We start from the raw sequence: 57,671 nt of genomic DNA on the forward strand, positions 1-57,671 counted from the left end.
ACCAGCCTATCGCCACGGGCCGCACCTACCGCCAGACCAATCTGCCGCCGTATGAGCTGCCCAAGCACAAGACGCGGATGACCATCAAAAGCCGAACTCATAAGGGTGATGGCTTCAATGAGCTGCGCTTTGAGGATGAGCTGGGCCACCAGGAGGTGTTTATCCATGCCGAGAAAGACAAGAACGTTCACATCAAAAACAACAACAGCATCTTCGTCGGCAATGACCGCAAGGAGCGGGTCGAGCACAACGAATCCGTGTCCATCGGCGACCACCGCACCGAAGACGTCGGCCAGAACGAAACCATCAGCATCGGTGCCAACCGCAGCGTGACCATCGGCGGTAACAAGGCCGAAACCATCAAGCTTGCCAAAGCCGAAACCATCGGTTTGGCCAAGGCGCTGACCATTGGCGCGGCTTACCAAACCAGCGTTGGTGCGGCGATGAACACCACGGTGGGGCTGAGCCAGAGCGAACAGGTCGGCATCCATAAATCGGTAATGGTCGGTAAGCGTTTCAGCATCACCGTCGGCGATGAATTGAACATCAAAGTCGGCAAATCGACCTTGGTGATGAAGTCCGACGGCTCGGTGTTGATCAATGGTCGCACCTTCGATTTCACCGCCAGCGGCGCGGTGCAGATCAACGGCAAAGACGTGGATATCAACTGAGGGCGCGTCATGGAATTTCGCAATCTGACGCCCTTTGATGCGATGTGTTTCAGCGCGCTGGGGCTAGACGGTCAAGAGTATCCGGTGCTGGTCATGAAGGTCGGCTATCGGCTGCTGCCTATCGAAGGGCATCCGGGGCAGTTCCAAGCCGAAGTGATGGACGAGGACCCACTGCCGCTGTGCTCTGCTGATCGCTACTACAGCGAGGAAGGCACCAGCAGCGTCTGCGAAGAAAGCGACCTGGCGCCCTTCAAGCCGCGCTGCGATGTGATCGTTGTGGGTAATACCTATGCGCCACAGGGGCAACCGAATGCACACTGGACGGCTGGGCTGCGTATCAGTGTGCCAGTGGCGCCGCCCAGCACTGACGTGCCGCTGCCAACACCCTTAAGTCCCGGCGAGCGGCTGACCGAGTATCAACTGGCTGATTGGCAAACCGCCCGACAAGAAGCTTTTAAGCGTCGGGCCAATGCGCCGACACGTATGTATTTCTTGGACAAACATCTGAAATTTATTGGCCCGCGCCAGTTTCACCACAGCCTGTTTGGTGGCTGGCAACTGGCTGATCCGAAACCGGTTACTTCAGTTCCGCTGCGTTGGGAATATGCCTTCGGTGGCAGCAGCGTGGTGGTTAATCCCGAACACGCCGTGGATGCAAATACGCCGCCCTATCTGCTCAATGAAGTTTGTTACAGCAACCCGCTGGGCCGGGGCTGGATCGAAAAGCGTCAGGAAGATCTGGGCTATCAATTGGATAAGCCGCTGCGCGAACTTCCCGCCCCGCAGATCGAGCCCATCGACAGACCCGTGTGGCGCTTGGATCGCGCCAAGCATCCCGAAGGTGAACTTGACGCTCATGGCATGGCGCAAGTCGCAGCCGGCTACAAAAACCAACCGGCGGGATTTGGCGTGGTGGGACGTGCCTGGGCACCGCGTTTGCCATTGGCTGGGAGCTACGACGAAACCTGGCAGCGTGAACGCTGGCCGGGATTACCACGGGATTTTGATTTTGCCTACTGGAACGGTGCACCGGTTGATCAACAGATCGAGTTCCCGCCGCCAGCGTTTCGCCTTGAGCTTTTCAACCTGACCGACCACAGCCTGACGCCCGACGGTTCGTTGTGCGTCGAACTGCCCGGCCATCGCCCGTTTGTCCTACTGCGCCTGCACAACGGCGCCATGCTGCCACTGCCAATGCTCACCGACACCCTGCGCATCGACACCGAAGCCATGACCCTGGCCTTGTCCCATCGCGTCAGCCTGCCCAATCACCTGGACATTCGCGTCCTTGAGGCGCGTTTCGAAACTGATCCGAACGCCCCACTGATCAAGCGCGCGGCCAAGGAGATGCTCTGACATGGCCAATAACGTCATCGCCCGCAAGCAGGGCAAATGGAAGGTGGTCAGCATCGTCCCCGATGTATGCAAGACCCCGATGGGCAGCGCAATCCCGCCAGTGCCCTACCCCGTTACCGCCGAACTGAAAACTGCCACGGGTGTCGCCAAATCGGTACGTACCAATGGCAAGCCGGTAGTGGTGTTCGACATGAGCCTGGTACCGACCACAAAAGGTGATGGAGCTGGCTCCGCCAAAGGCATCAAAAGCAACACGGTCGGCGGCAAGTGCTACCCGCTGGAGAAAAGCAGCACCGTACGCGCCGAAGGCAAGTTGGTGGTGCGCCATGACGACAAGTTTTGGATGAATGGGGCTTAACGCATGGCAGAGCCGACTCAACCGGGACAGCCATTAGAGATCAGCATCAAAAAATCCTTCGTAGCCTACGGCGGAAAAGACTTTGCCAGCTTTGAAAACGGCTCGGGCGTGACCGTTCAGATCTACGAAGGGCAAACGCTTCTGGCACAAAGGGATATGACCTATGCCGAGTACGCAGTATTTCAGCAGGAGGCACTGCCCATTCCGATGCCTGACTACCCGGATCCACAGCTAAACCGACGTTCAGGTGGGACGAATGCGAATGGCAATACCATCGGGCGGGTAGTAGGAGAGACAGCACCCACTTCCGTCCCAGGCACACAGGCCAACCCACCGATTGAGGCCGAAACCGACAAAGAAGGCATCACCGGCAAGCAAGTCCTAGATGGCGTCCAGCTCGGTCTGGATGTCGTTGGGTTGATTCCGGTTTTCGGGGAGATCGCGGACCTTGCCAATGCGGGAGTTAGTGCCTCTCGGGGCGACTATGTGGGGGCCGGGCTATCGCTACTCTCGGCGATCCCGTTTGTCGGCTATGCAGGCACAGCTGGCAAGGCAACTCGGTACGGTTCAACGATGGTCAATGCCGCAGGTAAGAAGACTGGGGGAAAGACAAAGGGTAAAAAGAAAATTGACCCATGCGCTGCGTTGCAGAACGGAGTTCCTAGTGCTAACTATAGGGGGGGCAAGCATGGAAATATAAAACGAGGCGGAAACTCTTACAGACCGCGCAGAGAATCTCACCATATACCAGCAGACTCTGCATACTCAAAAATTAATGGAAAGGTAGTTAGTTCCGACGCAAAACCATCCATACAACTGGACGTAACTGATCATTACGCTACAGCTAGCTGGGGCAGCACAGGAAAGCAGTACAGCAAAATACAAGAAAAACTCATCCAAGGAGGAAAAGCAGGATATCGAGCGGCGATGATGATGGACATCGAAGATATACGATCAAAATTCGGTAGTAAATATGACGCAGCAATCACTCAAATGCTCGCATGGGCCAAGTGCAAGGAGTACATATAGCAATGAAAACAAAACCTCAATGGGTCACTGAAATGACAGATCTTTTAAATGGGCCTAGAAATAGAAGATCCGAGGAAAAATTTCATAAGCTTGTATATGAGATACCACCAAATGCCGACAGCGAAATAGTTGACACAATAATGAAAAGCTTTTTGAACCCCTTTGAGTCCTCAGTAATGCAGGCATGCATAACCGTTCTCGGCAGCGTTGATGTCGAAAAATATTATGACTCCTATTTTAAAATTTTCCCTCAAATCCTACATCGAGACCCCAATAACGCGCTCTGCCTGCTAAACTATCCAGGTTTTGAATTGAAGTATCTACACATCAAAAAAATAGTTAAAATGATAAAAAAAACTGACCCTTCCGGAGCCCTTAAAGCAGAGGTAGACTATCAAATAACTTACTGGAACTTAAGAAACGATGAGCCTTGGTCAAGTATTTACCACTCCGCATAGGCATAAGACAATGGACGACACACTAAAGCAATTTCTTACAGAAGCCAAAAAAGATCTTGAAGCACAACCATTTGACTTTTTTCCTTTAACAAAAGAAACGGGCGAAAGCAGCGGAATATTGCCATATTTTTACCTACAGTGGGCAACTAGCCGATTCTTATTATTGAGCAACGATGAAATCTCAAAAATCACAGCCAGCAGAAATACATTAACTTTAAAACTCAACGAAATTCGAAAAATACTTGGCAACCAACTACTTCCTTCTCATTTCACCCTCGAAGGAAATGCATTCACGCAACAATACTACCGCCCAGGCTGGAAATATTTTTACCTAACTGATTTTGGAAAGACCTTCCCTGATTATGATGATTTAGACAGCGTAACTGAGACAGAAGTTAACTACAAAATAATAAGCACCGTACTGGAAGATCGCTTCTTAAAGTGGCAATCAAAGACCTGAACTCCCAGAGATTTAATTTGGAAGAATAATGACCTAAGCCAACTCCCCCCAGCTCTAGGCCGACCTGCTTGACAGAGGGCTACTGCCCTCACGGAGAATAACTCTCAACGTTTGGCTAGCGTCTCCCAGCAAGTCGATCCCGGCTTTCGCCGCGCCAACTACCGCACCGTGACGCAACCTGCCTGGTTCACTCTCTGCGCTCCAACTGGTGCATCTTCCTGGGCCTGACTGTGCCCAGCATCATCACCAGCGTGCTGGCCAAACATAAGCTGACCGATATACGCAGCGAAATCTGCTTCGAGCACCGCGCCGACGGCACGCCGTACACGCTGCCGCCCTTGCTGGACCGCAGCCCGACCACGAGTGGCGGGTCACCCGCCACTGGGGCAGTGATGGCGAGGACTATCATTTTCATTACGACTTGGCCAAGGGCGAAACCCGCGTGGCGGACAGCCTCGGCCGCGAGGACCGCTATTACTGGGGCGCACTCTACGAGGTCTATCACCACATCGACCCGCTGGGCCAGTGCTGGCACAGCGACCTGCTCGCCGGGCAATTGCTCAAGACCACCGACCCACAAGGCGGCGAATGGCATTACGTCTACGATGACATCGGCCGCCTGATCGAAACCCGCGACCCACTCGGTCGCAGCGAACACATCCTCTACACCGAACACTGGGCACTGCCGCTGAGCATCACCGACCGTGGCGGTCACACCCGTACCTTCAGCTACGACGAACGCGGCAACCTGCTCAGCGAAAAAGACCCGCTCGGACACACCACCCGCTACCGCTATGACCCTCAAGGCCAGGTGGTGGAGATCGTTGATGCCCACGATAAACACAAGACCTTGGCGTGGAACCGCTACGGCCAACTGCTGCTGTATCGCGATTGCTCCAACTCGGAAAACCATTACCGTTACGACGAGCGCGGCTACCTGAGCGGCAGCACCAATGCTCGAGGCGAAACCACCGGGTACCGTTACGACCTGCGCGGCCAATTGATCGAAAGCGAACGCCCGGACGGGCGCATTGATCGCGACCAACGCAACTTGGCAGGCCAGCTTACTTGTTACACCGACCCCGCTAACCTGCGCACCCAGTACCACTACCACCCCAGCGGACGGATCCAGCAGCGTATTGATGCGTTGGGGCAAAAGGTGCGTTTCAGTTATGACGCCTACGGGCGTTTGCAAGAACTGCGCGACGAGAACGATGAGGCCTACCGCTTCAAGTGGGATGCGCTGGATCGCTTGACCGCCCAAGCTGATTTGGACGGTAGCTACCGCGTTTACCACTACAACGCGGTGGACGACATCACCACCACCGATGCTCATCACGGCCCGGTACCAGCATGTGCTGGAGTTCATGTACCAGTGCCTGGTCTCCTGCCTCAAAGGCAAATATGGCGCCCACGACAATAGCGATGACGAAGTACAGAAGATCATCACCCCACTTCACGCCCTGCTGCGCCCGCTGCGGGGTGAAACGCCCAAGCACCTGACCGACCCGCTGACCAACGTCGTGCCGCGTAACTATCTGCTCAAACGCGCCTGGCCATTGTGGACACCATGGGCCATGGCCGCCGTCGTGCTGACGGCCGCCTACACGGTCTACTCAACCTGCCTGAACACCCTCACCCAGCAAGTGCTGGTGTCTCTGGAGCGGGTTCTCGACCTCTAATCCATTTCCAGGATGGTCTTACTCTGCTGGCCCATGCCACGAGACACTTTGGTCATTTAGCCAGCACTCACAGGCACCTATCGCCATCATAGGTGGAGTCAAAACGCCCAAGCCCCTAGAATCCCGTCCACGATTTAAGGAGACGACTTCATGCTGATGGTGATTTCCCCCGCCAAGACCCTCGATTTCGAGACTGCGCCTGCTACCGATCGCTTTACCCAGCCGCAGTACCTGGACCATTCCCAGGAGCTGATCGAGCAACTGCGAGAGCTCAGCCCGGCGCAAATCAGCGAGTTGATGCACGTATCCGACAAGATCGGCGGCCTCAACGCAGCCCGATTCGGCAGTTGGACTCCGGCGTTCACCCCGGCCAATGCCAAGCAGGCGCTGCTGGCGTTCAAGGGCGATGTGTACACCGGCCTCAACGCCGAAACCTTCAGCGATGCCGACTTCACCTACGCCCAGGACCACTTGCGCATGCTCTCGGGCCTCTACGGCTTGCTGCGCCCCCTGGACCTGATGATGCCGTACCGCCTGGAGATGGGCACCAAACTGGCCAATGCCCGCGGCAAAGACCTGTACGCCTTCTGGGGCACGCGGATCAGCGAATGGCTGAACGAAGCCCTGGCCGAGCAAGGCGACGACGTGCTGCTGAACCTGGCCTCCAACGAGTACTTCTCGGCGGTCAAGCGCACCGCGCTGAACGCACGGATCATCAACACCGAGTTCAAGGACTTGAAGAACGGCCAGTACAAGATCATCAGCTTCTACGCCAAGAAGGCGCGGGGCATGATGAGCCGTTTTGTGATTGAAGAACGCATCAACGACCCGGCCAAGCTCAAGGCGTTTGATGTGCAGGGCTATCGCTTCAATGCAGAGCAGTCCAAGCCGGATAACCTGGTGTTTTTGCGCGATCACGCACCGGAATAGAGCCAAGCCCTTCTCTTTCAGGCAATGAAATCCAAATGTGGGAGCGGGCTTGCTCGCGAATACGGCGTGTCAGTCGATAGATTCTTATCTGACCCACCGCATTCGCGAGCAAGCCCGCTCCCACATTTTTGCCTGCGTTTCACCCCAAAAATTGTCATTATTTTGACGTCAAAAAATATCTTGACGCATTCCTAACGATTCTTTCACTCGACATTTCCGATTTTTTTTCGTAGTGGCACCACTTTTTTCAAACACTGGTGGCACAAAACTATCCCCCCGCACCAACTCCCCATAACTACAGGCCCAAATAGCAAGTGCTATCAATATAGTACTAGTGCCATCTTTTCTAATATTTCAAGAAATTTCTGGAAACAGGATGAGCGGCCCGGAACTTCGCCTAAACCCATGGCTCATACCACCGGTAACGAAATTCTCTGTTTCTGTAGGAGATAACTTACACGGCGACCCAAGGAAGTAGCGAAGTTGCCCCATCAACTTCGACTCACGGGTCACATTATCAACTGATATGAGTTGAGGGCGGCGATAAGGATCAATTGCTATCCCCTATAGGCCAAGGCAGCGCTTACCCAAATGTGTCAGTGATGACACCCAAGACGTTGATAAAAAAGGGCTTTACGCCTCTATCTGCGCCTTGCGGCACTGGCGTCGGGACCTACTCCACAGAAGGCCGGCTGCATTTGAGGGCAAGCCCCAATAACAAGGCCAAGTTGCGCACAACTTGAGTGCAATAGTTAGTCACTCGTTATTCAACATGCCTGTACGCGGTAAGTCGGCGTCTATTCGCCCAACTTTCGTGGCATCAGTGACGCTTGCAAACATGAACTCCGGCCATTTAGTGGCGTGATTATTAAAGAGGTAAATGCGATGCGCATCAGCATATTTGGTCTAGGTTACGTTGGCGCAGTCTGTGCCGGTTGCCTGTCTGCCCGTGGCCACGAAGTGGTCGGCGTAGACATCTCCAAGGACAAGATCGACCTGATCAATGCCGGTAAATCGCCGATCGTTGAACCAGGCCTGGGCGAGCTGTTGAGCAAGGGGATCGAAACCGGTCGTCTGCGCGGCACTACCAACTTCGCCGAAGCCATCCGCGATACTGACCTGTCGATGATCTGCGTCGGCACGCCGAGCAAGAAAAACGGCGACCTGGAACTCGATTACATCGAAGCCGTGTGCCGCGAGATCGGTTTTGTCCTGCGTGACAAAGCCACCCGCCACACCGTCGTCGTGCGCAGCACCGTACTGCCAGGCACTGTCGCCAATGTGGTGATCCCAATCCTCGAAGACTGCTCCGGCAAAAAAGCCGGCGTCGACTTCGGCGTCGCGGTCAACCCGGAATTCCTGCGTGAATCCACCGCTATCGCTGACTACGACCTGCCACCGATGACCGTCATCGGCGAGTTCGACAAAGCCTCCGGCGATGTCCTGCAGTCGCTGTACGAAGAACTCGACGCGCCGATCATCCGCAAGGACATCGCCGTTGCCGAAATGATCAAGTACACCTGCAACGTGTGGCACGCCACCAAAGTCACCTTCGCCAACGAAATCGGCAACATCGCCAAGGCTGTCGGCGTCGATGGTCGCGAAGTGATGGAAGTGGTCTGCCAGGACAAAACCCTCAACCTGTCCCAGTACTACATGCGCCCAGGCTTCGCTTTCGGGGGCTCCTGCCTGCCAAAAGACGTGCGTGCCCTCACCTACCGCGCCGGTTCCCTGGACGTAGAAGCCCCGCTGCTCAACTCGCTGATGCGCAGCAACGAGTCCCAGGTACAAAACGCTTTCGACATCGTCAACAGCCACGACAAGCGCAAAGTCGCCCTGCTGGGCCTGAGCTTCAAGGCCGGCACCGACGACCTGCGTGAAAGCCCGCTGGTAGAGCTGGCCGAAATGCTGATCGGCAAGGGCTTCGACCTGAGCATCTACGACAGCAACGTCGAGTACGCCCGTGTGCACGGTGCGAACAAGGACTACATCGAAGGCAAGATTCCCCACGTGTCGTCCCTGCTCAACTCGGACTTCGATGAGGTGATCAACAACTCCGACGTGATCATCCTCGGCAACCGTGACGAGAAATTCCGCGCCCTGGCGCAGAACGCACCGCACGGCAAGCAAGTGATCGACCTGGTGGGCTTCATGGCCAAGGCCACCTGTGCGACCGGTCGTACCGAAGGCATTTGCTGGTAACAGCAACGGCAAGTTTCAGGCGGCGTGCGTTTCCATCCCCAGCGCCCGTCGCCTGAAGCCTTCATCACCTTCGGATGACGCTTATGTCTAAGTTAAAACATGTACTACTGCAATCTGCCGGCTGGTTGTTTTTTCTCAGCCTGCTGATGGGACTCGCCCTGCTGCTGCCGGCGAGTACGTTCGACTCCGAGTCGAAGAATTTTATTTTCCTGATTGGCGCCGTGGGTATCTGGCGCTACTCGATGGGTGCTACGCATTTCTTTCGCGGCATGCTGTTCCTGTACGTGGTCTACCCGCACTTGCGGCGCAAAGTGCGCAAGTTGGGCAAGGCCGCCGACCCGTCCCATGTGTTCCTGATGGTCACTAGTTTCCGCATCGATGCGCTGACCACCGCACAGGTCTACAGCTCGGTGATTCGCGAAGCCATCGAATGTGGTTTCCCTACCACCGTGGTGTGCTCGCTGGTGGAAATGTCCGATGAGCTGCTGGTGAAAAGCCTGTGGGAACGCATGAACCCTCCGGAGCACGTGAAGCTCGACTTCGTGCGCATCGCCGGTACCGGCAAACGCGACGGCCTGGCCTTCGGTTTCCGCGCCATCTCCCGCCACCTGCCGGATGACCGTGCCGTGGTTGCCGTGATCGATGGCGACACCGTGCTGGCCGAAGGCGTCGTGCGCAAGACCGTGCCGTGGTTCCAGCTGTTCGGCAATGTCGGTGGCCTGACCACCAACGAGTTCTGCGAAGTGCGTGGCGGCTACATCATGAGCGAGTGGCACAAACTGCGCTTCGCCCAGCGCCACATCAACATGTGCTCGATGGCCCTGTCCAAGCGCGTACTGACCATGACCGGCCGTATGTCGGTGTTCCGTGCCAGCGTAGTGACCGACCCGGGCTTTATCGCCGACGTGGAAAGCGACTCGCTGCAACACTGGCGCCTGGGCCGCTTCAAGTTTTTGACCGGCGACGACAAGTCCAGCTGGTTCAGCCTGATGCGACTGGGCTACGACACCTTCTACGTGCCCGATGCCGCGATCAACACCGTGGAACACCCGCCGGAAAAAAGCTTTATCAAGGCCAGCCGCAAGCTGATGTTCCGCTGGTACGGCAACAACCTGCGCCAGAACTCCCGTGCCCTGGGCCTGGGCGTTCGTCGCCTTGGCTTGTTCACCAGCGTGGTGCTGTTCGACCAGCGTGTGTCGATGTGGACGTCGTTGCTCGGCCTGACGGTCGCGATCATTGCCACCTTCAAATACGGCGGCGCGTTCATCCTCGCCTACCTGCTGTGGATCGGCATTACCCGCTTGATTCTCACCCTGCTGCTGTCGTGCTCCGGCCACAAGATCGGCCCGGCTTACCCGGTGATTCTCTATTACAACCAGATCATGGGCGCGCTGGTGAAGATCTACGTGTTCTTCCGCCTTGATCAACAGTCCTGGACTCGCCAGGACACCAAACTGACCCGCGATTTGGCCAGCTTTCAACGTTGGTTCAACACCTGGTCGTCTCGGACCATGACCTTCTCCGCCGGCAGCATCTTCGTCGCCGTTTTGCTGATGATGGTCTGAACCTGCCAAGCCTGAATTAACTTAGGAATACACCTGATGAATAGCCAAGCAAACGTCAACGTTGTCCACGAATCCGAAGCCCAGCGCCAACATGCCCGGGTCAAAATCCCGGCCAAGCTGCGCTTTTTCAACACTGACCGCACACCGACCGAAGCCCGGGTGATCGACCTGTCCGCCGGCGGCCTGGCATTCACCTCCACCCAGCCGTTGACCGTCGGCGAAGTGCACAAAGGCCGTCTGCAATTTGTGATCGATAACCTCGGCCTGGCCATGGACGTCGAGCTGCAAATCCGCTCCTACGACCGCCAGACCGGTCGTGCCGGTTGCCAGTTCCAGAACCTGGAACAGCAAGATATTTCCACCCTGCGCCACCTGATCACCTCGCACCTGTCCGGCGACATCGTGACCATGGGCGACGTGCTGGCGACCCTGCAACGCGACAACTTCACCAAGGCGCGCAAGGTCAAGGACAGCGGCAGCGGCATGACCGCCTTCGGTCGCCTGCGTGCGGTGACGTTCAGCGCCGGCATTTTCATCGTCGGCTTGGCGGCGTTCGGTTTCGTCTTCAAATCGGTGTACGGCATGTACTTCGTCAGCCACGCCCAGGCCGGTTTGGTGAGCGTGCCCGGCATGAACGTCACCATGCCGCGCGATGGCACCGTGCAGAGCCTGCTCAAGGGTGATGGGATTGCCGCCAAAGGCGCTCCACTGGCGACGTTCAGCACCAGCATGCTGGATGTGCTCAAGGGCCACCTGGACGAAGACCAGTTGCAACCGGCCAAGGTTGAAGAACTGTTCGGCAAGCAAATGACCGGCACCCTGACCTCGCCGTGCGATTGCGTGGTTGCCCAGCAAATGGTCGCTGACGGTCAGTACGCCAACAAGGGCGACGTGATCTTCCAACTGGTACCCCGTGGCAGCCTGGCCAATGTTGAGGCGCGCTTCACCTATCGCCAGTTCGCCGATGTTCGCCCAGGTACGCCGGTGAGCTTCCAGGTGGCCGACGAAGAACAGACCCGCACCGGCACCATCGTCAGCAGCACCAGCCTGAACAGCGCCGACCTGTCCTCCGACATCCGCGTGCAGATCAAACCTGACGCACCGCTGGACAGCACCTACGCCGGCCGCCCGGTGGAAGTGACCAGCGACCGTGGCCCCTCGCTGAACTGGCTGATCGACAAAGCCATGGCCAACGGTCTGTAAGCGAGGACATGCCTGTGATGACTCTCTCAAAAACACCGCAATCCCTGTGGGAGCGGGCTTGCTCGCGAAAGCAGTGTGTCAGCCAGCACATGCACCAACTGACACGCCCTCTTCGCGAGCAAGCCCGCTCCCACATGGGATCTCTGTGCACCTTGGCATTGGCGGTCAGTCTCGCCGGATGTGCCGGTTTACCAGATCAGCGTTTAGCCAACGAAGCGCTGAAACGTGGCGACACCGTCACCGCCCAGCAGAATTACCAGCAACTGGCCGACCTGGGCTACAGCGAGGCCCAAGTGGGCCTGGCCGATATCCAGGTAGGCACTCGCGATCCGGCGCAAATCAAACAGGCTGAAGCCACTTACCGGGCGGCGGCTGATACGTCACCCCGCGCCCAGGCTCGTCTCGGTCGTCTGCTGGTGGCCAAGCCTGGCTCTACCGAAGCCGAGCACCACGAAGCCGAAGGCCTGCTGAAAAAAGCCTTTGCCAATGGCGAAGGCAATACCCTGATCCCGCTGGCGATGCTGTACCTGCAATACCCGCACAGCTTCCCGAACGTGAACGCCCAGCAGCAGATCAGCCAGTGGCAAGCGGCGGGTTACCCGGAAGCCGGTCTGGCCCAAGTGCTGCTGTATCGCACCCAAGGCACGTACGACCAGCATTTGGATGATGTGGAACGCATCTGCAAGGCCGCGCTGAACACCACCGATATCTGCTACGTCGAGTTGGCCACGGTCTACCAGAAAAAAGCCGAACCCGAGAAACAAGCCGAGCTGCTCAAGCAGATGGAAGCCGGCTACAGCCGTGGCACCGTCACCGCACAACGTGTCGACAGTGTTGCTCGCGTACTGGGCGATGCCACTCTCGGCCAACCGGACGAAAAAACCGCCCAGGCCCTGTTGGAAAAAATCGCCCCGGGCTACCCAGCGTCTTGGGTCAGCCTGGCGCAACTGCTCTACGACTTCCCGGAACTGGGCGACGTCGACCAGATGATGAAGTACCTGGACAACGGCCGCGCCGCCGATCAACCGCGCGCCGAGCTGTTGCTGGGCAAGCTCTACTACGAAGGCAAGTGGGTACCGGCGGACGCCAAGGCCGCCGAAGCGCACTTCGAAAAAGCCGTGGGCAGGGAAGTGGCCGCCGATTACTACCTCGGCCAGATCTACCGCCGTGGCTACCTGGGCAAGGTCTATCCGCAAAAAGCCCTGGACCACTTGCTGACCGCTGCGCGCAACGGCCAGAACAGCGCCGACTTTGCTATCGCCCAGTTGTTTTCCCAAGGCAAGGGCACCAAGCCCGACCCATTGAACGCCTATGTCTTCAGCCAGTTGGCTAAAGCCCAGGACACGCCAGAGGCCAACGACTTGGCCACTCAACTTGAAGCCCCGCTGACACCGGAGCAACGCACCCAAGGCCAACGCCTGGTGCAACAAGAGCTGGCGACCCGCGGCACCCTGGCCCAGAGCACGTTGCAACTGCACGCCCTGGATGAAGAAGACGGCGAGGAATCCCTATGAAGCTCAATCCATTCGTCAAGGCCGGCATTGGCCTGACCTTCGCCCTGCTGTGGTCGTGCCCGACCCTGGCCGCGCTGACCGAAGCCAAGAACTTCGGCCTGGAAGTGAAAGCCACCGCCCAGTCCGAAGATGACCGCGACCTCGGCACCCAGAAAGGCGGCGACGTCAACGGTATCGGCCTCGACCTGCGCCCATGGATCTACGGTGAAAGCGGCGCGTGGAGCGCCTACGCCATGGGCCAGGCCGTGGTATCGAGCGACATCATCGAGACCGACCCCCTGCAACAGTCGGCAGATGACGAAAACCAGCAAACCAGCAACAGCGACCGCAAGGCCAAGAAAAACTATTTGGCCATGCGCGAGTTCTGGGTCGGCTACAGCGGCTTCACGCCCTACCCCGGCGAGATCCTCAAGCTGGGTCGCCAACGCCTGCGCAATGACGACGGTCAGTGGCGCGACACCAACATCGAAGCGCTGAACTGGACCTTCGACACCACCTTGCTCAAAGCCAACGTGGGCGTCGCCGAACGTTTCAGCGAATACCGCACCGACCTCAAGGAACTGGCCCCGGTCGACAAGGACCGCCAGCACCTCTACGCCGACGCCGCCTACCAGTGGACGCCCGGCCAGTGGATCGGCCTGCGCGGCCACCACACCCATGACAACGGCAAGCTCGACTATCCGGAGCCGGGTGTACCGACCGACTCATTGGACAAACGCGAGAACGGCGACCTGTCCTGGCTCGGCATCGAAGCCAACAGCGACGCCTACAACTGGCGCAACACCAACACCGTCAACTACTGGGCAAGCATCACCGGCATGCGCGGTGATCGCGACAAGGTCAACGCCTTGACCGCCGACGGCAGCCGCCCGGCCCAAGCCAAGCGCAGCGATGACGTAAGCGGCTGGGCCACCGACCTGGGTATCCGCCTGCGTCTGGACCCGCAGTGGCAAGTGGGCGCGGCCTACTCGCGCGCCAGCGCCGAGTACGAGCAGAACGGTTTGCAAAGCAACCGCTCGAACTGGACCGGCACCCAGTCCCGCGTACACCGCTTCGGCGAAGCGTTTCGCGGCGAGATGAACAACATGCAGTCCATGAGCCTGTTTGGTTCCTGGCAGCTGCGCGAGGACTACGACGCCAGCCTGGTGTACCACAAGTTCTGGCGCGTCGACGGCAACAAGCCGGTGGGCAGCAACGGCATTGATGCCGTGCAGAACAACACCGATGACGTGACCGGCGCGATTGTGTCCAGCACGTCCCTGCCACTTGAAGATGGCAAGAAAGACCTGGGTCAAGAGATGGACCTGGTGGTCACCAAGTACTTCAAGAAAGGCTTGCTGCCGGCGGCGCTCAGCCAGTCGATCGACGAACCGTCGGCCTTGGTGCGTTTGCGTGCCGGTGTGTTCAAACCGGGCGACGCCTATGGCAGCCAGGTTGACTCGTACATGCATCGCGCGTTTGTCGACGTGATCTGGAAATTCTGATGGGAGCCTGCGCGATGAACCCTCAAGCCCTCAAAGGCTCGGTCAGCCTGCTGGTCGCAGCCATGCTGCTCGCCAGCACTTCGGCCTTTGCCGACGGTGCGGCGGTGAAGGCGCCGACCATCGCCAAAGAGCTGCAACAGGCCAAGACCTACACCATTTCCAGCCCGCCCACCGCGCCGCTGGAAATGGCCAAGCCGGCCCTGCCAGACCTGTCAGGCTACACCGTCACGGCGATGGAAAAGAAAATCGTCAAGTCCAAGCCCGGCAAAATCAGCATCCGTCGCATGATGCAGGAAGACGCCCTCAAGGACTTTATCGGCGGTGACAACAAGATGGCCGAATGGGTGGTGCGCCAGCATGGCATTCCCCAGGCGATCTTTGTCGACGACGGCTACATGAACCTCAAGGACCTGCTGGGCAAGGTGCCCAAGCAGTACTTCAGCGAAACGTCGCCCGGTGTGTTCCTCGCCAAACTGCCGATTGTGGTGGGGCGCAAAGGCATCCTGGAAATCGACAAGAAGACCCAGGAGTTACGCCTGTCCCAGGAAGCCGGTTCGTTCCTGATCAACGACGGCCAGCTGTTTGTGCGCGACACCAAGATCACCGGCTGGAGCGAAAAGGCCAACGGCCCGGCGCTGTTCAAGTCGCCCAAGGAATTCCGCCCGTTCCTGCTGGCTTGGGGCGGTACCGAGACCTACGTCGCCAACAGCAAGATGGCCAGTTTCGGCTACGCCAACAGTAAGTCGTACGGGGTGAGTATTTCCCAGTACACGCCGAACATGGCCAAGGTGCTCAAGCGCGCGGAACCGACCGGTTGGATCATCGACTCCGAGTTCTCGGACATGTGGTACGGCTTCTATTGCTACGAGACCACGGGCTTTGTACTCAAGGGCAATACCTACAAAGACAACATCGTCTACGGCATTGACCCCCATGACCGTTCCCACGGTTTGATCATCGCGGACAACACCGTGTACGGCACCAAGAAGAAGCACGGCATCATCATTTCCCGGGAAGTGAACGACAGCTTCATCTTCAACAACCGCAGCTACGACAACAAGCTCTCGGGCCTGGTGATCGACCGTAACAGCGTGAACAACCTGATCGCCGACAACGAGATCTACCGCAACCACACCGACGGCATCACGCTCTATGAGAGCGGCGACAATCTGCTGTGGGGCAACAAAGTAATCGCCAATCGCCGCCACGGCATCCGCGTGCGTAACAGCGTGAACATCAAGCTGTATGAGAACACCTCGATGGCCAACGGCCTGACCGGCCTCTACGGCCACATCAAGGATTTGACCGACACCGACCGTGACATCGCCCTCGACCCGTTCGACGCCCAGGTGTCGCTGATCGTGGTCGGCGGTGAACTGGCGGGTAACGGCAGCGGGCCGCTGTCCATCGACTCGCCATTGAGCGTGGAGTTGTACCGCGTGTCGATGCTGGCGCCGACCAAATCCAGCGGCATCAGCTTCAACGGTGTGCTGGGTGATCGCCAGGAAGAGATTCTCGACCTGCTGGTGCGCCAGCAGAAAGCCGTGCTGATCGACCCTGTCGAACGCCAGACCGAAATGCAGGACTGAGGATGACCCTTATGCACCCACACATGATCAAACTGCTGAGCCTCTCGGGTCTGACCCTCGGCCTGCTCGCGGCCAGCCAAGGCGTGCGCGCCGATGAAGTGAAAGCGCCGACCTTCACCGCCGAACCGTGCTGCAGCCTGTGCCCCGCCGCCCACGATGCGAAGAACTACACCACGCGCTACCAGCAGAACTTCACCACCCTGGTACAAGCCCAGGGCGATTGGTTGTTCCGTACCCAGGAAGACCTGCGCACCGAGTTCGACACCAGCCCCGCCGGCTACAAACGCATGCAGCAACTGCACGATGCGTTCAAGGCCAAGGGCGTTGAGTTGGTGGTGGTCTATCAACCGACTCGTGGCTTGGTGAACCGCAACAAACTCAATCCTGAGGAAAAAGCCAAGTTCGATTTCGACAAGGCCCTGGCCAATTACAAGACCATGCTCGGCCGTTTCGCCAAGATGGGCTACGTGGTGCCAGACCTGTCGCCATTGACCAACGAACAGCTTCCAGATGAATTGCCGGCCCACGATTTCTACTTCCGCGGTGACCAGCACTGGACCCCCTACGGCGCCCAGCGCACCGCGAAAATCGTCGGCGAAAAAGTGCGTGCCATGCCGGAGTTCGCCGGCATCCCGCAGCGTGAATTCGAAACCACACGCTCCGGGCGCATGGGCAAGACCGGCACCCTGCACAACATGGCCGGGCAGCTTTGCGGCACCAGCTACGCGGTCCAGTACATGGACCAGTTCACCACCGAACCGAAGGGCGAAGCGGGCGACGGCGACCTGTTCGGCGATTCGGGCAACCCGCAGATCACCCTGGTGGGCACCAGCCACAGTGGCAAGAACTACAACTTTGCGGGTTTCCTGGAACAGGAAATCGGTGCGGACATTCTCAACGTCGCCTTCCCAGGCGGTGGCTTGGAAGGCTCGATGATCCAGTACCTGGGCAGCGACGAATTCCAGAAGACTCCGCCGAAGATTTTGATCTGGGAATTCTCGCCGCTGTACCGCCTGGACCAGGAGACCATCTACCGCCAGATGATGTCGCTGCTCGACAACGGCTGCGAAGGCAAGACCGCGCAGATGACCGCCAGCACTTCTTTGAAACCCGGCAAGAACGAATTGCTGGTGAACAGTTCGAACAAAGACCTGCGTAATGCCAATCACCAGGTTGATATCCGCTTCGCCGACCCGTCGGTGAAAACCCTGCAAGCCACCCTCTGGTACATGAACGGGCGCCACGAGGACCTCAAGATCGAAAAACCCGAAACATCCGATACAGACGGGCGTTTCGCCTTCGAACTGCGCACCGATGAAGACTGGGCCTCACAAAACTTGCTGGCCGTGGAAGTCCAGGGCCCCGAGGCGGGCCAGGCCGCGCAGAAGGTTGAAGCGAAAATTTGCACACGCAACGTATTCCCAAGCGGCGGCCAAAAAACCGCCCAACTCGGGCAATGAGGTTACCTATGCAGAAGTTATTGATCCCCACGTTGCTGGGCCTGGCGATCTTCGCCGGCTCAGTCAACGCCGCCGCACCACTGCGTCCGCCCCAGGGCTACTTTGCCCCGATCGAAGCGTTCAAGACCGGCGACTTCAAAAATGACTGCGACGCCATGCCGGCGCCGTACACCGGCTCGCTGCAATTTCGCAGCAAGTACGAGGGTTCGGACAAGGCTCGCGCCACGCTCAATACCCAGTCCGAAAAAGCCTTTCGCGACAGCACCGCCGATATCACCAAGCTGGAAAAAGACACCAGCAAGCGCGTAATGCAGTTCATGCGCGACGGTCGTCCGGAGCAGCTGGAGTGCACGCTGAATTGGCTCACCAGTTGGGCCAAGGCCGATGCGCTGATGTCCAAGGACTTCAACCACACCGGCAAGTCCATGCGCAAATGGGCGTTGGGCAGCATGGCTTCGGCCTATGTGCGCTTGAAGTTTTCCGACTCGCACCCGCTGGCCAACCACCAGCAGGAATCGCAGTTGATCGAGGCGTGGTTCAACAAGCTGGCTGACCAAGTGGTGAGCGACTGGGACAACCTGCCGCTGGAAAAAACCAACAACCACTCCTATTGGGCCGCCTGGTCGGTGATGGCGACGTCCATCGCCACCAATCGCCGCGACCTGTTTGACTGGGCAGTGAAGGAATACAAGGTCGGCGTGAACCAGGTCGACGACCAGGGCTTCTTGCCGAATGAATTGAAGCGCCAGCAACGGGCCTTGTCGTACCACAACTACGCCCTGCCGCCGCTGTCGATGATCGCCAGTTTTGCCCTGGTCAATGGTGTTGATTTGCGCCTGGAAAACAACAGCGCGCTCAAACGCCTGGGTGACAAGGTGCTGGCCGGGGTGAAAGACCCGGACATCTTCGAGCAGAAGAACGGCAAGGAACAGGACATGAAGGATTTGAAGCAGGACATGAAATTCGCCTGGCTCGAACCCTTCTGCACCCTCTACACCTGCGCGCCGGATGTGGTGGAGCGCAAGCACGGGATGCAGCCGTTCAAGACTTTCCGCCTGGGGGGTGACCTGACCAAGGTCTACGACCCGGCGCATGAAAAAGGCAACAAGGGTTCTTGAGTAGCTAACTGAAGGAACAGGGTCCCAATGTGGGAGCGGGCTTGCTCGCGAATGCGGTGTGTCAGGCGACACATCTGTTACTGAACCACCGCATTCGCGAGCAAGCCCGCTCCCACAGTTAACCCGGTTCCGTCAGTGAGATTGCAATACCGCCCTCCCCCGAATTTTCGTGGGGGGGTTTGGGGGGGCTGCGGCCCTTGACTGTCTGTTAAACATGGAGAGATCGGGATGGTTTTCTCGTCCAATGTGTTCCTGTTTTTGTTCTTGCCGATCTTTCTCGGCTTGTACTACTTGAGCGGGCAACGCTATCGCAATCTGCTACTGCTGATTGCCAGCTATGTGTTCTACGCCTGGTGGCGAGTGGACTTCCTGGCGCTGTTCGCCGCCGTGACGCTGTGGAACTACTGGATCGGCCTTAAAGTCGGCGCTGCGGGCGTGCGCACCAAGCCTGCCCAGCGTTGGCTGCTGCTCGGCGTGGCCGTCGACCTGTGCATCCTCGGCTACTTCAAGTACGCCAACTTCGGCGTCGACAGCATCAATGTGATGATGAAGTCGGCGGGCCTGGAGCCGTTCATTCTCACCCACGTGCTGTTGCCGATTGGTATCTCGTTCTACATCTTCGAGTCCATCAGCTACATCATCGACGTGTATCGCGGCGACACGCCGGCAACGCGCAACCTGATCGACTTTGCGGCGTTCGTGGCGATCTTCCCGCACTTGATTGCCGGCCCCGTGCTGCGCTTTCGCGACCTGGCCGACCAGTTCAACAACCGCACCCACACCCTCGACAAATTCTCCGAGGGCTGCACGCGGTTCATGCAGGGTTTCATCAAGAAGGTGTTTATTGCCGACACCCTCGCGGTGGTGGCCGACCATTGCTTCGCCCTGCAAAACCCCACCACGGGCGACGCCTGGCTCGGCGCGCTGGCCTACACCGCGCAGCTGTATTTCGACTTCTCCGGCTACAGCGACATGGCCATCGGCCTGGGCTTGATGATGGGTTTCCGCTTCATGGAAAACTTCAAGCAACCGTATATCAGCCAGTCGATCACCGAGTTCTGGCGCCGCTGGCACATCAGCCTCTCCACCTGGCTGCGTGACTACCTCTACATCACCTTGGGCGGCAACCGTAAAGGCACGCTGACCACCTACCGCAACCTGTTCCTGACCATGCTGCTCGGTGGCCTGTGGCACGGCGCGAACATCACTTACATCGTGTGGGGTGCCTGGCACGGCATGTGGCTGGCGATTGAAAAAGCCATCGGCCTGAACACCGCGCCGCGCAGCTTTAACGTATTGCGCTGGGCCTTCACCTTCCTGCTGGTGGTGATGGGCTGGGTGATCTTCCGCGCTGAAAACCTGCACGTCGCCGGCCGTATGTACGGCGCCATGTTCAGCTTTGGCGAGTGGTCGCTGTCGGAACTCAACCGCGCCAGCCTCACCGGTCTGCAAGTGGCAACTCTGGTGGTGGCGTATGCAACCTTGGCGTTCTTCGGTCTGCGGGATTTCTACACCAACCGCCCGGCCGAAAAAACCAAGCCGGCCGACCCAAGCCTGATCAAGGCAGTGCCTGGCGACAACCCCGGCAGCATCCACCAGCCCGGCTTCACCGTGGGCCAGGACGCCGCCGTACAACCGGCCTACTGGACCGCTGACTGGCCACGCTACGCCATGCGCGCTGCGGTGCTGCTGCTGTTCGTGGCGTCGATTCTCAAACTGTCGGCGCAGAGTTTCTCGCCGTTCCTTTACTTCCAATTTTGAGGGAGCCGACCATGACCCGTTCATTACGCGTCCTCTATATCGGCCTGTTCCTGGTGGTGCTGCTGGCCCTGGGCGCCTGGTCGCTGCGCAGTTTCTTCGGCTTCAGCACCAATGCCGATGCCACGGTGCTTAACGGTCGCTGGACCAAAGCCGTCGAAACCCACTACGACGACGAGTTCCCGATCAAACGCCTGGGCACCAACCTCTGGGCAGCACTGGACTACAAACTGTTCAATGAAGGCCGCCCCGGCGTGGTGCTGGGCCGCGACCACTGGTTGTACAGCGACGAGGAGTTCAACCCCGCCGTCAACGAAGACCAGAACCTGCAAGGCAACTACGCGCTGGTCGAAGGCGTGCGCCAGAAGCTCAAGGCCCAAGGCATCCAGTTGGTGATGGCGATTGTGCCGGCCAAGGTGCGCCTGTACCCGGAACACTTGGGTGAAGTGAAACCGGCGAGCATCCACGCCAACCTCTACCAGGACTTCCATGCCCGTGTGGCGGCCGACAAGATCATCGCCCCCGACCTGCTCGGCCCGCTGCAACAGGCCAAGCTGAGCGGCAAGCAAGTGTTTCTGCGCACGGATACCCACTGGACGCCTGATGGTGCCGAAATCGCCGCCAAGCAACTGGCACAGACCATTCGCGAGAAAACCCCGCTGAGCGGCGAGCCACAGCGTTTTGTCACCGAGGCCGAAAAAACCGAGCCGCATAAAGGCGACCTGCGTCTGTTCCTGCCCCTGGACCCGCTGTTCGAAAACCTGATGCCGCCGAAAGAGCCGCTGGAAAAGCGCGTGACCCACCTGGCGCAAGCCGGTGGCGACGACGCACTGTTCACCGACAGCGAAACCTCGGTGGCACTGGTGGGCACCAGCTACAGCGCCAACCCCAACTGGAACTTCGTCGGTGCACTCAAGCAAGCCCTGCACAGCGACGTCATCAACTACTCGGAAGACGGCCACGGGCCGATCCTGCCGATGCTCAGCTACCTGAAAAGCGATGACTTCAAGAACAGCCCGCCCCAGGTGCTGATCTGGGAGTTTCCTGAACGTTATCTGCCTGTGAACAACGAAATCGGTGATGCCGACCCGCAGTGGGTTGCGCAACTTAAACAAGCCGGTTCGCGCCAACAGAACATGGCACTGAACACCCCAGTTAAAAACCCAAAATCCGAGACGCCCGACCGGGCGCAAAACTGAAAGAGAGGTAACTCACATGACTTTCACTACTACTCCTCGTCGTCTCGCCAAGACCCTGGCCCTGGCTGCTGGCATGAGCATCGTGTCGATGTCCGCCTTCGCCGGTGGCGACGCCGCCCTCTACGGCCCGACCGCGCCAAAAGGTTCGAGCTTCGTACGGGTCTACAACGCCAGCAACCAGGAAGTGAGCGCCACCGTCGGCGCTACCAACCTGAGTGACGTTGCGCCACTGGCCAGCAGCGATTTCAGCTTTATGCCGGGCGGTGACTACAGCGCCAAGATCGGTAGCCAGACCGTACCGGTCAAGCTCGCCGCCGATCACTACTACACCCTGGTCAACAGCGGCAGCGGTCAACCACAACTGATCGAAGAACCGCCGTTCAAGAACAAGCAGAAGTCCCTGGTGCGTGTGCAGAACCTCAGCGACAAGGCCCTGACCTTGAAGACCGCTGACGGCAAGACCGATGTGGTCAAGTCGGTGGCCGCCAAGGGCCGTGGCGAACGTGAAATCAACCCGGTGAAGGTGAGCCTGGCGTTGTATGACGGTGACAAGAAAGTCGGCGATGTGAAGCCGGTTGCTTTGGAACGTGGTGAAGCAGCGGTGCTGTATGTGACGGGCTCCGGTTCGAGCCTCTCGCCAGTCTGGGTGAAACGCCCGGTATCGACCCGCTGATTAGCTTTTCAACTTGAGGCCCGCCCCTGTCGGGGTGGGCTCTGACCCCAATCGATTCAAGGAGAAACACCCATGATCCCAGTAATCCTTTCCGGTGGTAGCGGCTCACGTCTTTGGCCGCTGTCGCGTAAACAGTTCCCTAAGCAATTCCTGGCCCTGACCGGCGAGCACACGCTGTTCCAGCAAACCCTGGAGCGCCTGGTGTTTGAAGGCATGGACACACCGATTGTGGTCTGCAACAAGGACCACCGCTTTATCGTCAACGAGCAACTGAGCAACCGTAAGCTGGACTGCCAGCGCATCCTGATGGAACCGTTCGGGCGTAACACTGCGCCGGCCGTGGCCCTGACCGCGATGATGCTGGTCAATGAAGGCCGCGACGAGCTGATGCTGGTACTGCCGGCCGACCACGTGATCGATGACCAGAAAGCCCTGCAGCGTGCACTCGCCCTGGCCACCGTGGCCGCCGAGCGTGGTGAGATGGTGCTGTTCGGCGTGCCGGCCACCCGTCCCGAAACCGGTTATGGCTACATCAAGTCCACCGCTGACTCGCTGCTGCCGGAAGGCGTGAGCCGCGTCGAACAGTTCGTGGAAAAACCCAATGAAAAACGCGCCGTCGAGTTCGTCAAAAGCGGCGGTTACTTCTGGAACAGCGGCATGTTCCTGTTCCGTGCGAGCCGCTTCCTCGAAGAACTGAAAAAGCACGACCCAGACATCTACGACACCTGCCTGCTGACCCTTGAGCGTAGCGAGCAGGATGCCGACACGGTGTCCTTCGACGAAGCGACGTTCGCCTGCTGCCCCGACAACTCCATCGACTACGCCGTGATGGAAAAAACCCAACGCGCTTGCGTGGTGCCGCTGAGTGCCGGCTGGAGCGACGTGGGTTGCTGGGCGTCGCTGTGGGCGGTCAACGATAAAGACGCCGACGGCAACGTCACCAAGGGCGACGTGGTGATCCAGGACAGCAAGAACTGCATGATCCACGGCAACGGTAAGCTGGTGTCGGTGATCGGCCTGGAAAACATCGTGGTGGTGGAAACCAAGGACGCGATGATGATTGCCCACAAGGACAAGGTCCAGGGCGTCAAGCAGATGGTCAACACCCTCAACGAACAGGGCCGCAGCGAGACCCAGAACCACTGCGAAGTCTATCGCCCGTGGGGCTCCTACGACTCGGTGGACATGGGCGGTCGCTTCCAGGTCAAGCACATCTCGGTCAAGCCAGGCGCGTGCCTGTCGCTGCAGATGCACCACCACCGCGCCGAACACTGGATCGTGGTCAGCGGCACCGCCGAAGTGACCTGCGACGAGAATGTGTTCCTGCTCTGCGAGAACCAGTCCACCTACATCCCGATTGCCTCGGTGCACCGCCTGCGCAACCCGGGCAAGATCCCGTTGGAGATCATCGAAGTGCAATCGGGCAGCTACTTGGGCGAAGACGATATCGAGCGGTTTGAAGATATCTACGGTCGCTCGACGCCGGTAGAGCGTGGCGTGTCGGTGAAAACTATCGCGCAGTAAAACAGTCGTACAAGAAGCCCTCGCCCAGCCGACTGCGTCCCCTATCCGCAGCCGGTTGGGCGGGGGCTTTTTCTTTGGCCTTGTGGTGAATGTGAAGGCCTCTTCGCGAGCAAGCCCGCTCCCACAGTTGACCGAGTACATCTTTTGGAATGCGGTCGAATATGGGAGCGGGCTTGCTCGCGAAGGCGTCATCCCAACCAACCCACCTCTCAAGCCGCCCAATCCCACCTACGCTTACGTTAGGATGCTCGTTCCCAATTCGAGGTGGTCTCCATGTTCTTCGGCGTTCTCCTGATCATCACCTGGCTGATCCTGCTGCTGCGCTACCCCGCCAAGGCCCTGCCGGTGTCCCTCGCTGCGGCGGTCGGCCTGGGTTTCGTGGCCATTTGGGTGGTGTGGCTGGACAGCCGCGAAGCCTCGCAACTGGCCCGCCTGGAACTGCGCATCACCTACGCGCCGCAGGAATGCCCCGCCGACCGCCCGCTGAAACTGATCCTGAACAACGGCAACGATGTGCCGCTGACCGAACTACGCTGGCGCGTTGCCGCCTATGCACCGGGCGACACCGTGAACCTGGCCGACAACGTCTACGCCGCCCCCCGCTATCGCGGCCCCGGCGAGTTGCAGGCCGGTGCCACTTGGGAAGACTGCCTGCCCACCCCGCCACTGCGTCCCGGCTACCGCCCGCAAACCCTGGAATTTCGTGCCGAACACCTGCAAGGTGGTTTCTCGGACTGACAAAGGACTGATCCATGCCCAACGTACTCATCACCGGCTGCTCCAGCGGCATCGGCCGTGCCTTGGCTGATGCCTTCAAAGCCGCCGGTTTCCATGTGTGGGCCAGCGCCCGCCGCCCGGACGATGTCGCCGCCCTCGCTGCTGCCGGGTTTAACGCCGTCGAACTGGACGTCAACGACAGCGTCGCCTTGCAACGCCTGGCCGAACAACTGGGCGAGCTGGACGTACTGGTCAACAACGCCGGCTACGGCGCCATGGGCCCACTGCTGGATGGCGGCACCGAAGCCATGCAGCGCCAGTTCGAGACCAACGTGTTCTCCATCGTCGGCGTAACCCAGGCGCTGTTCCCGGCGCTGCGCCGCAGCAAAGGCTTGGTGGTGAACATCGGCAGTGTGTCCGGTGTATTGGTCACGCCGTTTGCCGGCGCGTACTGCGCGTCCAAAGCCGCCGTGCATGCCTTGAGCGATGCCCTGCGCATGGAACTCGCGCCGTTTGGCGTGCGGGTGATGGAAGTGCAGCCGGGGGCTATCGATACGAGCTTCGCAAAAAACGCGGGCGCGCAGGCTGAGTTGTTGATCAGCGAGAAATCCCCCTGGTGGCCGCTGCGTGAAGGTATTCGTGCGCGCTCCCAGGCCTCGCAGAACAACCCCACACCGGCCAGTCGGTTTGCCGCACAAGTGCTCAAGGGCGTACAACAACCCGCACCACCGCGCTTGTTACGCGCCGGAAATGGCAGCCGGGCGTTGCCGTTGATGGCGGCGTTGTTGCCCAAAGGTTTATTGGAAAGCGTGTTGAAGAAGCGCTTTGGCTTGGAACGGAGTTTGTAATGATCGACTACAGCGACTTTTTTGAAGAAGTGATCCAGACCCACGTCGAGATCGAACAATGGTTCGCCGGTGTCGCGCCCGAAGGCACGTTGCAAAGCCTGCTCGCGCGCTTCTCCCCGGAGTTCAGCATGATCGCCCCCGCCACCGGCACACGGGTAAATGCTGCCGGGGTTAACGCTTTATTCACGCGCCTGGGCGGAATGCGACCGGGGTTGAAGATCACCCTGAGTGAAATGGCCGGGATTGATCGGCATGCGCGAGGTGCCACGGTGACGTATCGCGAGCATCAGGTGGATGACAGCGGCACGCAGACAGATCGCCGCGCCACCGTGGTATTCGAAAAACAGGCCAGCGGCGCCCTGCTGTGGCGCCACCTGCACGAAACCTTCATCAAGGCCTGACCTTGTAGTGAGCGGGCTTGCCCCGCGCTGGGGGGCGAAGCCGCCCTAATCCAGGCACCGCGTTCCTTCTGAAAAACCGCGGCGTAACTGTTGGGGCGGCTTCGCCCCCCAGCGCGGGGCAAGCCCGCTCACTACAGGCAAGCCAGCGCCCACCGGTTAGTTCGGTGTTTGGTTGACGATTACCGTGCACGTTATGCCGGCTGCCAACAAAACGCCGTCCGGCACTTCATCAATATGAATCCGCACCGGCACACGTTGCGCCAAGCGCACCCAGTTGAACGTCGGGTTCACATCCGCTACCAACTCGCGGCTCTCCGGGTTGTCACGGTCATAGATACCGCGCGAGATGCTTTCCACGTGACCCTTTAACGTCTCGCCGCTCATCAATTGCATGTCGGCTTTGTCGCCCACCTTTACATGCGGCAGTTTGGTTTCTTCGAAGAAGCCGTAGACCCAGAACGAGTTCATATCCACCACGGCCATCTTGGCCTCGCCAATGCGCGCATAGTCGCCGCGATGCACATTGAGGTTGGTGACGTAACCGTCCACCGCCGCCAGCACTTGAGTGCGTTTGAGGTTCAGCTCGGCCGCTTCCAGTTGCGCCAGGGCGTGCTGGTAATCGGCCAACGCCGAATCGGCGATGTTGCTGGCGTCGTCACGGTTTTCCTTGGAGATCACCAGCGCATCGAGATCCGCTCGGCGGTGGGCGTTGACCTTGCGCATTTCCCAGGTGGCTTTGCGCGATGCCACGAGGGACTGCGCCTGCTTGACGGCGATACGGTAGTGCTCGGGGTCGATCTGCATCAGCAGGTCGCCCTTTTTTACCAACTGGTTGTCACGCACCGGAACGTCGACCACTTCACCGGTCACGTCGGCGGCGACGTTGATGATGTCGGCGCGCACGCGGCCGTCCCGGGTCCACGGAGTCTCCATGTAGTGCACCCACAACGTGCGGCCAATCCAGATCGCCAAAGCCAGTACCAGCAAGGTGGCGAGCAGGCTGAAAAACTTTTTCATCGGGGCATTCTCAACGGTAGACGGTCAGCGCCAGGGCGCCGAACAGACAAACGAACAGGCTCAGGCGCAGCAACGCCGGGTGCCAGAAAAAACGGTACAGGTCGAACCCGGCCAGGAAACGATCCAGCCCCCAGGCCAGCCCCGCCGCGATCAGGAACATCAAGGTCATGGTCGGCATGTAGATGCCGTGGAACGCGATTTCACGGGGCATGCGCAGCTCCTTTAAGGGCAGCGAGTGGCGATTGTGGGTCCAGCAACGAGGTGCGGATAAAGTGCAGGTAGCTTTTCACCCGCCGCAGGGCCGAGGTGTCGAAGTGCGGGGCGAAGGGTTCATCGGTGGCCTGAACGCGGCTGATCGCATGGTCGACGGCAATCAAACCGCGCTCCAGGTTGCTGGCGCTGGGTTGCAGGAACAGCCGCACCAGCGAGCGCCCCATCACGCGGATCGCCTGGCGCCATGGCTGCGACTCGGCGTACGCCGGGTGCACCGGCAGAATCGCCTGTTCCTTGCGCAATTCGATGATCGCGTGACCGACCTCCAGCACCACAAACATCCAACGCAGTAGATCGCGCTGCACTTGCGGCTGGCCGACCGCAAGGCCGTAAGCCTGATGCAGCAGGTCGCGGGTGCGGCTTTCAAAACTCGACGCCAGGCCCTTGAGCTTGCCGCTGATGGCATACACCACTTGCTCGCGCAGGTCCTGCTCAAGGCGGCGCCATAACCAGCGGCTGTTGGGCGGCAGGATGATTGCCCCCGCCGCCGCGCACACCAGCATGCCGATGACCATGGCGATGTAGTCGTTGATAAAGGTGTAGGGGTTGTAGACCGTGAGGTTGTCTGGCACCGAGCCGGTGCTGAAGAAAATCAGCAAGCCAACGCCGACGCCTGCGTATTGCGGGCGTGAGGCGAGGAAGGCGCCGAGGATGATCACCGGGGCGAGCATCACGCACAGCAGCGGGAAGCCGTCGATCCAGGGGAACACGAAGAACATTTCGACGAAGCCCACCAACGCGCCGATCAAGGTGCCGCAGGCCATCTGGAACGCCATGCGCTTGGGGTTGGGCGTGGCGGCAGACAGGCCAACCGTTGCCGCCGCGATCAAGGTCATGGTCGCGCCGCTGGGCCAGGCGGTGGCGACCCAATAGCTGCCAAGCACGATGAGGATGAACGACGCGCGAATCCCCGACGCGGCGCAGGCCAGCCAGTTGGTCTTGGGTGTGTAGGGTTCGTCCCAGTCTTCACGGGCGTGGCTGTGGTCGGCCAGGGAGGCGTGGGTTTGTGCGTAGTTGTGCAGGTCGTCGACAAAGCGGTAGAGCAACTCGTAGGCGGTGTGGAAATCCAGTTGCTCGGCTTCGGTTGGGTTGCAGTCCTGAAAGGCCGCGCGCAACGCACGCACCTTGGCCGGCAGGCCGTCCTTATAGGCCGTGAGTTGCGCCACCAGGCGCGCGGCATCGGGGCTGGTGAGCGCACGCCCGGAAAAACCATCGAGCAGCTCGGCCAGGTCGTGCAGGCCGGGTTTGATCGCCGCCACCACGTGATCGGCCTCATCGGTGCGCAGCCGTTCAAGCAATTGGTGCAAGGCGTTGAAGCGCGTGGTGATGCTCATGAATTCGCTGTTGAGGCGACTCAATCGACCATTGCGCCGACGCATGTGCGGGTCTTCAAACACGGTAAGGCTGCGCAGCCCTTCCAGGCCGACCGCTTCGGCGATAAAGCGCACGTTGCTGGCCTCGAACCCTTCGCGCTGGCTGCGCCCACGCAGGCCGTCGGTGACGAATAACGCGAACACGCCAAAGCGCTGGTACAGGGCGTTGCGCATCGCGGCGCTGGAGGTTTGCGGCAGGATCGCGGCGCTGACCAACGTGGAGCACAAGATCCCCAAGGAAATTTCCAGCACCCGCCACACCGCCGCCATGAATGCGCCGTCCGGATGCGCCAGGGCTGGCAGGCCGACCATCGCCGCGGTGTAGCCGGCGAGTACAAACCCGTACGCGCGAAAGTTGCGATTACGCGTTGCCCCAGCGGTGCAAACCCCGACCCAGATCGCCAGCGCGCCAAGGAACAGTTCGGTGTTCTGCGCAAACAAGGCGATCAACAACACCATCACCGCCGACCCGGCCAAGGTGCCCAGGAAGCGGTAGAAACTCTTGGCGAATACCTGGCCGCTCTGCGGTTGCATCACGATAAACACGGTGATCATCGCGGTGCGCGGTTGCGGCAGTTCCAGACGCATCGCCAGCCACAGCGTGAGGAACGCGGCAATCAGCACCTTGAAGATATACACCCAGGTCACGCCGTCGCTGCGTGCCCAGTCGAAGAAACCGCGGCGCCACTCAAGGGAGTGCAGCCAGCGCAGCGGTGCAGGCAAGGGAGTCATTCAGTCCTACTCAGTGATCAAACACGGCGAGTGCCGCCGGGGTCTTGCTCGGGAGGGTCTTGGCATCCTGGGGTACGTCGTTGCCGGCACCGAGGCCGCCGCCCAGGGCGGTGACCAGTTCGGCATGCGCACTCAGGCGGGCGGCCTGTACCTGTTGCTCGATCTGCTGCTGATGAAACAGCAAGGTCTGGGCATTGAGCACATTGAGGTAGTCGGTGAGGCCGCGTTGGTAGGCGATCATCGCGATGTCATAGGTTTTCTGCGCCGAGGCCACCGACTGGGCGGCAAAGTTGGATTGCTTGTCCATCGATTCGCGGCGGATCAACTGGTCGCTGATGCCCTTGAGCGCGTTGACCAGGGTTTGGTTGTACTTGGCGACGGCGATGTCGTAACCGGCACTGGCCTCGCCAAGCTCGGCCCGTAGACGGCCGCCGTCGAAGATCGGCAAGGTGATCGCCGGGCCGACGTTGTAGTTGAATTTCTTGCCCGCCAGAAACTCCAGCATGCCGCCGCCAGTGGCCATGTAGCCGAGACTGCCCACCAGGTCGACGTTGGGATAGAACCCGGCGTGGGCCACGTCGATGCCACGGGCTTGCGCGGCGACTTGCCAACGGCTGGCGACCACGTCCGGGCGCTGGCCGAGCAGTTGCGCGGGTAGGCTCGATGGCAACTTCAGCGGCGCAGCCAGGGACAGGCTTGGGCGTTGCAGCTGCGCGCCCTCCCCCGGGCCTTTGCCGGCCAATGCGGCCAGTTGATTACGGCTCAGGGCAATTTCTTCATCCAGAGCATCCAGTTGGCGGTGGGTTTCCGGCAACGGGGTTTCGGCCTGGCTGACGTCGAAGTGCGTACCGATCCCGGCGTTCAGGCGTTTGTTGGCCAGGTCCAGGATCTGCCGTTGCTGGGCCAGGGTGGCGGCGACGATATCGCGGTTGGCGTAGTGCAACGACAGCTGGATATAGGCGCGCACGACGTTGTTCTGCAATTCGAGTTGGGCCTGGCGCGCTTCGGCAGCGCTCATGTGCGCCATGTCCACGGCGCGCTCGGTGGTATTGCTTTCGCGGCCCCACAGGTCGAGGGCGTAGCTCAGGCCCAGGGACGAATTGTTGTCCCAGGTGGTGGCACCGCTCAGTTCACCAGGGCCGTAGAACTGGTCTTTCGGCCAGTTGTGGCGCTTGAGGGTGGTGTCGCTGTTGATCTGCAGCGACTCGGCGGACTCGGCAATCCCGGCCATGGCCCGTGCTTCACGCACGCGTGCGGCAGCCATGGCCATGCTCGGGCTGTTTTGGGTGGCGAGGTCGACCCAATGATTGAGCTGGGCGTCGCCATAGGCTTGCCACCATTGCGCGGTGGGCCAATGGGCGTCCTGGGCGGCGCTCTGGATCGCTTCGTCGGTGGCCAGGTTGTTGGCGCTGAGGGCCTGGCCTTGGGGGGCGATTCCTCCGGTTCCGATACAGCCGCTGATTGCTAACGATAAGGCGCAAACACTGAGAGCCTTCAGCCCTCCGTTAATGAGAGTCTTGAGCTCTCTGCTGATGCGACGCGGCACGGCGAACGAATTCCTGAGGTGGTGTTGCGGGGGAAGGTGGCGCAATTCTAGGCGGCGGCATTGAGGACGATAAGCTGGCATTCCTGTGAATCTTTGTTACCGTTCAGGCGATAATCCGTTGGTAGGGATCACTGGACGGCGTAACTTTCTGTCACAATTTGTTATCTCCCCTGAGAACACTCCATGGACACTTTGCAAAACATGCGCGCCTTCAGTTGTGTGGCCGAGGCTGGCAGCTTCACCGCCGCCGCCGTGCAACTGGACACCACCACGGCCAACGTCTCGCGCGCGGTCTCCAACCTGGAAGCCCATCTGCAAACCCGCTTGCTCAACCGCACCACCCGTCGCATTGCGCTGACTGAAGCCGGTAAACGCTATTTGCTGCGCTGCGAACAAATCCTGGCCTACGTCGAAGAAGCCGAGGCCGAAGCCAGCGACGCCCACGCACGCCCTGCCGGGCAGCTGAAAGTGCACACCATGACCGGCATCGGCCAGCATTTCGTCATCGACGCGATTGCCCGCTACCGCCGCACCCACCCGGACGTGACCTTCGACCTGACCCTGGCCAACCGTGTGCCTGACCTACTCGACGAGGGCTACGACGTGTCCATCGTGCTGGCCAGCGAGCTGCCGGACTCGGGTTTCGTGTCCCAACGCCTGGGCATCACCTACAGCATCGCCTGCGCCTCGCCGGATTACGTCAAGGCCAAGGGCTGCGCGCAACGCCCCCATGACTTGCTCAACCACGCTTGCCTGCGCCTGGTCAGCCCGGTGATCCAGTTGGACAAATGGACCTTCAACGGCCCCGAAGGCCAGGAAAGCGTGGCCATCAACACCTCACCGTTCCTGGTGAACTCGGCCGACGCGATGAAGACCGCGATCACCAGCGGCATGGGCGTTGGCCTGCTGCCGGTGTATGCGGCGATTGAAGGCCTGCGCAACGGCACCCTGGTGCGGGTGATGCCCAACTACCGCTCCCAGGAGCTGAACCTGTACGCCATCTACCCGTCGCGCCAATACCTGGATGCAAAGATCAAGACCTGGGTGGAATACCTGCGCGGTTCGTTGCCGGAGATTCTGGCGGCGCATCAGGCGGAATTGGTGGCGTATGAAGTGAGTGGCGGGTTGGGCAGCGCTCGTTTAGCGACCTGATTTCTTCTAAACGATGGAGATCAAATGTGGGAGCGGGCTTGCTCGCGAAAGCGGTGTGTCAGTCAATAAGTCTTTATCTGACACACCGCTTTCGCGAGCAAGCCCGCTCCCACATTTAGATCTGTGTTCACGTTGGTTCAGTGGTGTCCTGACAACGCTGGCCAAGAATGTTAGCGTGCTTCGCATTCTTCCGTAGTCGATGAGCCCGCCTGCAATGAAAAAGACTGTCCTCGCCTTCAGCCGCGTCACCCCGCAAATGATCGAACGCCTGCAACAGGATTTCGAGGTGATCGCGCCTAACCCCAAGCTGGGTGATATCAACGCTCAATTCAATGAAGCCCTGCCCCACGCCCATGGTTTGATCGGGGTGGGCCGCAAGCTGGGCCGCGAGCAGTTGCAAGGTGCGAGCAAGCTGGAAGTGGTGTCCAGCGTGTCGGTGGGCTACGACAACTACGACGTGCCCTACTTCAATGAACGCGGGATCATGCTCACCAACACCCCCGACGTGCTCACCGAAAGTACCGCCGACCTGGCTTTCGCCCTGTTGATGAGCAGCGCACGCCGTGTGGCCGAACTGGATGCCTGGACCAAAGCCGGCCAGTGGAAAGCCAGCGTGGGTGCGCCGCTGTTCGGTTGCGATGTGCACGGCAAGACCCTGGGCATCGTCGGCATGGGCAATATCGGCGCAGCCGTGGCGCGCCGTGGTCGCCTGGGTTTCAACATGCCGATCCTGTACAGCGGTAACAGCCGCAAGACTGAGCTTGAGCAGGAGCTGGGCGCCCAGTTCCGCAGCCTGGACCAGTTGCTGGCCGAGTCGGACTTCGTGTGCCTGGTGGTGCCATTGAGCGACAAGACTCGCCACCTGATCAGCACCCGCGAGTTGGGCCTGATGAAATCCAGCGCGATCCTGATCAACATCTCCCGCGGCCCGGTGGTGGATGAGCCGGCGCTGATCGAAGCGCTGCAAACCCAACGCATCCGTGGGGCGGGGCTGGATGTGTATGAGCAGGAACCGCTGAGCGAGTCGCCGTTGTTCCAATTGAGCAATGCGGTGACCTTGCCGCATATCGGCTCGGCGACGAATGAAACCCGCGAAGCCATGGCCAACCGCGCCCTGGAAAACCTGCGCAGCGCCCTGCTGGGCCAGCGTCCGCAGGACCTGGTGAACCCGCAGGTCTGGAAGGGCTGATTTTAGCGGCCCATGCCCCTAAAGCATGGGCCGCTCAAGTCGATAACCTTCTATAGATGTCATCCCTGATCCACAGAAGGTTTTTATGTCCACCACCAAAGCCCGCGCAGATTCACTCTCGCTTCTGCTCTTTACCTTGCGCAGCGGCAAGCTGATGGCGATCAACCTGCTGAAAGTCAGCGAAATCATTCCCTGCCCGCCGCTGACCAAGCTGCCGGAGTCCCATCCTCACGTCAAAGGCATCGCCACCCTGCGCGGCGCTTCGCTGTCGGTGATCGACCTGAGCCGTGCCCTGGGGGAGATGCCCCTGCAAGACCCGGACGGCGGCTGTCTGATCGTCACCGATGTGAGCCGCTCCAAGCAGGGCCTGCATGTGCAGGCGGTGAGCAAGATCGTGCACTGCCTGACCACTGACATCCGCCCGCCCCCCTTCGGGTCCGGCGGCAATCGCTCGTTTATCACCGGGGTGACCCAGGTAGAGGGCGGCCTGGTGCAGGTACTGGACATCGAAAAAGTCATCCACGGCATCGCCCCGGCGCAGATCGAAGCCGCACCCACCGACCTGACCATGGAAGAGGCCGAAGTGCTCGGCAATGCGCGCATCCTGGTGGTGGACGACAGCCAAGTGGCGCTGCAGCAGTCGGTGCACACCCTGCGCAACCTGGGCCTCACGTGCCACACCGCACGCAGTGCCAAGGAAGCCATCGATGTGCTGCTGGAACTGCAAGGCACCGCGCAGCAGATCAACGTAGTAGTGTCGGACATCGAAATGTCCGAGATGGACGGCTACGCCCTCACCCGTACCCTGCGCGAAACGCCGGACTTCCAAGAGCTTTACGTGTTGCTGCACACCTCCCTGGACAGCGCGATGAACAGTGAAAAAGCCCGACTGGCTGGCGCTGACGCGGTGCTGACCAAGTTCTCGTCGCCCGAGCTGACCAAGTGCCTGGTGGTGGCTGCGCAAACCGTGGCGCAAAAAGGTCTGTGAGCGAATATTTCCAACTGCTGCGCCGCGACCTCACCGGCAGCCTGCCCGCCCCACAATGGCCGGCCGATACCCAGTTGGGCCATTACCACGACAACCTGGCCCCGGCGATTCACGCAGTGTTATGCATGACTCAGGAGCAAGGCGGCGGCCGCGTGCCCAACCTGGAAACCTGGCAGCGCCAGTTCACCACCGATGCCGAGTTCGACCCCACGCTGTGCCTGGTGGCGAGTAACGCCGAGGGCATTCTCGGCGTAGCTCAGTGCTGGACCAGCGCCTTCATCAAGAACCTCTCCGTTCACCCTTGTGCCCAAGGCCAGGGGCTCGGCCGTGCGCTGCTGTTGCACAGTTTCCAGGTGTTCAAGCAGCGCGGTGAACCCTATGTGGACCTCAAGGTGCTGGAAAACAACCTGCGTGCCCGGCAGCTTTATGAAAGCGCGGGAATGAGATTTGTCCTACGGGATGTAGTGCAAGAGGACTGACAGGCGCTGGCGCACAACTTGCTTCCAGAGAGCCAGCTCGGTGAACAGAGGTAAAAACCCGTCACCGTTCCTGCGTGCCCTCTGACCTTGCCTGGTGACAGATCCGCCATGAACACTCATTTTTCCTGCGTCGGTTGCGGTAAATGCTGCACCGACCATCATGTCCCCCTCACCCTCGACGAAGCCCGTATGTGGGCGGCCGACGGCGGTAATGTCATTGTTCTGGTGGAAGGTTTCCTCGGCAATGGCCTGGGTCTGCCCCAACAACAACGCGAACATGCCGAGCGCCGTTCGGTGGTGGTGCCCAGCGGCAACATCGAGGCGTTTGTGGCGATCACTTTTGCCGCTTACAACGCCGGACGCTGCCGGAATCTTGACGAAGACAATCGCTGCCGTATCTATGAACGGCGGCCGTTGGTGTGTCGCATTTATCCGATGGAGATCAACCCACATATCCCGTTGAACCCCGCCGCCAAGGACTGCCCGCCGGAGTCATGGGAGCAGGGGCCGGCGCTGATCGTCGGGGGTGAGTTGATGGACGTGGAGTTGGCCGAGCTGATCCAACGCTCACGCCAGGCCGACCGCGACGACGTGCAGGCCAAGGAGGCGGTATGCGCGTTGCTGGGTATTCGCACCACGGCGCTCAAGGGCGATGGGTTTACCGCGTACCTGCCGGACATGGGCGCGTTTGCACAGGCGATTGAGTTGGCGATGGAGCGGCCAGCGGTGGCCAGTGAGTGGGTGTTTCATGTGTCAGGGCTGGATATTGCCGAGCAGGTGCTGGATGCCGGGGCGCAGATTGCGACGCAGGTGCCGGCCAATTATGCGTTTATTTCGCTGAGGGCGGCGTAGGTCTGAATGGCCCCTTCGCGAGCAAGCCCGCTCCCACATTTGACTGCATTCCAAAATTGGATCTCGGTCGAATGTGGGAGCGGGCTTGCTCGCGAAGGCGGCGGTACATTCACCGTAAATCTTACTCAGCGCCGCCCACTCCAAAACTCCTGCGCCAACTGCCGCAAATCCTCCGCCAATGCCGCCACATCCTCCGAACTGAGCTGGCTCTGCTGCCCGGCACTGACGGTGGCCTGCCCAGCGTTACGAATGCCGACGACATTGCGATTGATGTCTTCGCTCACGGCACTTTGTTCCTCCACGGCCGCCGCGATCTGCTGGCTCATGGCAGTGATTTGCATGACACGCTGGCTGATGCCGTCCAACGCCGCAGCAGCCCGTTGCGCCTGTTGGACACTGGCCTCGACGTGCTCGCTGCTGTGCGCCATGGCCTGCACCGCATCCCGCGCGCCGCCTTGCAGGGTGCTGATCATGCGCTGGATTTCATCGGTCGATTGCTGAGTGCGCTGGGCCAGGCCGCGCACCTCATCGGCCACCACCGCAAACCCGCGCCCCTGTTCACCGGCGCGCGCGGCTTCGATGGCGGCATTCAGCGCCAGCAGGTTGGTCTGCTCTGCAATCGTGCGAATCACCTCAAGTACACCGCTGATCTCGCCGCTGTGGTGTTCCAACTGGTGGATCACCTCGGTGGCCCGCGCCAACTCCTGAGACAGACGCAATACCGCGTCGCGGCTCTCATCCACGCGTTGATGACCTTCACGGGTCTCGTTGCCGGCCTGGTCTGCCGCCTTGGACGCCTGTTGGGCGTGGTTGGCCATTTCGGCCACGCTGGCGGCCATTTCATGGATTGCCGCGGCGACCTGGTCGGTCTGGGCTTGCTGGCCCAGGCTACTGGCGTGGCTGCTATCGAGTTGCCGCACCAGTTGGGCCGCATGCCCGGACAGACGCTGGGAAGCATCGCCGATACGCCCCACCACCGCGCCCACCTGGGCTTCGAGCATCTGCAGGGCGAACGCGATCTGCCCGCACTCATCCCGACGGCCGGTGTAGATCGCCTGACTTAACGGGTTATCGGCAATGACGCGTGCCCGCTGACTCAACTGGGCCAGAGGTCGAAGGATCGCGCTTACCCCCACCGCGCCTGCCGCACAGCCCGCAGCCAACGCTAACAGTTGCCAGGTCAGCGAATAGGCCGCCAGGCCCAACACCAACGCCCCGGTCACACCGCAGGCAGCAGCGACCCAAGCCGACAATTTCAGGCCCAGGCCCACGACCGGCCAGCGCGCGGGCTTACCCGTGAGCAAACGCGCATAGGCCCGTTCCGCTACCGCTACCGTGCGCGCATCCGGCTTGGTGCGCACCGACTGATACTCCACCGTCACACCGTCCCGCGTCACGGGCGTGGCGTACGCGCTGACCCAATAGTGATCGCCGTTCTTGCAACGGTTTTTCACCATGCCCATCCATGAGTGCCCAGCTTTCAAGGTTTGCCACATGTGGGCAAATGCCTGCGGCGGCATGTCCGGGTGACGCAAGATGTTATGCGGCGTGCCCAACAACTCATCGCGGCTATAGCCACTGATGTCGATAAAGTCTTGGTTGGCGTAGGTAATTGCGCTCGTCAGGTCGGTGGTCGAAAGGATGTTGGCGTCAGGGGAAAAGTCCACATTTCGACCGGTGACCGGCAGATTGATCTTCATGGGCAAGCGCGCTCGTGATTGTTAGAAGAGTCGGCAGGGCGTCGACTCTAAGCGCCCCCATCGGGCAAATACTGATCTAGCTCATGTTCTGCGCAATTAATTGGCCATCACGGTATTTCCAGGCGGTAAGGCTGGACGATCCGCTGGTACTCGCCGTTTTGCATCAACTGTTCAAGCGCATGGTTGAGTTCATTGCGCAGCGCCGTGTCCGGTTTGCGCAGCGCAATCGCAACACCATCACCCAGCAACTCAGCGGAAACAGCGGGCCCTGCAAAGTCGAAGTCCTGGCCAGTGTCGGTGTCCAGCAAGGCGTCGCGGATTTCCACGGTGCCCTGCAGTGTTGCATCGATTTCACCGGCCACCAGGCTGCGGACCAGCTCGTCGTTGAGCCAGAAGCTCTCGACGATAACGCCCTTGGGTGCCCACTTGGAACGGGCGAAGGCTTCACGATTGCTGCCCAGCAACACGCCGACTCGCTTGCCTTTTAGCGACCTGGCAGTCGGTGTCAGGCCTGAGTTTTTAAGTGCCACCAGGCGAGTGGTGAAGGGATAAAGGTTGTCGGTGAAGCTTACCCAGCGCCGTCGCTTGGGCGTGGGTGCAATGCCCATGATTGCGTCGAACTGCAGGGCTTCAAGGGCTTTGAAGTTTTCGGCCAGCACTTGGTCGACCCACGTGCAGCGCGCATTCAATTGCAGGCACAGGGCGTTGCCCAGCTCGATATTCAGCCCGACCAACTGCCCTTGGGGGTTGCGGCTCTGGAAGGGGGGGAATTGCGCAGCAATGGCGAAGCGGATCTCTCGTCGCGGTTGATCAACGGCCGCAACGGTATTCGCCGAGAGCAATAGAGCAAACACAGCACAGAGATGTATCAACGCCACAGGAAAGGTCCTTTTCCGGAAAGAGCAACCCCTGCCCCACCCTGGAAAAAACTCAGGGCAGAGCAAAAGCCGTGCAAGCTTTCAAGAAACGGTGGCGCGCATACAATCGGAAACTTCAGCGCAATCTGTAGGAAATAGCCCTAACGAACTTCAGCCTATTACTCTTAGCGTTTACCCATTGAGCGGCGAGTACCCGGTGGGGCCATGCCCGGAGACTTCGTATGGCCGTTTTTGGCACCATTCTTGTACCAAGGCTGGGCGGCATTCTTGGCCCCGGCCAGCTCTCCCGGCTTGAATGGGAACTTGAACGCCGGGATCTCGGGTTTTTCAACGCTTTCGGCGCTGGCCGGATCGACCAGGTCGGCCGCTTCAACAGGGGATTGTGTCGGGGAAGTCATGGAAGCTCCGAAGCGTGCAAAAAATGAGGCGGGCCGGCTTGCGGGCCACACTGGCGCGCAGTATACCTGCGGCCCCGTAATCTTTAACCACTGTCGTACGAATGGTCAGGGCTAACTGACGCCGCTGTCAGATAGCGGTCACTTTGTTGACCGGGTTCACACGCTATAAGTACGCCTCATTCTTCCCACCTTTTGTCCCGGCGCCCGACAGCATGCACATTCAACGCAAAACCGCCTTGATCGTAGGCGCCCTCGTAATAGTGGCCCTTGCAGCCTGGGTTTTCACCCGGCCCGCCAAGACCAAACTGGTCGCATCGACAGCCGTGCCAGTGCGCGTGATCAAGGTGGTGGAGCAAGACCTGCCGCGTTATCTCAGCGGCATCGGTTCAGTGCTGTCGCTGCACAGTGTGGTGATCCGCCCGCAGATCGACGGCGTCCTCACTAAATTGCTGGTCAAGGAAGGGCAACTGGTCAAGGCCGGCGACCTGCTGGCAACTATCGACGACCGCTCGATTCGCGCCAGCCTCGACCAGGCCAAGGCGCAACTGGGCGAAAGCCAGGCGCAGTTGCAAGTGGCGCAGGTCAACCTCAAACGGTACAAAGAACTGAGTGTGGATGACGGTGTGTCGAAGCAGACCTACGACCAGCAACAAGCCTTGGTCAACCAGTTGAAAGCAACCGTGCAAGGCAATCAGGCCGCGATCGATTCGGCCCAGGTTCAGCTTTCCTACACGCAAATTCGCTCGCCGGTGACGGGTCGCGTCGGCATTCGCACGGTGGACGAAGGCAACTTCCTGCGCATGAGCGACACCCAAGGTTTGTTCTCGGTGACCCAGATCGACCCCATCGCAGTCGAGTTCTCCCTGCCCCAGCAGATGCTGCCGACCCTCCAGGGCCTGATCGCCGCCGAGTATCCGGCCAGCGTCGACGCTTTCCTTGGGGCCGATACCGAAGGTGAGCACAGCGAGCTACTGGGTGAAGGCCGCCTGAGCCTGATCGACAACCAGATCAACAGCACCACCGGCACCATTCGCGCCAAGGCCGAGTTCCGCAACAGCGCGCAGAAGCTCTGGCCGGGCCAACTGGTGACGATCAAGATCCAGACTGCCCTCGACCGTAACGCCTTGGCCGTACCGCCGACTGTGGTGCAACGGGGTCTGGACTCGCATTTCGTGTACCGCGTCAACGGCGACAAGGTGGACATCGTGCCGGTGCAAGTGGTGTACCAGGATAGCGAACGCAATATCCTCAAGGGCGTCCAGGCCGGTGACGTGCTGGTCAGCGATGGTCAGTCGCGACTCAAGGCTGGTGCCCAGGTCGAGATTCTCAAAGAGCCGCCCCAAGCGATCCAGACCGCTGACGTCAAGGTGCAGCCATGACGGCGCGGGGGTCGGTTTCTGCCTGGTGCATCGACCGCCCGGTCGCCACCTTGCTGCTCACCTTCGCCCTGGTGTTGTTGGGGCTGATTGCCTTCCCCAAATTGCCTATCGCCCCACTGCCGGAAGCCGAATTCCCGACGATCCAGGTCACCGCGCAGTTACCCGGCGCCAGCCCCGACACCATGGCATCGTCGGTGGCCACTCCGTTGGAGGTGCAATTCAGTGCCATCCCCGGCATGACCCAAATGACGTCCAGCAGCGCCTTGGGCTCAAGCCTGCTGACCCTGCAGTTCACCCTCGACAAGAGCATCGACACCGCCGCGCAGGAAGTTCAGGCCGCCATCAACACCGCGGCCGGCAAACTGCCCAGCGATATGCCAAGCCTGCCGACCTGGCGCAAGGTCAACCCGGCCGACAGCCCGGTGCTGATCGTCAGCGTCAGCTCCAACGACATGCCCGGCACCGAATTGAGTGACTTGGTGGAAACCCTGCTGGCCCGGCAAATCAGCCAGATCGATGGCGTTGGCCAGATCAACATCACCGGCCAGCAGCGCCCCGCGATCCGCGTGCAGGCCTCGCCCGACAAACTGGCCGCCATCGGCCTGACCCTGGCCGACGTCCGCCTGGCGATCCAGCAATCGAGCCTCAACCTCGCCAAGGGCGCACTGTACGGCCAGAACAGCGTGTCGACCCTCGCGACCAACGACCAACTGTTTCACCCGGATGAATACGGCGACCTGATCATTTCCTACAAGAACGGCGCACCGGTGCAACTGCGCGATGTGGCCAAAGTGGTCAACGGCTCGGAAAACGCCTACGTCCAGGCGTGGGCGGGCGACACTCCCGGCGTCAACTTGGTGATCACCCGCCAGCCCGGCGCCAACATCGTCGAAACAGTAGAACGCATCCAGGCCGAAATGCCGCGCCTGGAAGCCATGCTACCGGCCTCGGTCCAGGTCAGCGTGTTGATGGACCGCACCACCACCATCCGCGCCTCGTTGCACGAAGTGGAAATGACCCTGCTGATCGCCGTTCTGTTGGTGATCGGCGTCATGGCGATTTTCCTGCGCCAATGGTCGGCCACTCTCATTGTGTCGAGCGTGCTGGGTGTGTCGTTGATCGCCAGCTTTGCCTTGATGTACGTGATGGGCTTCAGCCTGAATAACCTGACCCTCGTGGCCATTGTTGTTGCTGTGGGGTTTGTGGTGGATGACGCAATCGTCGTGGTGGAGAACATCCATCGCCATCTGGAAACCGGCCTGGACAAGCGCGAGGCCGCCATCAAAGGCGCCAGTGAGATTGGCTTTACCGTGGTATCCATCAGTGTGTCGCTAGTGGCGGCCTTCATTCCGTTGCTGTTCATGGGCGGTGTAGTCGGCAGGCTGTTCAAGGAGTTTGCCTTGACTGCTACCTCGACCATCCTGATCTCCGTCGTGGTGTCCCTGACACTTGCACCGACCCTGGCGGCGCTGTTCATGAAAGCGCCGAGCCATCGGCCCCATGACAACCCCGGCTTTGGCGAACGCTTGCTGGCAGGCTACGAAAAATACCTGCGCCGCGCCCTCGCCCACCCACGTACGATGGCCGGCATCTTCTTGCTGACCCTGGGCCTGGCCGTGGCCGGTTATGTGTTTATCCCCAAGGGGTTTTTCCCGGTACAGGACACCGGCTTCGTCCTCGGTACCAGCGAGGCGGCGGCGGACGTGTCCTATCCAGACATGGTCGCCAAGCACAAGGCACTGGCCGAAATTATGAAGGCTGACCCCGCCGTGCGGGCGTTCTCCCACTCTGTAGGCGTGACCGGCAGCAACCAGACCATCGCCAACGGCCGCTTCTGGATCTCCCTGGTGGACCGGGGTGACAGGGACGTCTCCGCCAGCCAATTCATCGACCGCATCCGACCCAAGCTGGCCGCTGTGCCGGGGATTGTCCTGTACCTGCGCGCCGGCCAGGATATCAACCTCAGCTCCGGCCCCAGCCGCAGCCAATACCAATATGTGCTCAAGAGTAACGACGGTGCGACGCTGAACACCTGGACCCAGCGCCTGACCGAAAAACTGCGCGCCATTCCAGCGTTCCGCGATATATCCAACGACCTGCAACTGGGCGGCAGCATTACCCAGATCACCATCGACCGCCGTGCCGCCGCACGCTTCGGCCTGACCGCCACCGACGTTGACCAAGCGCTGTACGACGCGTTCGGCCAACGCCAGGTCAATGAGTTCCAGACCGAAATAAACCAGTATCAAGTGGTGCTGGAACTGGATACCCGCCAGCGCGGCAAGGCCGAGAGCCTGAACTACTTCTACCTGCGCTCACCGCTGACCAATGAAATGGTGCCGCTGTCGGCACTGGCCAAGGTCGACGCACCCACGGTCGGGCCGCTGTCCATCAGTCATGACGGCATGTTCCCGGCCGCCAACCTGTCGTTCAACCTGGCGCCCGGCGTGGCGCTGGGGGATGCGGTGATTCTGCTCAACCAGGCCAAGAACGAGATCGGCATGCCGTCCTCGATCATCGGCAACTTCCAGGGTGCGGCCCAGGCCTTCCAGAGTTCGCTCGCCAGTCAGCCGTGGTTGATCCTTGCGGCGCTGGTGGCGGTCTACATTATTCTTGGCGTGCTGTATGAGAGCTTTGTGCACCCACTGACCATCATCTCGACCCTACCTTCGGCAGGCTTGGGCGCGCTGATCATGCTGTGGCTGCTGGGCCAGGACTTCTCGATCATGGCGTTGATCGGCCTGGTGCTGTTGATCGGCATCGTCAAGAAGAACGGCATCCTGCTGATCGACTTTGCCTTGGAGGCGCAGCGCACGCGAGGGTTGACGCCTCAGGATGCGATTTTCGAAGCGTGTATCACACGGTTCCGCCCGATCATCATGACGTCCTTGGCCGCCCTGCTCGGCGCCCTGCCGCTGATGCTCGGTTACGGCGCCGGCGCCGAACTGCGCCAGCCGCTGGGCATCGCGGTTGTCGGCGGTTTGCTGGTGAGTCAGGCACTGACGCTGTTCACCACACCGGTCATATACTTGTACCTTGAGAAGTTCTTCCACCGGCCCAAACCAACGCCTGCGTTGGCGACCACACACTGAGGCGGGGTCATGCGCGTCCTGATTATTGAAGATGAAGAAAAAACCGCAGACTACCTGCATCGCGGCCTGACGGAACAAGGCTACACCGTCGATGTAACCCGAGAAGGCGTCGAAGGCCTGCACCAGGCATTGGAGAACGACTACGCGGTGATCGTGCTCGACGTGATGCTGCCGGGCCTGGACGGCTTCGGCGTGTTGCGTGCCTTGCGTGCACGCAAGCAGACGCCAGTGATCATGCTCACCGCCCGCGAGCGTGTCGAAGACCGCGTTCGTGGCTTGCGTGAAGGTGCCGATGATTATTTGGGCAAGCCATTTTCGTTCCTGGAACTGGTGGCGCGCCTGCAAGCCCTGACCCGCCGTAGCGGTGGCCATGAGCCGGTGCAGGTGACCGTCGCCGACTTGTGGATCGACCTCATCAGCCGCAAAGCCAGCCGCAACGGCCTGCGCCTGGACCTGACGGCCAAGGAGTTCTCGCTGCTCAGCGTGTTGGCGCGACGCCAGGGTGAAATCCTGTCCAAGACCGCCATTGCGGAAATGGTCTGGGACATCAATTTCGACAGCGACGCCAACGTGGTGGAAGTGGCGATCAAGCGCCTGCGTGCCAAGCTCGATGGGCCTTTCGAACAAAAGCTGCTGCACACCATTCGCGGCATGGGCTATGTGCTGGAGAGCCGTATGCAGGAGAATCCAAGTGGTGGCTAACTCCATCGCCCTGCGCCTGAGCGGCATGTTCACCTTGGTGGCATTGCTGATCTTCATGTTGATCGGCGGTGCGCTGTACCAGCAGGTGGACCAGAGCCTCGGGGCGTTGCCGGGGGCCGAACTGGATGCTCGTTATAGCGTGCTGGAATCTTCAGTAGGCCGCTTTGGCACGCCCGATCACTGGGCGAAAATCACCGCCAAACTCAAGCTGCTCAGTGAAGAAGACCAGCGCATCCGTTTCTGGGTCATCAGCGGCGACCCGCTCTACGAATACGGCAACCCCGATGCGCAAATCCGTACCTTTGCCCAGGGAGGCACAGGTAAGCGCGATTTGCATCTGCCAGGCCACGATCATCCGCTAAAGGCACTGGTGAGCCAGTTCCCGGCCAAGGACCAGCGGCCGCCATTGCGCTTCATCATTGCCATCGACACAGAAAACTTCCACGCCACCCAACATCATTTGCTGATGGCCCTGATCGGCCTGGCGTTTGTCGGCGTGGTGCTCGCCGCGCTGTTGGGGTTCTGGGTCTCGCGTATCGGCCTCAAGCCGTTGGGCAAATTGTCGGATGAAGCACAGAAGCTCACACCGCCAAAACTCTCTGGGCGCCTGCATCTGTCGCGGCTCCCCCCGGAGCTGAGCCAGTTCGTCAACTCGTTCAACGCCACCCTCGACCGCGTCGAACAGGCTTATTCGCGCCTGGAGTCGTTCAACGCCGACGTGGCCCACGAACTGCGTTCGCCTTTGACCAACCTGATCGGCCAGACCCAGGTGGCCCTCACCCGCGGGCGTTCAGCCGAGCATTATTTCGAGGTGTTGCAATCCAACCTCGAAGAGCTGGAACGGCTGCGCTTGATCATCAACGACATGCTGTTCCTCGCCAGTGCCGACCAAGGCAGCAAAGCCACCAAACTGATTCAAAGCTCACTGGCCGATGAGGTGGCGACCACCCTCGACTACTTGGACTTCATTCTTGAAGACGCACAAGTCCGGGTGCGGGTGCATGGCGACGCCCAAGTCCAGATCGAAAAAGCCCACCTGCGTCGCGCACTGATCAACTTGTTAAGCAACGCCGTACAACACACCGCGCCTGGGCGGGTCATCGAAGTGAACATTGAGGTGCTGGAGCATCAAGTATTCATTGGCGTCACCAACCCCGGCGAGGCGATTGCTAGTGAACACCTGCCGCGTTTGTTCGAACGCTTCTATCGAGTGGATGCATCGCGCAGCAACAGCGGGGCGAACCACGGCCTCGGGCTGGCCATCGTCAAGGCGATTGCGTTGATGCACGGCGGTGATGTGTTTGTGCGCAGTGAGCACGGCGGCAATACATTTGGCATTACCTTGCCCGTGTAGCCCCAAGACACCTCGGCGCCTCTAACTGTTGCGGTTTGGGCAACAGTCATTATCTTATTACACTCTGTATCGTACCGCTCGCCTGCGTTAATTTGACGCATCGATGAGCGCGACGGCAAAGGCAGTCCCCGCTTACCCGAATTTCCCTCGACTTTTTTCCAGGGCTCTATACTGGGAATCTGTCTTAAAGCCGCTGACTTCAGCGGCTTTTTTTTGCCGTAAAAAAGGCCAGGCACACCCCCACGACATTGGCCGTTTTCGATTGACCAAAGGAGCTCCACCGGTGAAGAACTCGCTGACGTTCACCCCGCTATTCCTAGCGATTGCAGCAACGATCGCCCCCCTTGCCCACGCGGCAGACTCCACCCCCACCGACGGCTTCGTCGAAGGCTCGCACCTCACCCTCAACACCCGCAACTACTACATGAACCGCGACCGTCGCGATATCCACACCGATGACAGCAAGGAATGGGGCCAGGGTTTTCTCGGCACCTTCGAATCCGGCTACACCCAAGGCACCGTTGGTTTCGGCCTGGACATAAACGCAATGCTAGGTCTGAAGCTTGACGGCGGTGGTGGTACCGACGGTTCCAGTATCCTTCCGTACGGCAGTGGCAACGGCAAGGCGCCAGGTTCGTTTTCCACAGTGGGCGGCACCTTGAAAATGCGCGCGTTCGATACCGAGTTAAAGGCCGGCGACCTGTTTCTCAACAACCCGGTGATCGCCGGCGGCATGACGCGCATGCTGCCGCAGACATTCCGTGGCGTCAGCCTGACCAATCACAGCCTCGACGGTTGGATGTTCGAAGGCGGCCAAGCCAGCTTTACAAAGCTCTACAACCAAAGCGGCCACCGGCGCATCGGCACCAGCTATGGCACCCTGCCGCCCAATACCGACAGCCAGCACATGAACTGGGCAGGCGTGTCGTTCAGCGGTATTCCTGGCCTGACCAGCAACCTCTACGCGTCCGAACTCAAGGACGTATGGCATCAGTACTACTACGACCTGGACTACACATACGCGCTGAATGACCTGGTCAGCCTCAACCCGGGCCTGCACTACTACCACACCCAGGACACCGGCCAATCGCTGCTGGGGAACATCGACAACAACACCTACAGCCTGCATTTCACCGTGGGCGTGGGCAACCACAGCGTCACCGCCGCCTACCAGCGGGTCAACGGCAACACGCCATTCGACTACATCGCCCAGGGCGACAGCGTGTACCTGGACAACTCCCAGCAGTACTCCGACTTCAACGGCCCCAACGAGCGCTCGTGGAAACTCAAATACGCCTATGACTTCGCAGGGCTCGGCATGCCTGGCCTGACCTCGGCGGTGTCGTATATCAGCGGCAAGACCGACCTGACCAAAGTCGACCCGCAAAGCCGTGGCTACAGCAGCTGGTACAGCGCTGACGGCAAAGACGCCAAGCACTGGGAACGGGACATCGACTTGAAATACGTGGTGCAAGGCGGCAAGGCCAAGGACCTGGCCGTGCGCCTGCAATGGGCTACCAATCGGGGCAGCAACGGGTACTCGGCAGTCGATCGGGACGTGGATGAGTACCGCGTGATTATCGACTACCCGATCAACGTGTTCTGAGCCCTGGATCTTTCTTTGCCACGCCTCATTTAATTTTCATCGCGTAGAACTAAACTGCCAGTATTCTCACCGCTGAAGTTTGCCCGATGAGTCAACCCCACTCCCGCCACCGGCGCTCACGCCCAGAACTTTTTTTGATTCTGGGCAGTAGCCTCACTGTCGTCTTGATCATGGTGATCGTCGCTGCGCTGTTGATTCGCGAACACGCCAGTACCCTGCAGACTGCCCAGCGCTCGACCACCAACATTACCCAACTGATCAATGCCGATGTGCTGCGCAACGTCGAGCTCTATGACCTAGCACTGCAAGGGCTGATCAGCGCGACGACGCGCAGGGATTTATCCTTGGTGCCCCCGGACATCCAGCATCTGGTGCAGTTTGACCAGTCCATCGCCGCGCCCTTCAAAGGCGAAGTGCTGTTGCTGGACGCCAACGGCGCGGTGATTGCCGACTCTTCGACCTTGTGGCCGACGCCGCGCAACTTCGCCAACCGCGATTATTTCCAGGCCCATCTGAACAATCCCCAAGCAGGGCTGTTTATCAGTCGCCCGTTCAAGATCCGCTGCGCGTGCGATCAAGTCTGGCGTATTGCATTCAGCCGCCGGGTTTCCGGGCCCAATGGTGAGTTTGCCGGGGTAGCCGTCGCAACGATGCGGCTGGCGTACTTCGACCAATTGTTCAACCGCCTGACCATCGGCAATGGCAGCACCGTCAACCTGCTGAACACCCAAGGCATTCTCCTGGCCCAGCAGCCGTTGTCCGAGCGCGACATGATCGACAAGGACCTGAGCGACCGCCCTAACTTCAAACGCATGCTGCTTGAAGGCGAAGGTAGCTTTCAGGCGATCTCCTCCATTACCGGGCAAGAACGCCTGTATACCTTCAGCAACGTCGGTGAGTTGCCGCTGATAGTGGTCGTGGCCCTGGCCAGTGATGATGTGTTTGCCCCCTGGAACCGTGCCGCACTGCTCACCAGCGGCGCCACCGGCGTGCTGTGCATTGGCCTGCTATGGCTGACCTGGATGTTGCGCCGAGAGCTGCGGCGTCGCTATCGCACCGAACGCGTGCTGTCAGAACTGGCAGCCACCGACGCCCTGACCGGCCTTGCCAACCGTCGCGTACTCGACGAACGCCTGCGCCTGGAATGGGACCGTGCCCAGCGTTCAGCTGATCCGTTGACGCTGCTGATGATCGACGTGGACCACTTCAAGTCATTCAACGACCGCCATGGCCATCACGGCGGCGATGAGGCATTGCGTAGCGTTGCTCAGGTGATTAGCACCAATATCCGCCGCCCCGCCGATCTGGCGGCGCGTTATGGCGGCGAAGAGTTCGCCGTGGTACTGCCGCACACCGACGCCAAGGGCGCGCTGGTGATTGCCGAACATATCCGCAGCAGCATCGAGCATTTGCCCCGTATGGCGGGGGATGAGCGGCCGATTACCGTGAGTATTGGAATGAGCACCTGGGACAAGCGCAGCCGCATGTCATTGGAAGCGTTGCTGTTGAGCGCGGATCAAGCTCTGTACGAGGCCAAGCATACGGGACGGAATCGGATTGTGGAGTCCGAATGATCGTTCCCACGCTCTGCGTGGGAACGAGCAGGCATAAAAAAAGGCCACCCGAAGGTAGCCTTCCAAAACTAAAGAAAGAGAGTTGTTACTTACACCGCCGCAACGGGACGCATGTAAGAGATCGGTGCGGTGCTGGCATCTTCGAAGGTCACGACTTCCCAAGCGTCTGTCTGCTCAATCAACTTGCGCAGCAGCTGGTTGTTAAGGGCGTGGCCCGACTTGAAGCCTTTGAACTCGCCTATCAGGCTATTGCCCAGCAGGTAGAGGTCACCGATTGCATCGAGGATCTTGTGCTTCACGAATTCGTCTTCGTAGCGAAGGCCGTCTTCGTTCAGTACACCATCCGCGTCGACCACAATGGCGTTTTCAACGCTGCCGCCGAGTGCGAGGTTGTGCTTGCGCAGGTACTCGATGTCACTCATGAAGCCAAAGGTACGGGCGCGGCTGACTTCTTTTACAAACGAAGTGCTTGAAAAATCCACGCTTGCACTTTGGGTGCGGTCACGGAATACCGGGTGATCGAAATCGATCTCAAAGCTCACTTTAAAACCTTCGAACGGGACGAAGGTGGCGCGCTTGTCGCCGTCTTCTACTGTCACTTCCCGCAGAATGCGAATGAACTTCTTGGCTGCGTCCTGTTCTTCCAGGCCGGCAGATTGAATCAGGAATACGAAAGGTCCAGCGCTGCCATCCATGATAGGGACTTCGGACGCGGAGAGCTCGACGTAGGCGTTATCGATGCCCAGGCCAGCCATGGCCGAGAGCAAGTGCTCCACCGTGTCCACTTTGACGTCACCGTTGACCAATGTGGTCGACATCGTGGTTTCGCCAACGTTTTCCGCGCGAGCAGGAATCTGCACCACAGGGTCCAGGTCGGCACGAACAAACACGATGCCGGTGTCGACAGGTGCAGGTTTGAGGGTCAGGTATACCTTCTCCCCGGAGTGCAGACCTACACCTGTGGCACGGATAATATTCTTCAGGGTGCGTTGTTTAATCATGGCTTGGACCGCTTGAGCGCAAATTGCGAACTGGTATCAACAAAGGCTGGCGATAATAGCAGACCAGACCTTTGCTGAACACCAATCACCTTCATAGCCCTGATACATTCCATCAATCGGCCTGACGACGCAGGAATGCCGGGATGTCCAGGTAGTCCAGATCATCTTGCGGATTCGGGCTACGGGACGCCGCAGCACCGGCCTGAGCCTGGTTGCGCATCACGGTCGGACGGTCCAGGTCACGGTAGTTAACAGACGGCAGTTCCTGGCGCGCAGGCGCTGGAGCGGCAGCTTGCTGGCTGGCGTGGCTGTTATGGCCAGTGTGAACGGTGTTGTCGATAACCTTCACAGGCTTCTCGATTTTCGCGCCCAGGCCGGTAGCTACCACGGTTACATGCAGTTCGTCGCGCATATCCGGGTCGATAACGGTACCGACTTTGACCATGGCGTGCTCGGAAGCGAAGGCTTCGATGATGCTACCCACGTCGGAGTACTCACCCAGGGACAGGTCAGGACCGGCGGTGATGTTCACCAGGATGCCGCGTGCGCCTTGCAGGTTCACGTCTTCCAGCAACGGGTTGCGGATGGCCGCTTCGGTGGCTTCACGCGCACGGTTCGGACCGCTGGCGCAGCCAGTGCCCATCATTGCCATGCCCATTTCGCTCATGACAGTACGTACGTCGGCAAAGTCGACGTTGATCATGCCTGGGCGCTTGATGATGTCGGAGATACCGCGAACGGCACCGGCCAGTACATCGTCAGCCTTGGCGAATGCGGACAGCAGGCTTGCGTCCTTGCCCAGGATGGTCAGCAGCTTCTCGTTGGGAATGGTGATCAACGAGTCGACGCTTTCAGACAGCAGACGGATACCTTCGTCGGCGATCTGCATGCGCTTGCGGCCTTCGAACGGGAACGGACGGGTTACAACAGCAACCGTCAGAATGCCCATTTCCTTGGCCACTTCGGCAATGATCGGTGCAGCACCGGTACCGGTACCGCCGCCCATGCCGGTGGTGATGAACACCATGTTGGTGCCTTGCAGCACTTCGGCAATACGCTCGCGGTCTTCCAGTGCGGCTTGACGGCCGACTTCCGGGTTGGCGCCAGCGCCAAGGCCCTTGGTCACGGCGGTGCCCAATTGCAGGATGGTCCGCGCGCCGATGCTTTTCAGCGCCTGGGCATCAGTGTTGGCGCAGATGAATTCAACGCCTTCAATGTTGCTCTTGACCATGTGGTTGACAGCGTTGCCGCCGCCACCGCCGACACCGATTACTTTAATAACCGGGCTTGCGGGGATGTTGTCTACGAGTTCGAACATGTTCCCTCTCCTTTCATTTCTCTAGTTTTTTCGCCTACTGCTTACAACGGTGCTGCGGTAAATCTTTAGAAATTGCCTTTTACCCAAGCCTGCAACCGCTCGAACAACGGCGCTTTCGCTTCGTCATCGTTGCGGTAGCTGTCACGGATGCTTGGGCCCGACAGGGAAATGCCGTCGGTCTGCTTTTGCAGTCCGTACAACAGCAAGCCCACACCGGTGGAATAAATCGGGTTGCGGACCACGTCGCCCAGGCCTTTCACGCCATGGGGCACGCCCAGGCGAACCGGCATGTGGAAGATTTCCTCGGCGAGTTCGACCGCGCCTTCCATCTTCGAAGTACCGCCGGTCAGCACGATGCCGGCCGGGATCAAATCTTCGTAGCCGCTGCGACGCAGTTCCGCCTGGATCAGGGTGAACAGTTCGTCGTAACGCGGCTCGACCACTTCGGCCAGCGCCTGGCGCGACAGTTCGCGCGGTGGACGGTCGCCCACGCTTGGCACCTTGATGGTCTCGCCGGCACCGGCCAGCTTGGCCAGGGCGCAGGCGTAGCGGATCTTGATTTCTTCGGCGTACTGGGTCGGTGTCCGCAGCGCCATGGCGATGTCGTTGGTCACCTGGTCGCCGGCAATCGGGATCACGGCGGTGTGACGGATCGCACCTTCGGTGAAGATCGCGATGTCGGTGGTGCCGCCGCCGATGTCCACCAGGCACACGCCCAGTTCTTTTTCGTCGTCGGTCAGTACCGAGTAGGCCGAGGCCAACTGCTCAAGAATGATGTCGTCGATTTCCAGGCCACAGCGGCGCACACATTTCTCAATGTTCTGTGCAGCGTTGACCGCGCAGGTCACCACGTGGACCTTGGCTTCCAGGCGTACACCCGACATGCCCAGCGGCTCGCGAACGCCTTCCTGGTTATCGATCACGTAGTCCTGCGGCAGGGTGTGCAATACGCGCTGGTCAGCCGGAATCGCAACGGCCTGGGCAGCGTCGAGTACGCGCTCAAGGTCGGCCGAGCTGACTTCACGGTCGCGGATCGCCACGATGCCGTGGGAGTTCAGGCTGCGGATATGGTTGCCGGCCACGCCGACGAACGCCGAGTGAATCCGGCAACCGGCCATCAGCTGCGCTTCTTCGATAGCGCGCTGGATCGATTGCACGGTGGACTCGATGTTCACCACCACGCCCTTCTTCAGGCCCCGGGACGGATGCGTGCCAATACCGACGATCTCGATCACGCCGTCTTCACCGACCTCGCCCACCAGCGCCACCACCTTGGAGGTGCCGATATCGAGACCGACGATCATTTTGCCGCTTTGCACGTTTGCCATGGGTCCTGCCTCTTCTTAATTCTTCGCGACAGCGGGTTGCGCTGCCGTGGGCGCAGCCGGTTCACGCCAGCCGACGGCAAGGCCGTTGGCGTAACGCAGGTCGACGCTCGCAATGTTCGTAATCTGTTCTTTCAAGGTCTTGTCGTAGATGGCAATGAAGCGGCGCATCTTTTCCACCAAGCGGTCGCGTCCCAGCAACAACTGGATGCCCGGGCCGGAACTGCCTGCCCCGGTCGTCAAAAACCAGCTACCCCGTTCACGCAGTTCCAGGCGTGCAATGGAGAAGCCCATAGGCCGCAGCATCTGGCTCAAGGCCTGGTACTGCTGCATCACTTGCTGCTGCGCCCGCTGCGGCCCGAACAGCTGCGGCAGGTGCTCGTAGTTGGCCAGCTCACGCGGGGTGAACGCCTGGCCCTGGTTGTTCAACAGCGCTTCGTCACCCCAACGGGCCACGGGCAGTTGTTCTTCCAGGCGGATCGTCACCTGGTCCGGCCAGACGCGGCGGACTTCGGCGTGGGCGATCCACGGCATTTGCTCCAGCTCCGAGCGCATACCCGCCAAGTCGATGGTGAAGAAGCTCGCCGCCAAATACGGGCCGATACGCTGCTGCACCGCTTGCTGGCTGATGTAGCTCAAGTCGCCCTGCACGCTGATCTTGGTGATCGGCCGATCGGCATAGGGCAACAGACGCTGCGCGCCTTCGTAGGTTCCAAAGCCCAACACCACCAGCAGCACCGGCCAGAACAGCGCCTTGAGGAAACCAAAGTTGGCTTTCGGCAAGCGCACCGACATCGGCTCTTTAGCCACCATTCGGCTGGCACCCCGGGGCACCGGCTTGCGACCGGGTGCTTGTGAGGGCTGATGACGAAGCGATGCGCCGTTCATGTTCTTAGCCTCTTGGCTCGATGCTTGCGGCCAGGATCGCCAGCACCAACTGCTGGAAATCCAAACCGGCGGCACGAGCTGCCATAGGTACCAAGCTGTGATCGGTCATGCCGGGAGCGGTGTTGACTTCCAGGAACCAGAAATTCCCTTCGTCATCCTGCATCACGTCTGCCCGCGCCCAACCGGCGATACCCAGCGCCTCACAGGCTTTTGCCGTGAGGTCCATCAATTCCTGTTCCTTGGCTGCGTCGAGGCCGCACGGGATCCGGTACTGGGTATCGGAGGCCACGTACTTGGCGTCGTAGTCGTAAAAGGTGTGGGGCGTGCCCAATGCGATAGGCGGCAGTACCTGGCCACGCAGGGTGGCGATGGTGTACTCGGGACCCTGGATCCACTGTTCCACCAACACTTGCGAATCGTAGGTACTTGCCGCTTTCCATGCGTCGATCAATTCGGCGGCCGAGTTCACTTTGGCCATGCCGATACTGGAGCCTTCATGGGCAGGTTTGACGATCAAAGGCAGGCCCAGTTCCTTGGCTGCAGAAATACAATCGTCTTCGCTGCACAGAACACTGTGACGCGGGGTTGGAATGCCCAGGCTGTGCCACACCTGCTTGGTGCGCAACTTGTCCATAGCCAACGCGGAAGCCAGGATGCCACTGCCGGTGTAAGGGATGCCGGCGCATTCCAGCAGGCCTTGCATGCTGCCGTCTTCACCGCCACGGCCGTGGAGGATGATAAAGGCGCGGTCGATCTTCTCGGCCTGCAGGCGAGCAAGGAAGTCATCGCCCACGTCGATGCCGAATGCGTTCACACCGGCGCTTTGCAGCGCTTCGAGCACGGCATTGCCGGACTTGAGCGACACTTCGCGCTCGGCGCTCTTGCCGCCGAACAGTACAGCCACGCGACCGAAATCGGCAGGTGTGATGGTCGAAAACAGGGAGGCGTAATCAGTGGTCATTTCGACGCTCCCTTGGCAGCAGCGAACAGAGGGCTCGCCAGCAATTTAGGGGCAAGGCCGCCAATGTCACCGGCACCCTGGCACAGCAAAATATCGCCGGCACGCAGCAGCGGCTTGACGATCGGCGCCAGGTCTACGCCACGCTCGATGTAGATCGGGTCCAATTGACCGCGCTGACGAATGCTGTTGCACAGCTTGCGGCTGTCCGCCCCCGGGATCGGCTCTTCACCCGCCGGGTAGACTTCCATCAGCAGCAGCACGTTGGCATCGGCCAGTACATTGACGAAATCGTCGTACAAGTCGCGCGTACGGCTATAGCGGTGCGGTTGGTAGACCATTACCAAACGGCGCTCCGGCCAACCACCGCGGACGGCCTTGATCACCGCGGCCACTTCAGTCGGGTGGTGACCGTAGTCATCCACCAGCATCACGTCACCGCCTTCTACCGGCAACTGACCGTAGACCTGGAAGCGACGACCCACGCCGGCAAAGCGCGACAGGCCTTCAACGATGGCTTCATCGCTGACGCCCTCGTCGGTGGCGATGCAAATGGTCGCCAGGGAGTTGAGCACGTTGTGGTTGCCCGGCATGTTGACCGACACGTCGAGCGGCTCGCGGTCGGGACGCAACACGGTGAAGAAGGTTTGCATGCCTTCCTGACGTACATTGATCGCACGCACGTCAGCGTCTTCGCTGAAACCGTAGGTGACGGTTGGGCGCTTGACCAACGGCAGGATCTCGCGCACGACCGGATCGTCCAGGCACACCACGGCCAAACCATAAAACGGCAGGTTGTGCAGGAATTCGACGAAGGTTTTCTTCAATTTGTTGAAGTCACCGTCGTAGGTGGCCATGTGGTCTTCGTCGATGTTGGTGACCACGGCAACCAGCGGTTGCAGGTGCAGGAAGCTCGCGTCACTTTCATCGGCTTCGGCAATCAGGTACCGGCTGGTGCCGAGCTGGGCATTGGTACCCGCTGCATTCAGGCGGCCACCAATCACAAAGGTCGGGTCCAGGCCACCGGCGGCGAACACCGAGGCGATCAGGCTGGTAGTGGTGGTTTTGCCGTGGGTACCGGCGACGGCGATGCCGTGGCGATAGCGCATCAGCTCGGCCAGCATCTCGGCGCGTGGTACCACGGGAATGCGGCGCTCAAGGGCGGTGGCCACTTCCGGGTTGGAGGTGTTCACGGCACTGGACACCACCAGCACGTCGGCCTCGGCAGCGTTCTCGGCACGGTGGCCGATGAAGATTTGCGCACCGAAGGTTTTCAGGCGATCAGTAACCGGCGACTCTTTCAAGTCGGAGCCAGACACCTGGTACCCCAGGTTCAGCAGTACTTCGGCAATGCCGCACATGCCCACACCGCCGATACCGACGAAGTGGATGCGACGGATGCGACGCATCTCGGGTTGTGGCATGGCTTTCTGATTCTCAACCATGGGCCACCTCCAGGCAGATATCGACCACTGTGCGGGTTGCGTCAGGTTTGGCCAGGCGGCTTGCGGTGCTCGCCATGCTGTTGAGTCGTTCCGGTTGCATCAAAACCTCGGTCAGGCGTGCGGCCAAATCGGCGGCGCCAGTCGTTCTTTGCGGCAGCAGGAAGGCAGCGCCCTCCCCGGCCAAATATTCGGCGTTGCGGGTCTGGTGATCGTCGATCGCGTGGGGCAAAGGCACCAGCAAGGACGGCAGACCGGCGGCAGCCAGTTCACTGACGGTCAGCGCACCGGAGCGGCAGACCACCAGGTCGGCCCAGCCATAGGCTTGGGCCATGTCTTTGATGAAGGGCTGTACGTTCGCCTCCACACCCGCCTCGCGATAACGCGTGGCGGTGACTTCACCGTGGTTTTTGCCAGCCTGATGGAAGACTTCCGGGCGCAATTCCACAGGGAGTTGCGCCAGCGCTTCCGGCAGCAATTTGTTCAACGGCTCGGACCCCAGGCTTCCGCCCATGATCAGCAGGTGCGCCTTGCGTCCGGACAACGCTTCACGGGCGATGTCCATAAACAGTTCGGTGCGCACCGGGTTGCCGGTGGTACGCAGTTTGTCCGATGCACCAAAGGTCTTCGGGAAGGCCTCGCACACCCGTGCTGCCAGGGGCACCAGCAAACGGTTGGCGGTACCGGCCACGGCGTTCTGCTCGTGCACGATCACCGGCACGCCAGCGAGTCGAGCAGCAACGCCACCAGGACCGGTCACATAACCGCCAAAGCCCAGCACGCAGACCGGCTTCAATTCACGAATCACTTTGCGTGCTTGCCATACTGCCTTGAGCAACACGAACGGCGCCTTGAGCAGGGACAACTTGCCCTTGCCGCGCAGGCCGGTGACGTTGATCAAATGCAATGGCAAACCCGCATTCGGCACCAATTCATTTTCGATGCCACGCGGCGTGCCCAACCAGTGCACGGTGTAGCCACGGTTCTGAAACTCACGTGCACACGCCAAGGCCGGGAACACGTGGCCCCCGGTGCCGCCTGCCATGATCAGCACGTTAGCGCCCATGGGTCGGCTCCTCGGCAAAGTCGCTTTCACTGAATTCCATCTCTTCGCTACCCAAGTGGGTTCGACTCTCCCATTCGATGCGCAGCAACAAACCGAGACAGGCGCAGCAAATCACCAACGAACTGCCGCCGTAACTGAGGAACGGCAAGGTCAGGCCCTTGGTCGGCAGCAGGCCGACGTTTACACCGATATTGATCAGGAACTGGCCGATCCACAGGAACGACAAGCCGTACGCCACATACGCGGCGAAATACTGTTTAGCCTTCTCAGCCCACAGGCCGATGTACATGCCGCGTACACACACGAACACGAACAGCGCGACGGTGCACAGCGAACCCACGACGCCCAGTTCTTCGGCGAGTACCGAGAACACGAAGTCGGTGTGCGCTTCCGGCAGGTAGAACTGCTTCTGCACGCTGTTGCCCAGGCCCACACCCAGCCACTCGCCGCGACCAAAGGCGATGAGTGCCTGGGTCAACTGGTAGCCGGAACCGAACTGGTCGGACCACGGGTCGGTAAAGGTAATCAGACGGGCCATCCGGTAGGGTTGCGCCTGCACCAGAATCGTCACCGCTGCGACCGCCAGCACCACCATCAAGGTGAAACGGAACAAGCCCACGCCACCGAGGAACAGCATCGCCGCAGCGGCCCCCATCATCACGACGGTGGCACCGAAGTCAGGCTCCATCAGCAACAGGCCAGCCATGGGCAGCAGTACGATGAATGGCTTGAAGAAGCCCATCCAGCTTTCGCGCACTTCTTTCTGGCGGCGCACCAGGTAGCCGGCGAGGTAGATCACCACGAACACCTTGGCGATTTCCGAAGGCTGCACGTTGAACGCACCGAAGCCGATCCAACGCATCGAACCGTTCACCTCCCGGCCAATGCCGGGCAGGATCACCATGATCAGCAAACCAAACGCTCCGATGAGCATCAGCCAGCCCAGGCGCTGCCAGGTGGCGATAGGGATCATCATCGTCACGATGCATGCGCCGAGGCCGAGCACCAGGTACACCAGGTGACGGATCATCATGTACAGGGTGTTGCCCGATTGCACGGCGGCCACCTCGGACGATGCCGAGGTGATCATCACGAGGCCCAGGCCCAGCAGCGCCAGGCAACCGGCAAGCATTGGGAAATCGAGGTCGATGCCGCGCCCGGTAATGATCGGCGACGGGTACGGCTTGATG

50 protein-coding genes (1 of these 50 running past the window's edge) are annotated in these 57,671 nt (G+C 60.1%); 35 read left to right on the plus strand and 15 right to left on the minus strand.

What is annotated here, in order from left to right; all coding sequences use genetic code 11:
• The 24 genes from HF257_RS24625 to HF257_RS24740 all read left to right on the plus strand — a co-directional run.
• Nucleotides 1-671 (plus strand): bacteriophage T4 gp5 trimerisation domain-containing protein (locus tag HF257_RS24625; RefSeq protein ID WP_408635728.1); only part of this gene is annotated, 671 nt, incomplete at its 5' end.
• A 9-nt stretch (nt 672-680) separates the two neighbouring features.
• Entirely contained in the window at nt 681-2,027 is a 1,347-nt protein-coding gene (locus HF257_RS24630; RefSeq protein ID WP_185708444.1) for a DUF2169 family type VI secretion system accessory protein, read from the plus strand.
• Nucleotide 2,028: 1 nt separating this feature from the next.
• On the plus strand, nt 2,029-2,385 hold the full coding sequence (locus HF257_RS24635; RefSeq protein WP_185708443.1) for a DUF4150 domain-containing protein: 357 nt from the start codon (nt 2,029-2,031) through the stop codon (nt 2,383-2,385).
• A 3-nt stretch (nt 2,386-2,388) separates the two neighbouring features.
• Entirely contained in the window at nt 2,389-3,414 is a 1,026-nt protein-coding gene (locus tag HF257_RS24640; RefSeq protein ID WP_185708457.1) for a hypothetical protein, read from the plus strand.
• Nucleotides 3,415-3,416: 2 nt separating this feature from the next.
• Entirely contained in the window at nt 3,417-3,872 is a 456-nt protein-coding gene (locus HF257_RS24645; RefSeq protein WP_185708442.1) for a hypothetical protein, read from the plus strand.
• Entirely contained in the window at nt 3,838-4,332 is a 495-nt protein-coding gene (locus HF257_RS24650; RefSeq protein WP_185708441.1) for a hypothetical protein, read from the plus strand. Before HF257_RS24645 ends, HF257_RS24650 begins: the two co-directional genes overlap by 35 nt.
• A 442-nt stretch (nt 4,333-4,774) precedes the next feature.
• Complete coding sequence (locus HF257_RS24655; RefSeq protein WP_332872298.1) at nt 4,775-5,755, plus strand: hypothetical protein; 981 nt, start codon at nt 4,775-4,777, stop codon at nt 5,753-5,755.
• A complete protein-coding gene (locus HF257_RS24660) occupies nt 5,700-6,014 on the plus strand; it encodes a DotU family type IV/VI secretion system protein (protein ID WP_233100298.1) in 315 nt (104 codons plus the stop codon). Before HF257_RS24655 ends, HF257_RS24660 begins: the two co-directional genes overlap by 56 nt.
• 150 nt (nt 6,015-6,164) lie before the next feature.
• Complete coding sequence (gene yaaA, locus HF257_RS24665; protein WP_185708440.1) at nt 6,165-6,944, plus strand: peroxide stress protein YaaA; 780 nt, start codon at nt 6,165-6,167, stop codon at nt 6,942-6,944.
• A gap of 885 nt (nt 6,945-7,829) precedes the next feature.
• Nucleotides 7,830-9,146 (plus strand): nucleotide sugar dehydrogenase, encoded by a 1,317-nt coding sequence (locus tag HF257_RS24670; protein WP_185708439.1) that lies wholly within the window; start codon nt 7,830-7,832, stop codon nt 9,144-9,146.
• A gap of 83 nt (nt 9,147-9,229) precedes the next feature.
• A complete protein-coding gene (alg8, locus tag HF257_RS24675) occupies nt 9,230-10,711 on the plus strand; it encodes a mannuronan synthase (RefSeq protein ID WP_164445076.1) in 1,482 nt (493 codons plus the stop codon).
• Between the two features lie 36 nt (nt 10,712-10,747).
• Nucleotides 10,748-11,914 (plus strand): alginate biosynthesis protein Alg44, encoded by a 1,167-nt coding sequence (locus HF257_RS24680; RefSeq protein ID WP_185708438.1) that lies wholly within the window; start codon nt 10,748-10,750, stop codon nt 11,912-11,914.
• A gap of 89 nt (nt 11,915-12,003) precedes the next feature.
• Nucleotides 12,004-13,428: an alginate biosynthesis TPR repeat lipoprotein AlgK gene (gene algK, locus HF257_RS24685; RefSeq protein WP_408635734.1), complete on the plus strand. Its 1,425-nt coding sequence runs from the start codon at nt 12,004-12,006 to the stop codon at nt 13,426-13,428.
• Nucleotides 13,425-14,912, plus strand: coding sequence for an alginate export family protein (locus HF257_RS24690; RefSeq protein ID WP_185708436.1), 1,488 nt, complete (start codon nt 13,425-13,427; stop codon nt 14,910-14,912). Before algK ends, HF257_RS24690 begins: the two co-directional genes overlap by 4 nt.
• A complete protein-coding gene (algG, locus tag HF257_RS24695) occupies nt 14,912-16,501 on the plus strand; it encodes a mannuronan 5-epimerase AlgG (RefSeq protein WP_185708435.1) in 1,590 nt (529 codons plus the stop codon). The genes HF257_RS24690 and algG overlap by 1 nt, the downstream gene beginning before the upstream one ends.
• Nucleotides 16,502-16,512: 11 nt before the next feature.
• Nucleotides 16,513-17,961: an alginate O-acetyltransferase gene (locus HF257_RS24700; RefSeq protein ID WP_185708456.1), complete on the plus strand. Its 1,449-nt coding sequence runs from the start codon at nt 16,513-16,515 to the stop codon at nt 17,959-17,961.
• An 8-nt stretch (nt 17,962-17,969) separates the two neighbouring features.
• A complete protein-coding gene (locus tag HF257_RS24705) occupies nt 17,970-19,079 on the plus strand; it encodes a mannuronate-specific alginate lyase (RefSeq protein WP_185708434.1) in 1,110 nt (369 codons plus the stop codon).
• A 228-nt stretch (nt 19,080-19,307) separates the two neighbouring features.
• Nucleotides 19,308-20,840: an MBOAT family O-acyltransferase gene (locus HF257_RS24710; RefSeq protein WP_185708433.1), complete on the plus strand. Its 1,533-nt coding sequence runs from the start codon at nt 19,308-19,310 to the stop codon at nt 20,838-20,840.
• Nucleotides 20,841-20,851: 11 nt separating this feature from the next.
• Entirely contained in the window at nt 20,852-22,036 is a 1,185-nt protein-coding gene (locus tag HF257_RS24715) for an alginate O-acetyltransferase (RefSeq protein WP_185708432.1), read from the plus strand.
• A gap of 16 nt (nt 22,037-22,052) precedes the next feature.
• Nucleotides 22,053-22,709, plus strand: a complete 657-nt coding sequence (locus HF257_RS24720; protein ID WP_185708431.1) for an alginate O-acetyltransferase AlgF — start codon at nt 22,053-22,055, stop codon at nt 22,707-22,709.
• A 72-nt stretch (nt 22,710-22,781) separates the two neighbouring features.
• Nucleotides 22,782-24,233: a mannose-1-phosphate guanylyltransferase/mannose-6-phosphate isomerase gene (locus HF257_RS24725; protein ID WP_185708430.1), complete on the plus strand. Its 1,452-nt coding sequence runs from the start codon at nt 22,782-22,784 to the stop codon at nt 24,231-24,233.
• Between the two features lie 273 nt (nt 24,234-24,506).
• A complete protein-coding gene (locus tag HF257_RS24730; RefSeq protein ID WP_185708429.1) occupies nt 24,507-24,971 on the plus strand; it encodes a multidrug transporter in 465 nt (154 codons plus the stop codon).
• Between the two features lie 14 nt (nt 24,972-24,985).
• Nucleotides 24,986-25,798, plus strand: a complete 813-nt coding sequence (locus tag HF257_RS24735; protein ID WP_185708428.1) for an SDR family oxidoreductase — start codon at nt 24,986-24,988, stop codon at nt 25,796-25,798.
• The gene (locus tag HF257_RS24740; RefSeq protein ID WP_185708427.1) at nt 25,798-26,199 is read left to right on the plus strand and encodes a DUF4440 domain-containing protein; all 402 of its coding nucleotides are present in this window, start codon (nt 25,798-25,800) and stop codon (nt 26,197-26,199) included. The genes HF257_RS24735 and HF257_RS24740 overlap by 1 nt, the downstream gene beginning before the upstream one ends.
• Nucleotides 26,200-26,355: 156 nt before the next feature.
• On the opposite strand, the gene HF257_RS24745 is transcribed toward HF257_RS24740, so the two are convergent.
• From HF257_RS24745 to HF257_RS24760, 4 genes are read right to left on the minus strand one after another with little or no spacing between them, the layout of a single operon-like run.
• Nucleotides 26,356-27,216, minus strand: coding sequence for an efflux RND transporter periplasmic adaptor subunit (locus HF257_RS24745; protein WP_185708426.1), 861 nt, complete (start codon nt 27,214-27,216; stop codon nt 26,356-26,358).
• Between the two features lie 10 nt (nt 27,217-27,226).
• Nucleotides 27,227-27,427 (minus strand): DUF1656 domain-containing protein, encoded by a 201-nt coding sequence (locus tag HF257_RS24750; RefSeq protein WP_159962590.1) that lies wholly within the window; start codon nt 27,425-27,427, stop codon nt 27,227-27,229.
• The gene (locus HF257_RS24755; protein WP_185708425.1) at nt 27,417-29,594 is read right to left on the minus strand and encodes an FUSC family protein; all 2,178 of its coding nucleotides are present in this window, start codon (nt 29,592-29,594) and stop codon (nt 27,417-27,419) included. Before HF257_RS24755 ends, HF257_RS24750 begins: the two co-directional genes overlap by 11 nt.
• 10 nt (nt 29,595-29,604) lie before the next feature.
• The gene (locus HF257_RS24760; RefSeq protein WP_185708424.1) at nt 29,605-31,140 is read right to left on the minus strand and encodes an efflux transporter outer membrane subunit; all 1,536 of its coding nucleotides are present in this window, start codon (nt 31,138-31,140) and stop codon (nt 29,605-29,607) included.
• A 183-nt stretch (nt 31,141-31,323) separates the two neighbouring features.
• Between HF257_RS24760 and HF257_RS24765 the strand changes: the two genes are divergently transcribed.
• From HF257_RS24765 to HF257_RS24785, 5 genes are all read left to right on the plus strand, one after another.
• Nucleotides 31,324-32,292, plus strand: coding sequence for a LysR family transcriptional regulator (locus HF257_RS24765; protein ID WP_185708423.1), 969 nt, complete (start codon nt 31,324-31,326; stop codon nt 32,290-32,292).
• Nucleotides 32,293-32,506: 214 nt separating this feature from the next.
• Nucleotides 32,507-33,481, plus strand: a complete 975-nt coding sequence (locus tag HF257_RS24770; RefSeq protein ID WP_185708422.1) for a 2-hydroxyacid dehydrogenase — start codon at nt 32,507-32,509, stop codon at nt 33,479-33,481.
• A gap of 85 nt (nt 33,482-33,566) precedes the next feature.
• Complete coding sequence (locus tag HF257_RS24775; RefSeq protein WP_185708421.1) at nt 33,567-34,469, plus strand: chemotaxis protein CheV; 903 nt, start codon at nt 33,567-33,569, stop codon at nt 34,467-34,469.
• Nucleotides 34,466-34,948, plus strand: a complete 483-nt coding sequence (locus tag HF257_RS24780) for a GNAT family N-acetyltransferase (RefSeq protein WP_185708420.1) — start codon at nt 34,466-34,468, stop codon at nt 34,946-34,948. The genes HF257_RS24775 and HF257_RS24780 overlap by 4 nt, the downstream gene beginning before the upstream one ends.
• A gap of 108 nt (nt 34,949-35,056) precedes the next feature.
• Nucleotides 35,057-35,800, plus strand: a complete 744-nt coding sequence (locus HF257_RS24785; protein ID WP_185708419.1) for a YkgJ family cysteine cluster protein — start codon at nt 35,057-35,059, stop codon at nt 35,798-35,800.
• Between the two features lie 125 nt (nt 35,801-35,925).
• Here HF257_RS24785 and HF257_RS24790 read toward each other — a convergent pair whose 3' ends face one another.
• From HF257_RS24790 to HF257_RS24800, 3 genes are all read right to left on the minus strand, one after another.
• The gene (locus HF257_RS24790) at nt 35,926-37,500 is read right to left on the minus strand and encodes a methyl-accepting chemotaxis protein (RefSeq protein ID WP_185712120.1); all 1,575 of its coding nucleotides are present in this window, start codon (nt 37,498-37,500) and stop codon (nt 35,926-35,928) included.
• 107 nt (nt 37,501-37,607) lie between these two features.
• Entirely contained in the window at nt 37,608-38,378 is a 771-nt protein-coding gene (locus HF257_RS24795) for a transporter substrate-binding domain-containing protein (protein WP_185708417.1), read from the minus strand.
• A gap of 164 nt (nt 38,379-38,542) precedes the next feature.
• Complete coding sequence (locus HF257_RS24800) at nt 38,543-38,776, minus strand: hypothetical protein (protein ID WP_185708416.1); 234 nt, start codon at nt 38,774-38,776, stop codon at nt 38,543-38,545.
• Between the two features lie 212 nt (nt 38,777-38,988).
• Between HF257_RS24800 and HF257_RS24805 the strand changes: the two genes are divergently transcribed.
• The 6 genes from HF257_RS24805 to HF257_RS24830 all read left to right on the plus strand — a co-directional run bounded on the left by HF257_RS24805 (nt 38,989) and on the right by HF257_RS24830 (nt 48,483).
• Nucleotides 38,989-40,155, plus strand: coding sequence for an efflux RND transporter periplasmic adaptor subunit (locus tag HF257_RS24805; protein ID WP_185708415.1), 1,167 nt, complete (start codon nt 38,989-38,991; stop codon nt 40,153-40,155).
• Nucleotides 40,152-43,247 carry a multidrug efflux RND transporter permease subunit gene (locus tag HF257_RS24810; RefSeq protein ID WP_185708414.1) on the plus strand — a complete coding sequence of 1,032 codons (3,096 nt, stop codon included), beginning with the start codon at nt 40,152-40,154 and terminating at the stop codon, nt 43,245-43,247. Before HF257_RS24805 ends, HF257_RS24810 begins: the two co-directional genes overlap by 4 nt.
• A gap of 9 nt (nt 43,248-43,256) precedes the next feature.
• Nucleotides 43,257-43,949: a heavy metal response regulator transcription factor gene (locus tag HF257_RS24815; protein ID WP_185708413.1), complete on the plus strand. Its 693-nt coding sequence runs from the start codon at nt 43,257-43,259 to the stop codon at nt 43,947-43,949.
• Nucleotides 43,939-45,303: a heavy metal sensor histidine kinase gene (locus HF257_RS24820; protein WP_185708412.1), complete on the plus strand. Its 1,365-nt coding sequence runs from the start codon at nt 43,939-43,941 to the stop codon at nt 45,301-45,303. The genes HF257_RS24815 and HF257_RS24820 overlap by 11 nt, the downstream gene beginning before the upstream one ends.
• Nucleotides 45,304-45,586: 283 nt before the next feature.
• Entirely contained in the window at nt 45,587-46,909 is a 1,323-nt protein-coding gene (locus HF257_RS24825) for an OprD family porin (RefSeq protein ID WP_185708411.1), read from the plus strand.
• An 86-nt stretch (nt 46,910-46,995) separates the two neighbouring features.
• Entirely contained in the window at nt 46,996-48,483 is a 1,488-nt protein-coding gene (locus HF257_RS24830; RefSeq protein ID WP_185708410.1) for a sensor domain-containing diguanylate cyclase, read from the plus strand.
• Nucleotides 48,484-48,572: 89 nt separating this feature from the next.
• Here HF257_RS24830 and lpxC read toward each other — a convergent pair whose 3' ends face one another.
• The 8 genes from lpxC to ftsW form a co-directional block, all read right to left on the minus strand.
• Nucleotides 48,573-49,484 (minus strand): UDP-3-O-acyl-N-acetylglucosamine deacetylase, encoded by a 912-nt coding sequence (lpxC, locus tag HF257_RS24835; RefSeq protein WP_003171886.1) that lies wholly within the window; start codon nt 49,482-49,484, stop codon nt 48,573-48,575.
• A gap of 112 nt (nt 49,485-49,596) precedes the next feature.
• On the minus strand, nt 49,597-50,802 hold the full coding sequence (gene ftsZ, locus HF257_RS24840) for a cell division protein FtsZ (protein WP_017138180.1): 1,206 nt from the start codon (nt 50,800-50,802) through the stop codon (nt 49,597-49,599).
• Nucleotides 50,803-50,867: 65 nt separating this feature from the next.
• Complete coding sequence (ftsA, locus tag HF257_RS24845) at nt 50,868-52,130, minus strand: cell division protein FtsA (RefSeq protein WP_185708409.1); 1,263 nt, start codon at nt 52,128-52,130, stop codon at nt 50,868-50,870.
• 15 nt (nt 52,131-52,145) lie between these two features.
• Nucleotides 52,146-53,015, minus strand: a complete 870-nt coding sequence (locus HF257_RS24850; RefSeq protein WP_185708408.1) for a cell division protein FtsQ/DivIB — start codon at nt 53,013-53,015, stop codon at nt 52,146-52,148.
• Nucleotides 53,016-53,019: 4 nt separating this feature from the next.
• Nucleotides 53,020-53,976 (minus strand): D-alanine--D-alanine ligase, encoded by a 957-nt coding sequence (locus HF257_RS24855; RefSeq protein WP_185708407.1) that lies wholly within the window; start codon nt 53,974-53,976, stop codon nt 53,020-53,022.
• The gene (gene murC, locus HF257_RS24860) at nt 53,973-55,418 is read right to left on the minus strand and encodes a UDP-N-acetylmuramate--L-alanine ligase (RefSeq protein WP_185708406.1); all 1,446 of its coding nucleotides are present in this window, start codon (nt 55,416-55,418) and stop codon (nt 53,973-53,975) included. The genes HF257_RS24855 and murC overlap by 4 nt, the downstream gene beginning before the upstream one ends.
• On the minus strand, nt 55,411-56,481 hold the full coding sequence (murG, locus tag HF257_RS24865) for an undecaprenyldiphospho-muramoylpentapeptide beta-N-acetylglucosaminyltransferase (protein ID WP_185708405.1): 1,071 nt from the start codon (nt 56,479-56,481) through the stop codon (nt 55,411-55,413). The genes murC and murG overlap by 8 nt, the downstream gene beginning before the upstream one ends.
• On the minus strand, nt 56,471-57,671 hold the 3' portion of the coding sequence (gene ftsW / locus HF257_RS24870) for a putative lipid II flippase FtsW (RefSeq protein WP_185708404.1). Its footprint extends 23 nt past the window's final position; the window shows 1,201 of its 1,224 coding nt (coding positions 24-1,224); its start codon lies beyond the right edge, outside the window; it ends in the stop codon at nt 56,471-56,473. Before ftsW ends, murG begins: the two co-directional genes overlap by 11 nt.

The organism is Pseudomonas cremoris, assembly GCF_014230465.1.

What these genes read in the sequence shown, in the direction of transcription:
- HF257_RS24830 (WP_185708410.1), top strand. Translation starts at nt 46,996, where the DNA reads ATGAGTCAACCCCACTCCCGCCACCGGCGCTCACGCCCAGAACTTTTT.
- HF257_RS24705 (WP_185708434.1), top strand. Translation starts at nt 17,970, where the DNA reads ATGCAGAAGTTATTGATCCCCACGTTGCTGGGCCTGGCGATCTTCGCC.
- HF257_RS24650 (WP_185708441.1), top strand. Translation starts at nt 3,838, where the DNA reads ATGAGCCTTGGTCAAGTATTTACCACTCCGCATAGGCATAAGACAATG.
- HF257_RS24730 (WP_185708429.1), top strand. Translation starts at nt 24,507, where the DNA reads ATGTTCTTCGGCGTTCTCCTGATCATCACCTGGCTGATCCTGCTGCTG.
- HF257_RS24775 (WP_185708421.1), top strand. Translation starts at nt 33,567, where the DNA reads ATGTCCACCACCAAAGCCCGCGCAGATTCACTCTCGCTTCTGCTCTTT.
- HF257_RS24680 (WP_185708438.1), top strand. Translation starts at nt 10,748, where the DNA reads ATGAATAGCCAAGCAAACGTCAACGTTGTCCACGAATCCGAAGCCCAG.
- HF257_RS24720 (WP_185708431.1), top strand. Translation starts at nt 22,053, where the DNA reads ATGACTTTCACTACTACTCCTCGTCGTCTCGCCAAGACCCTGGCCCTG.
- HF257_RS24700 (WP_185708456.1), top strand. Translation starts at nt 16,513, where the DNA reads ATGCACCCACACATGATCAAACTGCTGAGCCTCTCGGGTCTGACCCTC.
- HF257_RS24785 (WP_185708419.1), top strand. Translation starts at nt 35,057, where the DNA reads ATGAACACTCATTTTTCCTGCGTCGGTTGCGGTAAATGCTGCACCGAC.
- HF257_RS24630 (WP_185708444.1), top strand. Translation starts at nt 681, where the DNA reads ATGGAATTTCGCAATCTGACGCCCTTTGATGCGATGTGTTTCAGCGCG.
- HF257_RS24690 (WP_185708436.1), top strand. Translation starts at nt 13,425, where the DNA reads ATGAAGCTCAATCCATTCGTCAAGGCCGGCATTGGCCTGACCTTCGCC.
- HF257_RS24750 (WP_159962590.1), bottom strand. Translation starts at nt 27,427, where the DNA reads ATGCCCCGTGAAATCGCGTTCCACGGCATCTACATGCCGACCATGACC.
- HF257_RS24670 (WP_185708439.1), top strand. Translation starts at nt 7,830, where the DNA reads ATGCGCATCAGCATATTTGGTCTAGGTTACGTTGGCGCAGTCTGTGCC.
- HF257_RS24755 (WP_185708425.1), bottom strand. Translation starts at nt 29,594, where the DNA reads ATGACTCCCTTGCCTGCACCGCTGCGCTGGCTGCACTCCCTTGAGTGG.
- HF257_RS24765 (WP_185708423.1), top strand. Translation starts at nt 31,324, where the DNA reads ATGGACACTTTGCAAAACATGCGCGCCTTCAGTTGTGTGGCCGAGGCT.
- HF257_RS24715 (WP_185708432.1), top strand. Translation starts at nt 20,852, where the DNA reads ATGACCCGTTCATTACGCGTCCTCTATATCGGCCTGTTCCTGGTGGTG.
- HF257_RS24740 (WP_185708427.1), top strand. Translation starts at nt 25,798, where the DNA reads ATGATCGACTACAGCGACTTTTTTGAAGAAGTGATCCAGACCCACGTC.
- HF257_RS24645 (WP_185708442.1), top strand. Translation starts at nt 3,417, where the DNA reads ATGAAAACAAAACCTCAATGGGTCACTGAAATGACAGATCTTTTAAAT.
- HF257_RS24850 (WP_185708408.1), bottom strand. Translation starts at nt 53,015, where the DNA reads ATGAACGGCGCATCGCTTCGTCATCAGCCCTCACAAGCACCCGGTCGC.
- algG (WP_185708435.1), top strand. Translation starts at nt 14,912, where the DNA reads ATGGGAGCCTGCGCGATGAACCCTCAAGCCCTCAAAGGCTCGGTCAGC.
- HF257_RS24745 (WP_185708426.1), bottom strand. Translation starts at nt 27,216, where the DNA reads ATGAAAAAGTTTTTCAGCCTGCTCGCCACCTTGCTGGTACTGGCTTTG.
- HF257_RS24805 (WP_185708415.1), top strand. Translation starts at nt 38,989, where the DNA reads ATGCACATTCAACGCAAAACCGCCTTGATCGTAGGCGCCCTCGTAATA.
- murC (WP_185708406.1), bottom strand. Translation starts at nt 55,418, where the DNA reads ATGGTTGAGAATCAGAAAGCCATGCCACAACCCGAGATGCGTCGCATC.
- HF257_RS24710 (WP_185708433.1), top strand. Translation starts at nt 19,308, where the DNA reads ATGGTTTTCTCGTCCAATGTGTTCCTGTTTTTGTTCTTGCCGATCTTT.
- HF257_RS24770 (WP_185708422.1), top strand. Translation starts at nt 32,507, where the DNA reads ATGAAAAAGACTGTCCTCGCCTTCAGCCGCGTCACCCCGCAAATGATC.
- HF257_RS24635 (WP_185708443.1), top strand. Translation starts at nt 2,029, where the DNA reads ATGGCCAATAACGTCATCGCCCGCAAGCAGGGCAAATGGAAGGTGGTC.
- HF257_RS24855 (WP_185708407.1), bottom strand. Translation starts at nt 53,976, where the DNA reads ATGACCACTGATTACGCCTCCCTGTTTTCGACCATCACACCTGCCGAT.
- HF257_RS24735 (WP_185708428.1), top strand. Translation starts at nt 24,986, where the DNA reads ATGCCCAACGTACTCATCACCGGCTGCTCCAGCGGCATCGGCCGTGCC.
- lpxC (WP_003171886.1), bottom strand. Translation starts at nt 49,484, where the DNA reads ATGATTAAACAACGCACCCTGAAGAATATTATCCGTGCCACAGGTGTA.
- HF257_RS24790 (WP_185712120.1), bottom strand. Translation starts at nt 37,500, where the DNA reads ATGAAGATCAATCTGCCGGTCACCGGTCGAAATGTGGACTTTTCCCCT.
- HF257_RS24800 (WP_185708416.1), bottom strand. Translation starts at nt 38,776, where the DNA reads ATGACTTCCCCGACACAATCCCCTGTTGAAGCGGCCGACCTGGTCGAT.
- algK (WP_408635734.1), top strand. Translation starts at nt 12,004, where the DNA reads ATGCACCAACTGACACGCCCTCTTCGCGAGCAAGCCCGCTCCCACATG.
- ftsZ (WP_017138180.1), bottom strand. Translation starts at nt 50,802, where the DNA reads ATGTTCGAACTCGTAGACAACATCCCCGCAAGCCCGGTTATTAAAGTA.
- yaaA (WP_185708440.1), top strand. Translation starts at nt 6,165, where the DNA reads ATGCTGATGGTGATTTCCCCCGCCAAGACCCTCGATTTCGAGACTGCG.
- HF257_RS24660 (WP_233100298.1), top strand. Translation starts at nt 5,700, where the DNA reads ATGTACCAGTGCCTGGTCTCCTGCCTCAAAGGCAAATATGGCGCCCAC.
- HF257_RS24810 (WP_185708414.1), top strand. Translation starts at nt 40,152, where the DNA reads ATGACGGCGCGGGGGTCGGTTTCTGCCTGGTGCATCGACCGCCCGGTC.
- ftsA (WP_185708409.1), bottom strand. Translation starts at nt 52,130, where the DNA reads ATGGCAAACGTGCAAAGCGGCAAAATGATCGTCGGTCTCGATATCGGC.
- HF257_RS24815 (WP_185708413.1), top strand. Translation starts at nt 43,257, where the DNA reads ATGCGCGTCCTGATTATTGAAGATGAAGAAAAAACCGCAGACTACCTG.
- HF257_RS24725 (WP_185708430.1), top strand. Translation starts at nt 22,782, where the DNA reads ATGATCCCAGTAATCCTTTCCGGTGGTAGCGGCTCACGTCTTTGGCCG.
- HF257_RS24640 (WP_185708457.1), top strand. Translation starts at nt 2,389, where the DNA reads ATGGCAGAGCCGACTCAACCGGGACAGCCATTAGAGATCAGCATCAAA.
- murG (WP_185708405.1), bottom strand. Translation starts at nt 56,481, where the DNA reads ATGGGCGCTAACGTGCTGATCATGGCAGGCGGCACCGGGGGCCACGTG.
- alg8 (WP_164445076.1), top strand. Translation starts at nt 9,230, where the DNA reads ATGTCTAAGTTAAAACATGTACTACTGCAATCTGCCGGCTGGTTGTTT.